The 55947-nt window shown below is 63.8% G+C and carries 52 protein-coding genes and 3 pseudogenes; 16 read left to right on the top strand and 39 right to left on the bottom strand.

All coding sequences use genetic code 11. The features are described 5' to 3' along the window. Positions 1 to 51 precede the first annotated feature (51 nt). Positions 52 to 348, bottom strand: coding sequence for a hypothetical protein (locus FBT96_RS02930; protein ID WP_136904888.1), 297 nt, complete (start codon positions 346 to 348; stop codon positions 52 to 54). A 177-nt stretch (positions 349 to 525) separates the two neighbouring features. Here FBT96_RS02930 and FBT96_RS02925 point away from each other — a divergent pair, with 177 nt between their 5' ends. The 4 genes from FBT96_RS02925 to FBT96_RS02910 all read left to right on the top strand — a co-directional run bounded on the left by FBT96_RS02925 (position 526) and on the right by FBT96_RS02910 (position 7570). Continuing rightward, positions 526 to 4887, top strand: coding sequence for a strawberry notch family protein (locus tag FBT96_RS02925; RefSeq protein WP_136904887.1), 4362 nt, complete (start codon positions 526 to 528; stop codon positions 4885 to 4887). A 3-nt stretch (positions 4888 to 4890) separates the two neighbouring features. Then, positions 4891 to 5922, top strand: a complete 1032-nt coding sequence (locus tag FBT96_RS02920; RefSeq protein WP_136904886.1) for a DUF7146 domain-containing protein — start codon at positions 4891 to 4893, stop codon at positions 5920 to 5922. Between the two features lie 368 nt (positions 5923 to 6290). After that, positions 6291 to 7223: a DUF2493 domain-containing protein gene (locus FBT96_RS02915; protein WP_136904885.1), complete on the top strand. Its 933-nt coding sequence runs from the start codon at positions 6291 to 6293 to the stop codon at positions 7221 to 7223. 86 nt (positions 7224 to 7309) lie between these two features. After that, on the top strand, positions 7310 to 7570 hold the full coding sequence (locus FBT96_RS02910) for a WGR domain-containing protein (protein ID WP_136904884.1): 261 nt from the start codon (positions 7310 to 7312) through the stop codon (positions 7568 to 7570). Positions 7571 to 7628: 58 nt separating this feature from the next. Here the strand turns inward: FBT96_RS02910 and FBT96_RS02905 are convergent, their stop codons facing one another. The 10 genes from FBT96_RS02905 to FBT96_RS02865 all read right to left on the bottom strand — a co-directional run bounded on the left by FBT96_RS02905 (position 7629) and on the right by FBT96_RS02865 (position 19527). Then, the gene (locus FBT96_RS02905; RefSeq protein WP_136904883.1) at positions 7629 to 10862 is read right to left on the bottom strand and encodes a type I restriction endonuclease subunit R; all 3234 of its coding nucleotides are present in this window, start codon (positions 10860 to 10862) and stop codon (positions 7629 to 7631) included. Next, positions 10859 to 11785 (bottom strand): GIY-YIG nuclease family protein, encoded by a 927-nt coding sequence (locus FBT96_RS02900; protein ID WP_136904882.1) that lies wholly within the window; start codon positions 11783 to 11785, stop codon positions 10859 to 10861. Before FBT96_RS02900 ends, FBT96_RS02905 begins: the two co-directional genes overlap by 4 nt. 55 nt (positions 11786 to 11840) lie before the next feature. Continuing rightward, on the bottom strand, positions 11841 to 12743 hold the full coding sequence (locus tag FBT96_RS02895; RefSeq protein WP_136904881.1) for an Abi family protein: 903 nt from the start codon (positions 12741 to 12743) through the stop codon (positions 11841 to 11843). Positions 12744 to 12909: 166 nt separating this feature from the next. Next, on the bottom strand, positions 12910 to 14229 hold the full coding sequence (locus tag FBT96_RS02890; RefSeq protein ID WP_136904880.1) for a restriction endonuclease subunit S: 1320 nt from the start codon (positions 14227 to 14229) through the stop codon (positions 12910 to 12912). Then, the gene (locus FBT96_RS02885; RefSeq protein ID WP_136904879.1) at positions 14226 to 16244 is read right to left on the bottom strand and encodes a type I restriction-modification system subunit M; all 2019 of its coding nucleotides are present in this window, start codon (positions 16242 to 16244) and stop codon (positions 14226 to 14228) included. Before FBT96_RS02885 ends, FBT96_RS02890 begins: the two co-directional genes overlap by 4 nt. Next, entirely contained in the window at positions 16245 to 16424 is a 180-nt protein-coding gene (locus FBT96_RS02880; RefSeq protein ID WP_136904878.1) for a hypothetical protein, read from the bottom strand. Between the two features lie 152 nt (positions 16425 to 16576). After that, positions 16577 to 17707, bottom strand: coding sequence for a Fic family protein (locus FBT96_RS02875; protein ID WP_136904877.1), 1131 nt, complete (start codon positions 17705 to 17707; stop codon positions 16577 to 16579). Between the two features lie 114 nt (positions 17708 to 17821). After that, positions 17822 to 17992 (bottom strand): hypothetical protein, encoded by a 171-nt coding sequence (locus FBT96_RS20530; RefSeq protein WP_018065929.1) that lies wholly within the window; start codon positions 17990 to 17992, stop codon positions 17822 to 17824. Between the two features lie 157 nt (positions 17993 to 18149). After that, complete coding sequence (locus FBT96_RS21170) at positions 18150 to 18560, bottom strand: hypothetical protein (RefSeq protein WP_249306228.1); 411 nt, start codon at positions 18558 to 18560, stop codon at positions 18150 to 18152. Between the two features lie 247 nt (positions 18561 to 18807). After that, positions 18808 to 19527 carry a ParA family protein gene (locus tag FBT96_RS02865; RefSeq protein ID WP_136904875.1) on the bottom strand — a complete coding sequence of 240 codons (720 nt, stop codon included), beginning with the start codon at positions 19525 to 19527 and terminating at the stop codon, positions 18808 to 18810. A gap of 561 nt (positions 19528 to 20088) precedes the next feature. Between FBT96_RS02865 and FBT96_RS02860 the strand changes: the two genes are divergently transcribed. Genes FBT96_RS02860 through FBT96_RS02850 form a run of 3 tightly spaced genes read left to right on the top strand, consistent with a single transcriptional unit; the run spans position 20089 to position 25004 of the window. Continuing rightward, positions 20089 to 20691, top strand: a complete 603-nt coding sequence (locus FBT96_RS02860; RefSeq protein ID WP_136904874.1) for a helix-turn-helix domain-containing protein — start codon at positions 20089 to 20091, stop codon at positions 20689 to 20691. Then, on the top strand, positions 20678 to 23029 hold the full coding sequence (locus FBT96_RS02855; RefSeq protein ID WP_136904873.1) for a relaxase/mobilization nuclease domain-containing protein: 2352 nt from the start codon (positions 20678 to 20680) through the stop codon (positions 23027 to 23029). The genes FBT96_RS02860 and FBT96_RS02855 overlap by 14 nt, the downstream gene beginning before the upstream one ends. Beyond that, entirely contained in the window at positions 23022 to 25004 is a 1983-nt protein-coding gene (locus FBT96_RS02850; protein WP_136904872.1) for a type IV secretory system conjugative DNA transfer family protein, read from the top strand. Before FBT96_RS02855 ends, FBT96_RS02850 begins: the two co-directional genes overlap by 8 nt. A 112-nt stretch (positions 25005 to 25116) precedes the next feature. On the opposite strand, the gene FBT96_RS02845 is transcribed toward FBT96_RS02850, so the two are convergent. The 20 genes from FBT96_RS02845 to FBT96_RS02750 form a co-directional block, all read right to left on the bottom strand. Continuing rightward, entirely contained in the window at positions 25117 to 26112 is a 996-nt protein-coding gene (locus tag FBT96_RS02845; protein ID WP_136904871.1) for an endonuclease/exonuclease/phosphatase family protein, read from the bottom strand. Continuing rightward, positions 26109 to 27191, bottom strand: a complete 1083-nt coding sequence (locus FBT96_RS02840; RefSeq protein WP_136904870.1) for a sn-glycerol-3-phosphate import ATP-binding protein UgpC — start codon at positions 27189 to 27191, stop codon at positions 26109 to 26111. Before FBT96_RS02840 ends, FBT96_RS02845 begins: the two co-directional genes overlap by 4 nt. A 1-nt stretch (position 27192) precedes the next feature. Then, positions 27193 to 28035 (bottom strand): sn-glycerol-3-phosphate ABC transporter permease UgpE, encoded by an 843-nt coding sequence (gene ugpE / locus FBT96_RS02835; protein WP_136904869.1) that lies wholly within the window; start codon positions 28033 to 28035, stop codon positions 27193 to 27195. Between the two features lie 6 nt (positions 28036 to 28041). Next, the gene (locus FBT96_RS02830) at positions 28042 to 29007 is read right to left on the bottom strand and encodes an ABC transporter permease subunit (RefSeq protein ID WP_136904868.1); all 966 of its coding nucleotides are present in this window, start codon (positions 29005 to 29007) and stop codon (positions 28042 to 28044) included. A 70-nt stretch (positions 29008 to 29077) separates the two neighbouring features. Next, positions 29078 to 30376, bottom strand: a complete 1299-nt coding sequence (locus FBT96_RS02825) for an extracellular solute-binding protein (RefSeq protein WP_136904867.1) — start codon at positions 30374 to 30376, stop codon at positions 29078 to 29080. A 290-nt stretch (positions 30377 to 30666) separates the two neighbouring features. Further along, on the bottom strand, positions 30667 to 31692 hold the full coding sequence (locus FBT96_RS02820; protein ID WP_136904866.1) for a type IV secretion system protein: 1026 nt from the start codon (positions 31690 to 31692) through the stop codon (positions 30667 to 30669). After that, entirely contained in the window at positions 31692 to 32111 is a 420-nt protein-coding gene (locus FBT96_RS02815; protein WP_136904865.1) for a hypothetical protein, read from the bottom strand. The genes FBT96_RS02820 and FBT96_RS02815 overlap by 1 nt, the downstream gene beginning before the upstream one ends. 17 nt (positions 32112 to 32128) lie before the next feature. Beyond that, entirely contained in the window at positions 32129 to 33163 is a 1035-nt protein-coding gene (locus tag FBT96_RS02810) for an ATPase, T2SS/T4P/T4SS family (protein ID WP_113901330.1), read from the bottom strand. A gap of 20 nt (positions 33164 to 33183) precedes the next feature. After that, positions 33184 to 34116 (bottom strand): IS110 family transposase, encoded by a 933-nt coding sequence (locus FBT96_RS02805; RefSeq protein WP_136904864.1) that lies wholly within the window; start codon positions 34114 to 34116, stop codon positions 33184 to 33186. Between the two features lie 203 nt (positions 34117 to 34319). Further along, a complete protein-coding gene (locus FBT96_RS02800) occupies positions 34320 to 35648 on the bottom strand; it encodes a TrbI/VirB10 family protein (RefSeq protein ID WP_136904863.1) in 1329 nt (442 codons plus the stop codon). After that, positions 35645 to 36358, bottom strand: a complete 714-nt coding sequence (locus tag FBT96_RS02795; protein ID WP_169583143.1) for a TrbG/VirB9 family P-type conjugative transfer protein — start codon at positions 36356 to 36358, stop codon at positions 35645 to 35647. Before FBT96_RS02795 ends, FBT96_RS02800 begins: the two co-directional genes overlap by 4 nt. Then, on the bottom strand, positions 36355 to 37002 hold the full coding sequence (locus FBT96_RS02790) for a virB8 family protein (protein ID WP_136904862.1): 648 nt from the start codon (positions 37000 to 37002) through the stop codon (positions 36355 to 36357). Before FBT96_RS02790 ends, FBT96_RS02795 begins: the two co-directional genes overlap by 4 nt. Before the next feature lie 26 nt (positions 37003 to 37028). Beyond that, entirely contained in the window at positions 37029 to 37826 is a 798-nt protein-coding gene (locus FBT96_RS02785) for a type IV secretion system protein (RefSeq protein WP_136904861.1), read from the bottom strand. After that, positions 37823 to 38989, bottom strand: coding sequence for a lytic transglycosylase domain-containing protein (locus tag FBT96_RS02780; protein ID WP_136904860.1), 1167 nt, complete (start codon positions 38987 to 38989; stop codon positions 37823 to 37825). Before FBT96_RS02780 ends, FBT96_RS02785 begins: the two co-directional genes overlap by 4 nt. A gap of 4 nt (positions 38990 to 38993) precedes the next feature. Continuing rightward, positions 38994 to 39209: a hypothetical protein gene (locus tag FBT96_RS02775; RefSeq protein ID WP_136904859.1), complete on the bottom strand. Its 216-nt coding sequence runs from the start codon at positions 39207 to 39209 to the stop codon at positions 38994 to 38996. Further along, positions 39206 to 41602, bottom strand: a complete 2397-nt coding sequence (locus tag FBT96_RS02770; RefSeq protein ID WP_136904858.1) for a VirB4 family type IV secretion/conjugal transfer ATPase — start codon at positions 41600 to 41602, stop codon at positions 39206 to 39208. Before FBT96_RS02770 ends, FBT96_RS02775 begins: the two co-directional genes overlap by 4 nt. Then, positions 41592 to 41870, bottom strand: coding sequence for a type IV secretion system protein VirB3 (locus FBT96_RS02765; RefSeq protein ID WP_018065947.1), 279 nt, complete (start codon positions 41868 to 41870; stop codon positions 41592 to 41594). Before FBT96_RS02765 ends, FBT96_RS02770 begins: the two co-directional genes overlap by 11 nt. 9 nt (positions 41871 to 41879) lie before the next feature. Beyond that, positions 41880 to 42170: a TrbC/VirB2 family protein gene (locus tag FBT96_RS02760; RefSeq protein WP_136904919.1), complete on the bottom strand. Its 291-nt coding sequence runs from the start codon at positions 42168 to 42170 to the stop codon at positions 41880 to 41882. 20 nt (positions 42171 to 42190) lie between these two features. Then, positions 42191 to 42868 carry a lytic transglycosylase domain-containing protein gene (locus FBT96_RS02755; RefSeq protein WP_346655932.1) on the bottom strand — a complete coding sequence of 226 codons (678 nt, stop codon included), beginning with the start codon at positions 42866 to 42868 and terminating at the stop codon, positions 42191 to 42193. Between the two features lie 46 nt (positions 42869 to 42914). Next, complete coding sequence (locus FBT96_RS02750; RefSeq protein ID WP_136904857.1) at positions 42915 to 43274, bottom strand: hypothetical protein; 360 nt, start codon at positions 43272 to 43274, stop codon at positions 42915 to 42917. 312 nt (positions 43275 to 43586) lie between these two features. On the opposite strand from FBT96_RS02750, the gene FBT96_RS21555 reads away from it, so the two are divergent. Then, a complete protein-coding gene (locus FBT96_RS21555) occupies positions 43587 to 43745 on the top strand; it encodes an RNA-binding protein (protein ID WP_394347651.1) in 159 nt (52 codons plus the stop codon). Positions 43746 to 43812: 67 nt separating this feature from the next. Here the strand turns inward: FBT96_RS21555 and FBT96_RS21165 are convergent, their stop codons facing one another. Next, a complete protein-coding gene (locus FBT96_RS21165) occupies positions 43813 to 44343 on the bottom strand; it encodes a hypothetical protein (protein WP_249306223.1) in 531 nt (176 codons plus the stop codon). Between the two features lie 42 nt (positions 44344 to 44385). Next, positions 44386 to 44499 (bottom strand): annotated as a pseudogene (locus tag FBT96_RS21160) (hypothetical protein); the annotation flags it as partial. A gap of 809 nt (positions 44500 to 45308) precedes the next feature. Here FBT96_RS21160 and FBT96_RS21155 point away from each other — a divergent pair. Further along, positions 45309 to 45974, top strand: coding sequence for a hypothetical protein (locus FBT96_RS21155; protein ID WP_136904856.1), 666 nt, complete (start codon positions 45309 to 45311; stop codon positions 45972 to 45974). A gap of 239 nt (positions 45975 to 46213) precedes the next feature. Next, positions 46214 to 47056 (top strand): hypothetical protein, encoded by an 843-nt coding sequence (locus tag FBT96_RS02730; protein ID WP_136904855.1) that lies wholly within the window; start codon positions 46214 to 46216, stop codon positions 47054 to 47056. A gap of 127 nt (positions 47057 to 47183) precedes the next feature. On the opposite strand, the gene FBT96_RS02725 is transcribed toward FBT96_RS02730, so the two are convergent. After that, a complete protein-coding gene (locus FBT96_RS02725; RefSeq protein WP_136904854.1) occupies positions 47184 to 47519 on the bottom strand; it encodes a YnfA family protein in 336 nt (111 codons plus the stop codon). A gap of 213 nt (positions 47520 to 47732) precedes the next feature. Between FBT96_RS02725 and istA the strand changes: the two genes are divergently transcribed. Genes istA through cobF form a run of 3 tightly spaced genes read left to right on the top strand, consistent with a single transcriptional unit; the run spans position 47733 to position 50705 of the window. After that, entirely contained in the window at positions 47733 to 49220 is a 1488-nt protein-coding gene (gene istA / locus FBT96_RS02720) for an IS21 family transposase (protein WP_249306242.1), read from the top strand. After that, the gene (cobA, locus tag FBT96_RS02715; protein ID WP_136904852.1) at positions 49217 to 49948 is read left to right on the top strand and encodes a uroporphyrinogen-III C-methyltransferase; all 732 of its coding nucleotides are present in this window, start codon (positions 49217 to 49219) and stop codon (positions 49946 to 49948) included. The genes istA and cobA overlap by 4 nt, the downstream gene beginning before the upstream one ends. Beyond that, positions 49941 to 50705, top strand: a complete 765-nt coding sequence (gene cobF / locus FBT96_RS02710; RefSeq protein ID WP_136904851.1) for a precorrin-6A synthase (deacetylating) — start codon at positions 49941 to 49943, stop codon at positions 50703 to 50705. Before cobA ends, cobF begins: the two co-directional genes overlap by 8 nt. 137 nt (positions 50706 to 50842) lie before the next feature. Here the strand turns inward: cobF and FBT96_RS02705 are convergent. The 5 genes and pseudogenes from FBT96_RS02705 to FBT96_RS02685 all read right to left on the bottom strand — a co-directional run. Further along, positions 50843 to 50947 (bottom strand): annotated as a pseudogene (locus FBT96_RS02705) (IS5/IS1182 family transposase); the annotation flags it as partial. Between the two features lie 108 nt (positions 50948 to 51055). Further along, positions 51056 to 51265: a DUF1403 family protein gene (locus FBT96_RS02700; RefSeq protein ID WP_136904850.1), complete on the bottom strand. Its 210-nt coding sequence runs from the start codon at positions 51263 to 51265 to the stop codon at positions 51056 to 51058. 71 nt (positions 51266 to 51336) lie between these two features. Then, positions 51337 to 52467: an NnrS family protein gene (locus FBT96_RS02695; RefSeq protein WP_136904849.1), complete on the bottom strand. Its 1131-nt coding sequence runs from the start codon at positions 52465 to 52467 to the stop codon at positions 51337 to 51339. A gap of 3 nt (positions 52468 to 52470) precedes the next feature. Then, on the bottom strand, positions 52471 to 53133 hold the full coding sequence (gene ric, locus FBT96_RS02690; protein ID WP_136904848.1) for an iron-sulfur cluster repair di-iron protein: 663 nt from the start codon (positions 53131 to 53133) through the stop codon (positions 52471 to 52473). Between the two features lie 15 nt (positions 53134 to 53148). Beyond that, positions 53149 to 53538 (bottom strand): UbiD family decarboxylase domain-containing protein, encoded by a 390-nt coding sequence (locus tag FBT96_RS02685; RefSeq protein WP_136904847.1) that lies wholly within the window; start codon positions 53536 to 53538, stop codon positions 53149 to 53151. 198 nt (positions 53539 to 53736) lie between these two features. Between FBT96_RS02685 and ubiT the strand changes: the two genes are divergently transcribed. The 3 genes and pseudogenes from ubiT to FBT96_RS02670 all read left to right on the top strand — a co-directional run. Then, on the top strand, positions 53737 to 54186 hold the full coding sequence (gene ubiT / locus FBT96_RS02680) for a ubiquinone anaerobic biosynthesis accessory factor UbiT (RefSeq protein ID WP_136904846.1): 450 nt from the start codon (positions 53737 to 53739) through the stop codon (positions 54184 to 54186). After that, entirely contained in the window at positions 54186 to 55163 is a 978-nt protein-coding gene (gene ubiU, locus FBT96_RS02675; protein WP_136904917.1) for a ubiquinone anaerobic biosynthesis protein UbiU, read from the top strand. The genes ubiT and ubiU overlap by 1 nt, the downstream gene beginning before the upstream one ends. A 52-nt stretch (positions 55164 to 55215) precedes the next feature. After that, positions 55216 to 55833, top strand: a pseudogene (locus FBT96_RS02670) (U32 family peptidase); the annotation flags it as partial. Positions 55834 to 55947 lie beyond the last annotated feature (114 nt).

The following is a 55947-nucleotide window of genomic DNA, read 5'->3' as shown; positions in this document are numbered from 1 at the left end:
AGCCACGGTATGGCAGAAGCTCCGGAAGGCCGGAGCCAGCCGGTGCCGGGATCACTTGTTCCCGTCGATCCACTTCGACATCAGCCCCTTGTCGCGGAAGCATTCGTCCGGGACGGCGCGGTGTTTGATCCGGGCGAGCTTCTCCGCGAAGGCCACCTGCTTCGAGGTCGACAGCCGGTCCATTTCGGATACCGGCTTCAGCTGGGCCTGTGCCTCGATCCAGGCGCTAAGCGACCTACGGTCCTGCTGAACTTCCCATGGCAGGAGGGTCTGGTTGCGCAGGGCGAGGGAGCGCGCATAGGCGATTTGCTTGGGCGTTGCGGGCAAGGCGCATGTGGTGCTGTCCATCGGGTAAATCCCTTGCTGGCTTGGCTCTCAATGTAGAACATAACGGGAACAAAATCAAGCCAAGCGTCCGGGACGCGTCGGCTCGAGAGGAAGAGGGGGGCCGGGGAAGATCAGGCCTGAGGGTGCCCGAGAGAGGGTGTCCGGGGCTGGTCCTGTCCCTCATTCCGGAGTTCCCCGATGACCTATCTCGCACCCTTTGCGCCTCCCGTTCCTGTCCCGTCTCGTGATCCCGCGCCCGCGATCCTCGCTGTTGCCGAAGCACTTCAGCCCGATCTCGCTCAAGGCTTCCAAATCGACGCGCTGCGTCTGCGCCTCGAAATGGAGCGCGCCTTTGGTAGCTCCGATGCCGACGGCGCCTGGGACTGGAAGCTCGCCTATGAGGCGGGCGAGGTGGCGCTGGTCCTCTTCCTGCGGAAGTTCGGCCGCGCGCTGCTCGCACGTGCTGGATCGCCTGCCGCGCTGCTGCCGATCGTCGCCAAGGTTGCCGGCCTCTTGCCGACGCATACCCGGCGCTCGGAGGAGATGGAGCGCTTCCAGCAATTCTCGACGCCGCTGCCCATGGGGATCGCTGCCCTCTCCGCGGCGCAGATCACGCAGCGTGACCTGGTCCTCGAGCCTTCGGCCGGGACCGGGCTTCTTGCCATCCTCGCCGAGATCGCCGGCGGCAGCCTCGCGCTGAACGAACTCACCGAGACCCGCGCCGGCCTTCTGCGTCACCTTTTTCCGGTGCATCCCGTCACTACCTTCGACGCGGCGCAGATCGACGATCATCTGGACGCGGGCCTGTGCCCGAGCGTCATCCTGATGAACCCGCCGTTCTCGGCGGTAGCCCATGTCGATGGCCGGACGACCGAGGCGACAGCCCGGCATCTGCGCTCGGCCCTTGCGCGTCTGGCCCCCGGCGGGCGTCTGGTCGCAATCACCGGTGCCGGTTTCGCGCCGGACGCACCTGCCTGGGCGGAAACCTTCGCCCGCCTGACCGAGACGGCGCATCTGGTCTTCACCGGCTCCGTGTCGGGTGCGGCGTTCGCCAAGCACGGCACCAGCTTTGGGACCCGGATCTCAGTCTTCGACAAGTGCCGGGGCGGCGAGCGGGGCGGCATCACCGCCGATCTGGCTCGGCCGATGTCTCCCGATGTGGCGCACCTTCTTGCCCGGATTGCCGCCGAGGTCCCGCCGCGCCTCGAGATGGATGCGGGCGCCGTCGCTCAATCGCAGCCCGCTTCCCCTTTCCGGGGAATTCCTCCCCATGCGTCCGGCCTTGCCGCTCGACCCTTGCGTTCGACGGCAGCGGCCAAGATGGATGTGCATGTCACCACGCCGGATGCGGAGGACCTGGCCTATACCCTGCGCGAGGCTGCGGACGATCTCGGCGCTGCGCGCCTGTCGGACGCGATCTACGAGACCTTCTGCTTGCAATCGATCGATATCCCTGGCGCGGCCCCGCATCCGACCAAGCTGGTGCAGTCGGCGGCAATGGCCTCGGTCGTGCCCCCGAAACCCTCCTACTGCCCGAAACTCCCTGCAGCCGTGCTGCGCGACAGCCTCCTTTCCGACGCGCAGCTCGAGACCGTTATCTACGCTGGCGAGGCGCATGGTGCCTATCTCGCCGGATCGTGGACCGTCGATGAAGCTGGCGAAATGGTCTCGGCTGCGTCCGATGATGCCGCGGACGCTGTCCGCTTCCGCCGCGGCTTCTTCCTTGGCGATGGCACGGGCGCGGGCAAGGGCCGCCAGTCGGCCGGGATTCTGCTCGACAACTGGTGCCAGGGCCGCCGCAAGGCGCTCTGGATTTCAAAGAGCGACAAGCTCCTCGAGGACGCGCAGCGCGACTGGTCGGCGCTCGGCCAGGAGCGGCTGTTGGTGACGCCGCTCTCGCGCTTTGCGCAAGGTCGCGACATCCCGCTCTCCGAGGGCATTCTGTTCACCACCTATGCGACACTGCGATCGGAAGAACGTGGTGCCAAGAAGTCCCGGGTCGACCAGATCGTCGACTGGCTGGGGACGGATTTCGACGGGGTGATCCTGTTTGACGAAAGCCATGCCATGGCAAATGCCGCTGGAAGCAAAGGCGAGCGCGGCGATACGGAGGCCTCGCAGCAGGGCAGGGCGGGCCTGCGCCTGCAGCACAAGCTGCCCAATGCCCGCGTGGTCTATGTCTCCGCCACCGGCGCGACAACGGTCCACAACCTCGCCTATGCGCAGCGGCTCGGTCTGTGGGGTGGTGCGGATTTCCCCTTCGCGACGCGAGCAGAGTTCGTCGAGGCCATCGAAGCAGGCGGCGTCGCCGCGATGGAAGTCCTCGCCCGCGACCTGCGGTCCTTGGGCCTCTACACGGCCCGGTCGCTGTCCTACGATGGCGTCGAATACGAGATGCTGGAACACGCGCTGACGCCTGAGCAGCGCGGCATCTATGATGCGTATGCCGGGGCCTTTGCCATCATCCACAACAACCTCGCCGCCGCGATGGAGGCGGCGAACATCACGGGCGACAGCGGCACGCTGAACCGCCAGGCCAAGTCCGCCGCGCGTTCGGCCTTTGAGTCCGCGAAGCAGCGCTTCTTCGGCCATCTGCTGACCAGCATGAAAACCCCCACCCAGATCGCCGCCATCGAGGCCGATCTGGCCGCAGGCCATGCGGCCGTCGTCCAGATCGTCTCGACCGGCGAGGCGCTGATGGAACGCCGCCTCTCGGAGATCCCGACCGAGGAGTGGAACGACATCCGCGTCGACATCACCCCGCGGGAATATGTCCTGGACTACCTCGCCCATTCCTTCCCGGTGCAGCTCTATGAGCCCTTCACCGACAGCGAGGGCAATCTGTCGTCACGGCCCGTGGTGCGGGATGGCCAGCCGGTCGAATGTCGCGAGGCTGCCCGCAGGCGCGACGCGCTGATCGAAAAGCTGGCCTCGCTGCCGCCCGTGCCGGGGGCGCTCGACCAGATCGTCCAGCGCTTCGGCACCGACCTCGTGGCCGAGGTCACGGGCCGCTCGCGCCGCATCGTGCGCAAAGGCGAGGGTCCTGCCGCGCGGCTTGTCGTCGAAAGCCGGGCGGGGTCTGCCAACCTCGCGGAAACCGCCGCCTTCATGGATGACCAGAAGCGCATCCTGATCTTCTCGGATGCCGGAGGCACGGGTCGGAGTTATCACGCCGACCTTGGCGCCAAGAACCAGCGCTTGCGGGTCCACTACCTCTTGGAACCCGGCTGGAAGGCCGATGCTGCCATCCAAGGTCTCGGCCGTACCAACCGCACCAATCAGGCGCAGCCGCCGCTCTTTCGGCCGGTGGCGACGGATGTGAAGGCAGAAAAGCGGTTCCTTTCGACCATCGCGCGCCGCCTCGACACGTTGGGAGCCATCACGCGTGGCCAGCGCCAGACCGGCGGGCAAGGGCTGTTCCGACCCGAAGACAACCTCGAGTCGCCCTATGCCCGAGACGCGCTGCGCCAGCTTTACCGCCGCATCTATCGCGGCGATGTGGCGGGCTGTTCGCTCGGGGCCTTCGAGGATGCCACCGGTCTGAGCCTGACCGATGACAACGGGTTGAAGGACGACCTGCCCCCGATCACCACTTTCCTCAATCGTCTGCTTGCGCTGACGATCGATATGCAGGCCGTGCTGTTCTCTGCCTTCGAGGAATTGCTCGATCAGCGTATCGAAGGCGCCATCGCGGCCGGTATCTACGACCTCGGACTTGAGACGCTGCGTGCCGAAAGCTTCCGTGTCACGGATGCGCGCGTGATCTACACCCATCCCGGCTCCGGTGCCGAAACCCAGCTCCTGACCATCGCGGAAAAGCGGCGCAACACGCCGACCTCGCTCGCGGATGCGCTCGGCTGGCTGGACGATCCCAAGGCGCGGCTTCTCGTCAACAGCCGCTCCGGTCGCGCTGCAGTGCAGGTGCCTGCCACCAGCCTGATGTTGGACGACGGCACCATCGAGCCGCGGCTGCGGCTGATCCGGCCAACGGAGGCGAGCACCGTCCCAGCCAAGATGATGGAGGACACCCACTGGCTGGAAGCCGACCGCGCGGCCTTCACCGCCGCCTGGACTGCGGAACTTGCAGAAGTACCGGAGTTCTCGGAGGCGACGCTGCATATCGTGGTGGGTCTCTTGCTGCCGATCTGGAAGCAACTCCCCCAGGATGAGACCCGCGTCTACCGGCTGCAGACCGATGACGGCCAGCGCATCATCGGCCGCCGTGTCTCGCCCGCCTGGGTTGCGACCACGCTGGCGGCCGATGCGCCGAAGCTCACGGCAGCGCAGGTCCATGCCCTCGTTCTGGAGGGCAAGACGGTGGTGCGGTTGGCTGAAGGGATGGAACTCCACCGGTCCCGCGTCATGGGCGTGAACCGGATCGAGCTCTCCAGCTTCACCGAGGCCGCCAAAGACCGGCTCAAGGCAGATGGCTTCTTCTCGGAAATTATCGCTTGGAAGCTGCGTCTCTTCTGCCCAACGGACTCGGGCGGCATTGCCGTGCTGGATCGCCTGCTTGCACGTTGTCCTGTAGCGGGACTACATGCACGCGGAGGGTGTTGAGCCATGTATTCCGAGACCGAAGATCTGATCCGCGCTTTGGCGGAAAATGCAGAGAGTGTCTGTCGCGCCTACCTTCCCGCCGGACGGCGGGAAGGGTCCTACTGGATCGTGGGCGATCTGCAGAACAACCCCGGCCGGTCGCTCTTTGTGCGGCTGACTGGACCCGCCTCAGGGCCGGGCGCGGCCGGCAAGTTCACCGATGGCGCCACGGGCGAGCATGGTGATCTTCTCGATATCATCCGCGAGAGGACCGGGATCTCCCGCTTTCCCGATCTTCTGGCCGAGGCCCGGGCGCATCTGGGCCGTCCGCCGCCGGTTCTCTCGGATGCGCCAGTGCCGAAGAAGACCAAGCCCCCCGGTGGCACGCCAGCGGCGGCGGCGCGTCTGTTCGCGGCTTCGGTGCCGGTCGCAGCCACGCTTGCCGACACCTACCTCCGCTCCCGGGGCTTGACCCAAGGCGGCAGGATGAGCGCCCTTCGCTTCCACCCGAAGTGCTGGCATCGGGATGAGGGCCAGACCCGGAGCATCCCCAGACCGGCGCTGATCGCCGCGGTCACCGATGGGGCAGGGGCCCTGCAGGGCGTGCATCGCACCTGGCTTGCGCCTGACGGACAGGGAAAGGCGCGGGTCGAGACGCAGCGGCGTGCCATGGGTCATCTCCTTGGCAATGCCGTCAGGCTGACCCCGCATGACGACATCCTCGTCATCGGCGAAGGCATCGAGACCATGCTGTCCCTGATCGAAGCAGTGCCTAGCCTCCCTGTCTGGGCTGCGCTGTCGTCGGGTCACCTCGGGGCGGTCCTGCTGCCGGAGGGGCTTCAGCGCCTCTACATCGCCATCGACAGCGATCCGGCCGGGCAACGCGCGGCAGAGAGGTTGAGCGCCAGAGCACTTGATGCCGGGATTGCCGTTCGGGTGCTGGAACCGCGGCTCGGGGATTTCAACGATGATCTCCGGGCGTACGGCAAAGAGGCGCTGCGCCAGCATCTGGCAGGGCAGATCGGGCCAGAGGATCGGCATCGCCTGTCAGGCTGATCCGCATCGCGCAAGGGTCAGTCGGGGAGTGCGGGGCAGGGGGGTACGGATCCCTGTCATGGCTGTGGATCGTCGCTTTGCCTCTTTCCGGGCAATCTCATCCACCCGTCACCCGAGCGGCCTTCAAGAGATGGGCAGGCGGCCGTCAAAGATGCCGCCCCTTCAAGGACGGGGGGCGACTGATTTCCGCCGGCGGGGGCGAGCCCCGCCTTTGCATCGCGAGACAAATCAGCCGCCCCCCGTCCTCCTCCACATGCGTTCCGGCCCCGAAAGGGGGTGAAGGGGCGTCCCCTCCCACGGCTTTCGCAGCCCATGAAGGCCGCGCGGGATGACGCGCGGACGAGTTGAGGCCCGGAGGCAAGAAACCGATGACGATCCACACCCACGACGACGCCTATGAACCCGTCCACACTGCATCCCAGACCGCCCATGCGCTCGACGAGCTGCAGCTCTACGGCTACCGCCCCTTTGACGAGCCTGATCCGCGCCCGATGCCCGATGGGCAGCGCCTTGCGGTCGCCGTCGCCGACATCTTCGACGCCCTCGTTGCGACCCTGGAAGACACCCGCATGGAACCCGACCTCGAAGAAGTGCTCTGGGGCCAGGTCAATCTCTTCCACCGCGCGACGGCCCGGATCGAGCGGTCGCTCGATGAGAACGAGCAGGCGCAGCGCCGCCTCCAGCGGGAGCAGGACGGCTCCGAGGTGAAATCGACCGAGCTCGAGCGCCTGACGGCCGAAGGCCTGACGCTGATCGAACGGCGCAACTGCATGGACATGATGCGCGATCACGCCGCCACCGAGTTCGTCCATCACACGGGCTCCACCTGGCGCCCTCGCACTGGCTCGATGGTGAACCGCCAGCACATGACCGCAGCGCTCATTGACAGCCGCGACTTCCTGGCCGCCAAGCGCCGCGCGGAAACCGAGGTGATGCTCCCCGCTGGCCCCAAGGTCGCCCTCACCGGCGGGACCGACTTCAACGATCACCGTCTGATCTGGGGCAAGCTCGATCAGGTCCGGACCAAGTATCCCGACATGGTCCTTCTCCACGGTGGAAGCCCCAAGGGCGCTGAACTCATCGCCGCCAAATGGGCTGAGGCCCGCGGAGTGACGCAGGTCGCCTTCAAGCCCGACTGGACCAAGCACGCCAAGGCCGCGCCCTTCAAGCGCAACGACGCCATGCTCGAAGTGCTGCCCGTGGGCGTCCTCGTCTTCCCAGGTAATGGCATCCAGGAGAACCTCGCCGACAAGGCCAAAAAGCTTGGTATCCCGGTCATGAAGTTCGAGAAGGGGGCGTGAGCCCCCTTTTACCCCTCGCGGGGAAATCGAGGTGGAAGCGCAGACTTCCACCTGATATTGTGGAGAAAACCTCAGTCGATCACTACATGTACCACAGCCCGATCCAGCTCGATGTCTTCCCGACCGACTTGCAGATGCGCCGGATCGATCCGGCGCGCAACATGCGTCGCTTCTATCGGCTGAGTGTGCAACGCGACCTCTTCGGTCGCGCCAGCCTCGTGCGCGAATGGGGCCGGATCGGGTTTCGGGGGCAGATGATGGTCGAGACCCATCCTGATGAAGGCAAGGCTATCACGGCTTTGGTGAAGCTCGCGGCAACGAAGAGGCGACGCGGGTACGTATCGTGAATGATCTCAAAGATCGACATTCACTTCAGTCTGTCTCTGCGCGGCATATCTGACGAGATCACTTTGAAGTTAGGTCGAGAGCTGCACCTCGTTTCAAGATCTCGTAGACGACCCCTTCGAGGATCGGCAGGGCCTGTCGGTCCTTGCTCAGCAGAAGCGTGGCGAGCGCGCTGTGCGAAGACATGGCCCGGACCACCGCCGCCTGCACCGCGCCGGGCAGGTTTCCCTTCATCGCCTGATCCTTCGTGTTCTTCTCGATCTGCGCCATGACCACCCGGTTTTCGCGGGTGATCGCCGCCACCTGATTCACGAAGGCGACCTGGTCCTCGATCGGGGTCGCCTCGCCGAAAAGGCTGTTCAGCCGCTCGATCAGTTCCTGGATGTAGACCGGCAACGCCCCGGGGCGTCCGCCCCCTCCGCCCCCCTTGTCGGGCTGGAGAATGGGCTCCTCGGGTTCCGTTTCACCCCCGGCCGGTTCGCGCTCGGCGATCTGGTATCCGGTCAACGCAATCCCGTGCAGGTCGATCTGATTGGGCGGGATCCCGTCCAGCCGGTTCGCCAGCAGCTTGGCGAAGGCGGCGAAGGTTTCGAGGTCCGGGTCTCCAAGGTCGACCAGCTGCGCGATATAGGCGTAGAGCCTACCGAACCGGGCCAGGCCCGCCTTGAAATCCGTGAGGGAGATGATCGCCGTCTCGACCTGCTCGCGCTCGTGATCCGCGCGCTTCATCCCGTCCTCGTTCCCGGCCCTCTTCGCGCGCTGCCAGGCGTCCTCGGCTGCGCCGGCCCGGTCCCGCAACTCTGCGAGGCGCCGGTTATAGGCGTCGGTCGGCTCCTGGGTGGCCGCGAACATCGCCTTGTGCGCCGCCTCGTCATCAGCGCCGCTTGCGGCGGCGGAAGCGGTCCGGAATCGGGCTCGCTGGAAGTCGAACATGTGCGTGTCGTCATATAGCCCCTGATCGTCCAGGAAGCCCTTCAGGTCATAGATGACGTTGAGGTCCTGAACCTCCTCGATCCGGGCGCCCCGATCATACTGGGCGAAGGCGGCCCGAACCACGTCGGGGTCGTTGATGAAGTCGATGATGAAGGTCTGATCCTTCCCGGGGAAGGTTCGGTTCAGGCGGGAGAAGGTCTGAACGATCTCGACCGCGTTCGCGATCTTCTTGTCCACGTACATAGCGACCAGCTTCGGCTGGTCGAACCCGGTCTGGAACTTGTTCGCCACCAGCATGACCCGGTATTCCGGCCGGTCGAAGACGTGGCGTAGATCCTTTCCGGCCGCATCCGGGTTCATGTTCGCCTCGGTGAACTCCGCGTCCTCCTCGACGATGAACGCGTCCCCCTTCAGAAGGTCATCGTTCGGGTGCATCACCTCGCGCCCGGTCAGTTTCCCCGAAAAGGCCACCAGCGCCCGGATGTTCCCATAAGCTGGATTGGCCGCGATTAAGGCGTCGAATGCACGCTTGTACCGGACCGCGGAGGCCCGGGAGCTGGTGACGACCATCGCTTTCGCCTTCCCGTCCAAGAGGTGGGCCACGTTCTTTGAGAAATGTTCGATGATGAACCGGACTTTCTGGGTGACGTTCGTCGGGTGAAGCGTCATCCATTTCGCTAGCGCCCGCTTCGCCGCTTTCCCGTCGACTCGCTTCTCCTCGACGATCTCCTGGCCGAGGTTGAACGCGGTCTTGTAGGGGACATAGCCCCGCAGGACATCGAGGATGAACCCCTCCTCGATCGCCTGCCGCATCTCGTATTTGTGGAACGATACCGGGAGGTTGTCGTTCCCCCCCGGGCGGGACGGGTCGGTCGGGCGCCCGAAGAGCATCATGGTCGAATGTTTCGGGGTCGCCGTGAAGGCGAAATGGGACACGTTCGCCGGACGTTTCCGGGCCCGCTGGATCTCCAGGAGGATGTCTTCGACCGTCATATCCGCCGCGTCCTTCCGGGCGGACAGGGCCAGCGTCGCCTGAAGTTTTGACGCCGTGTTCCCGGTCTGAGAATTGTGCGCCTCGTCGATGATCACCGCGAAGTTCCGGTCCCGCAGCGACCGCTCGGTCAGGATCGCCTCCATCGCGAAGGGGAAGGTCTGGATGGTCACCACGATGATCGGAGTGCCCTTCAGCATCGCCTCGCTCAACTGGTCGCTCTTCGACTTCGACGAGGTTTCCCGGTCGATGGCCGCGATCAGCCCCTTCTGATGGTCGATCTGCTGGACCGCGTCCTGCAACTGGCCGTCCAGGACGTTCCGGTCCGTCACGATGATCACCGTGTCGAAGATCGGCGTCCCGTCATCCCGGCGCAGCTTCACCAGGTCATGCGCCGTCCAGGCGATGGTCGAGGTCTTGCCGGAACCGGCGCTGTGCTCGCACAGGTAGGGGTGCCCGGGCCCCTTCGCCTTCGCGTCGGCGATCATCTTGTTGACCGCGTCGAACTGGTGGAACCGGGGGAAGATCAGCGTCTCCTTGACCGACCAGTTCCCTTTCAGGTCCACCACGTTCTTCTTCTCGACATAGACGAAGCTGTGGAAGATCCGCAGGAACGCGTCCGGCTGGCAGATCTCCTCCCAGAAATAGGCGACCGGGTATTCTCCATCGGCCCGGGCCGCGTTGCCGGCCCGGCCGTTATCCCCCTTGTTGAAGGGGAGGAAAAAGGTATCGTCGGCCGCAAGCTTCGTGGTCATCCAGATCTCGCTGTCCGACATCGCGAAATGGACGATTGCGCCCCGCTTGAAGGTCAGGAGCGGGTGCTTGCGCTTGGTGACCGGGTCGACCGGAGGCCGGTCGCGCCGATACTGGGCCTTTGCGTGTTCGACGGACTGGGTGAAGTCCGTCTTCAACTCGACCGTGGCCAGCGGCAGGCCGTTCAGGAACAGGCCGAGGTCGATGGCGAGTTCGCGCTCGGGGTGGTACTTCAGCTGGGGCACGACCCGCAGCCGGTTCGACGCGTAACGATGCAGGACCTGGTCGTTCCGCCGGTCCTCTGGGGCTGCCTCGGACAGGTCCAGATGCCCCGCGCCCGCGATGGAAAACCCCCGGCGCAGTGTCTGCACCATCCCCTGTTTTTCCAGCGCCGCCTCCAGCCGGTCCATGACCACTGTAAGGGTCTTGTCCCCGTTCATCGCGTGAAGCCGGTCCCATTTCTGGGGTTGGGTAGCGCGTAGCCATGCCTCCAGATCCTCCGGGTACATGGCTCGGTCCGCGTCATAGGCGTCGGTCGTGCCGACCAGCCAGCCTGCGGCGGTGAGCTTCCAGACGATGTAGCCTTCGAGGTTCTTCTCGTAATGCAGGTCGCTCATTCCGTCACCTCCGACCCGCCGGCTTGCGCCTGCTGCCACTCGTGATAATTCAGCTTCGATCCCCGGACCTTCCATTCCAGCCGCCCGTTACTGTTCCGGTCCAGTACCACCGCCGCCGCGGCCGAGGGGCTGCCGAACGGCCAGGGCTTGGCGAAGCGCATCCGGTCCGGGGCATGGGGAACCAGCGCGCCATCCGCGATCATCTTTTCCTTCAGGCCGCCATAGCTCTGCTGGACGTACCCGGTCCCGATCAGGGCCTCGGATCCTTCCAGCACTACAAATTCCCCGTCCTCTTCCACGGCGGTCGCCTGAACGCCGCTCTTGTGGCGGATCTCGAAGTGAACCTCTTCGACCGTCCGCTCCTCGGCAGGTTTCGCGACCTGCGTCACGGCCCGGGGCTGAGGCTTGAGCATATCCAGCCCGATAACCGGCAGGATGATCTTCAGGTTCGACAGGAACTGTTCCATGTTCGCGACATCCGCCTCGGGCAGGCGGCGGCGGTCGGTATCGGGTTGGGTGCCGTTATCCAGCGTCACCCGGCCCGCCTGCGCGGTCAGGCGGATCAGCCGCGCCTCAAGGTATTCGGCATGCCCCTTAGACAGGTCGTCATCGCTGGTGGTGACGGTGATCGCGGTTTCCCAGAAGTCGCGCTTCTTCGCGCTCTGTTCGATCCGCTCAGAGACGGAGTTCCCCGACCCGATATAGACCCGGGTCACGCCGGGCTTGTCCGGGTCCGGGCCGGACAGGATATAGACTCCGGTCCGGTCCACCTCGGCCCGGGCGGTCAGATCGCCGAAGGCCGAGGCGCCGCTGACGAACAACAGGCCGGTCCAGCCGTGGATCGTGGCCTTGCGCAGGCCCGTGGGTTTCCCGTCGACCAGGAAAAGCTGGATGGTCCTGCCGAAGGTCTCACCCGTGGTCATGCGGCCACCTCGTTCAGAAGCCTCGCCAGCGTCGCTTGGACAGCAATCGGCATTCTCATACCCTCCATGCTGCTCTGGCGCGCCAATCCGCCGGAAACCCCATGCTGGCAGGATCGGCCAACGGGCAGCTGTCGATCAGTGCCACAAGGCGTTTTTTCCACTCATTGCCCGGCGCGATCAGGGCCAGCAGGTAATCGAGCATCACCAGGGTGTTGTGCAGATAGCGCGGATCGGCATCCCGCATGGCGACCGGCAGTTTTGCGGGATATTTCGGAACCGTCATTTTCACCGTGAAGCGCTTGTTCCACAGCCTACCGTGGTGGGCGCAAATGTTGCGCGCGTGGCTGATATGGTGGGCGAAAGATGTGACGACCTTCTCATCCAGGGCGAAGGGGGCGGCGATGGCGTTTCTATCGCTGCGCAGCTTCAGATCGCTGTAGAATTTCGACAGCAAGCCGAAGGACATGACTTCTGCCGCCATCCAGACCGGTGGCAGCGTCGGCGACGTGTATTTGTCGCGATAATGGGTGGCGAACGTGTCGCGCGAGCGCGCAAATTCTTTCTTGAGCTCCGCAACCGCATCTGCATGACGCCCGATATGGGCATAGTGGCCCTGTTCGAGGTAACCATGGGGGCCATAGGTCATCGCCATGTGATGCGCCCATTGTGCGCGCAGGGCCACCTCGACCCGCTCGATGGCGTCCAGAACCAGGAGCCGAAGTTCGCGGTCGAAGATGTAGAGCGTCAGCACGTCCTCGAAGGTTGTCCCGTCGCGGAAAGCGTGATCGCCGTTGTTCGCGGCGGGCACCTCGAAGGGCAGCCAGTAGGCCCGCAGCCGGTAGTAGGAGATGAAGTTCAGGTAGTGCTGTGCAAGGGCTTCATCCCTGACAGCCATGCCACGACGTTTGAGGAGCTTGACCTGATCCGGGACGGAAACGGCAGGTTTTTCGAACTTCATGCGGCACCTCTGCGCCGCGAAAGCGATACCCTGAAAACAAGTAACCCGCCGGGGTGCGCAGTGCGAAACCGAGGTTCCGTCCGAGGCGTGGCGGGTCTTGTTGACACAGTAGATAGGGCAGGAATCCTACCAAAGCAATAAGAAACCGACCGGTCCGCGCCAAAAGTCATGCCGCAGCCCTCACGTCGATCTTGCCGGTCACGGCGGCGGTGATCAGCGCCGCGCGCTTCTCACGCAGGAGGTCGATGCTGCGCTCGGTCAGGGCGATCAGGCCATCGATGCGGGCGGATTCTGTGTCGATCTCGGACAGGATGCGGTCTTGTTCCTCCAGCGGCGGTAGGCAGACCTTCAGCGCCCGGAAATGATCCCAGTAAAGCCGCATCCGGAAATCCGCGATGCCGCGCGAGAACCGGCGGATTTCTTCGGCGGCGCTCTTTGTATGAAGAAGGTGTTCGATGAACTTGGTCCGGAACGTGGTGACCGGGGCCGCGACCACATAGGCCGGGCTGACCAACCCCTTGACCGTGACCGCCCCGAACGCGCCCTGCCATGCGCGCATCATGTTGTAGACCAGATCGCCGGGCGCGACGCCCTGATATTTGGTCCGGTCCTCGCTGAGGGCGACCTTCCGGTCCCGGTCCTCGTCGGCAAGTTCCCCGTCCGTCACACCGTCGTGGATGGACACGGACAGGACCGGCAGGGCCGGGTCCGCCGGGCGTGAGACCTCGCGGAACAGGGCCGCGATGCGCAGCACCTCCCAATGGGCGGGCACGCGGCCCAGCCAGTCCACGCCCGAGTCCTTTATCGGCGCGTCCGGGTCGATGCCCTTGGTCACCGCATGGGTGATCACGGCCGCCCGCTTTTCCTTCAGCAGCGCGATGAACCGGGTCTTCTTCTCGATCAGGCTGTCGACCTTTGAAACTGACCCATTCAGGAAGGCTACAATCTTTTCTTGTTCTGATTTGGGCGGAAGGGGTACGTGTAGCCTTTCTAGAACGCCCATACCGATATTCTGTTGAGTGCCGTAACTCCAATTCAGGGCGATCCCGTCAAGGAAATTTCTGCTCCGAAGGGCGTAAAGCATAAAATGGGGGATTATCTTTTCGCTATCGCACCGAACCACAGCCAGTGGGGACCAGATGTTGAATTCAGTATCCACTTCTACAATGGCACTTACACCTGTGGTAGCTCCAGACTTAACCAGGAAGATGTCGTTCTTCTTGGGAAAGTACTTTCGAGAGTATCGTAAATGATCCTCGCTTGAGATATATCCTCTTATTTTTTCAAAATTTATCTTTCCGGTGCCCACCGCTTCTGCGGATACAAACGGGATGCCAGACTCGTGAAACTGTGGGGTTTCGTGCGGACCGTCAGTTATCGGGGTTAACACAAGCCGTTTGATCGCAGCCGCGCCCCAATGGGCAGGAAGGGGACCAAGCCACTCCACTGGAGCAACCTTAAAAACATCGTAAGCCGGAAGGCTCATTCCGTCACCTCCGCCAGCACCGCCGCGATTTCCGCCTCGACCGCCTTCAGCTCGGCGTCGATCTCCTCCAGATCGCGGGGCGGCTGGTATTCATAGAAGTAGCGGTTGAAGTTGATCTCATACCCCACGATGCCCACCTGACCGTCGTATTCGTCGCGGAACCCGTCATCCACATAGGCGTCGGGCGCATGGGGCAGCACCTCCTGCGCCATATAGTCCCGGATGTCGGTGCCAAGGGGGATGTTCTCGAAATCCGTCAGGTCGTCATCGGGGATCACCGCGCCGGACTTGTCCAGAATCGGGTCAAGGTCCGGGTCGCGCACCCCGAACGCCTTCTGGAACGCCTTGATCAGGGCGGCGTTCACGCGGCCCAGCCCCGGGTCGCGCTTGACCGCGTTCTTGACCCAGGCCTCGAACCGGTGCCAACCGTGCGCCTCGCCCATGTCCGCCTGAAACAGCGCGGTCCAGGCCGCCTGTTCCTCCGTAGACAGCTTGCCCCAGGCGGTTTCATCCGCCAGCGCGGCCAGCCCCTCGGGCGACATCACGACCTTCTTGCGCAGCGGGCGCAGGACCTTGACCCGGCGATAGCCGAAATCGCGGGCGTCGAAGATCCGGCTTTCCTTCGTCTCGGCGAAGTCGGAATACATCTGGACGATCTGGCGGATCTGGTCGTCCCCGACCCGGCGACGCTTGTTCCCCTCGCTCTTGCGCATCGGCTCATACAGCGCGGTCGCGTCGATCAGCTGGACGTGCCCCTTCCGGTGGGCCGGTTTCTTGTTCGACAGAAGCCAGATGTAGGTGCCGATCCCGGTCCGGAAGAAGATCTCGGTCGGAAGGGCGATGATCGCCTCGACCACGTCCTCCTCCACCAGATAGCGCCGAATTTCGGATTCGCCCTGACCCGCGTTTCCGTTGAACAGGGGCGAGCCGGAGAGGACGATCGCCGCCCGCCCGCCGCCACGCTCCGGCGCCTCCAGCTTGCTGAGAAGGTGGAGGAGGAACAGCATCGACCCGTCGCTGACCCGGGGCAGCTTGGGGCCGAACCGGCCCTCGAACCCCTTTTCCTGATGTTCCCGGACCACTGCGGCCTGATCCATCTCCCACTTCTTGCCGAAGGGCGGATTCGAGACGCAGTAGTGGAACTTCTCGTTCGTGAGCTTGTCGTCGGACAGGGTGCTGCCCAGTTTGATGTTCTTCGACAGGTCCCGGCCCGGATCGGACTCGACGGTCTTGAGCAGCATCGAGGCCAGGCAGACGGCGTGGGTCTCCGGCTCCAGTTCCTGGCCGTAGGGCACGATGACCGGGGCGATGGAGTAGCGGTCGCGCAGGGCGTTCACATGTTCCATGCCGTCGGACAGAAAACCGCCGGTGCCGCAGGTCGGGTCATACAGCGTCCGGATGAGCCCCGGGTTGTCGATGAACATCTGGTCATCCGGGTCGAGCAGCAGCTCGATGGCCAGATGGACCACGTCGCGTGGGGTCATGAAGTCCTCGGCGGCCTCGTTCACCTCGGCCCCGAACCGCCGGATCAGGTGTTCGTAGACGTTGGACATGACCCGTTCCGGAACCGCGTCCGGATGCAGGTCGATTGCGGCGAAGTTCTGACAGATCTTGTAGAGGACCCCGGCCTTGTCCATCCGGGCCAGCGTGTTCGCGAAGTCGAACTGTTCGAAGATGACCCGGGCGTTGTCGGAGAAGGAGGCGATGTAATCCTCGAGGTTCTGGCGGGTCCGGGTCGCGCCCAGGCTGCGGAGGTCGTAGTTCGAGGTGTTGTAGAACGGGTAACCGGTCTGGGTCCGGAGGATCACGCCCAGGTCGATCCCGCTGTCCTTCATGGTCTTGACGGTTTCGCGCACCTGGTCCCGGGTCGGTTCGAGCACGCATTCCAGCCGGCGCAGCAGGGTGAAGGGCAGGATGACCTTTCCGAAATCGACGTGCTTGAAGTTCCCCCAGAGGTCGTCCGCGTTCTTCCAGATGAAATCCGCTAGGGAGGTGTTCGTCGTATGGGTATTCATCTATTCGCCTTCACTCTTCTTCTTGTGCGTCTCGAGGTGGTCTTCCAGAAGCCGGGCCGCCAGCCGGAAACCGTCGACTTGGCTCATCCGGTGCCGGACGCAGAGCTCTTTGAAGGCCCACCGCTCGTCCTCGGTGATCTTCAGATTCAGGTTCGAAAGCTTCGCGGCATCCTCACCCATCGGGCATCTCCTCGCGGATAATGAGTCACCTTTCATTCTTCCATTAAAGAAATCAATATTTGATGCTCCTGCGGGCGTTCCTCGACCTTATCCACTAGCGGATATGTGATTTCCCATGGTGGCGTTTGACCCAGGTCCTTCGCTCGTTTGGGTTACGACGAACCCTGCGATATCGTTGTTTCCGCGACTCCTAGCCAATACCGCGTATGCCGCCGGTCCCCGGTACGGCTAAGCGCGCCCATCTCCACGAGGTCCTGCAGGTCCCGCGTTGTGGTGGCGCGTGACGTGCCGGTTATTGCGATGTAGTTCTCGGCGCTGAGGCCGCCTTTGAACCCGTCGGGCCCCTCGCGGAACATGCGCTCAATCACCTTGGCTTGTCGCTCGTTCAGTCGATCACGGAACTGGTCGTAGAACTTCGCCTTGGCGATGAAGAACGCGACCCGTGTCAGCGTTACCTGCTGCGCCTTCAGAACGATCTCGGCGAACCAGATCAGCCAGCCGGTTACGTCCAGCGTTTTCTGGTGGATCTCGAGCTGGTCGTAATAGGCCTTCCGGTCCCGTTCGATCGTATAGGCTAGCGCGATCAGGCTCGGCTGGCCGATGTTCTGGGCAAGGGATTTTTCCGCCAGGGCGCGGCCGAGGCGACCATTGCCATCTTCGAAGGGGTGGATGCTTTCGAACCAGAGGTGCCCAAGCGCCGCTCGGGTCAGAGCCGGCAGGGGCGTTGGACCGTCTGGTACCGTTCGGTTGAACCAGTCGACGAACACGTCCATCTCACCTTGGACATGCGCCGAAGGCGGTGCTTCGAAATGCACCGTCGGTCGGTCGATCCTGCCGGAGACGATCTGCATCGCGTCGGCATGTCGCCGGTAGGCACCGATGGTCTCGAGGCTTCGGTCATGTGCCAGGAGCATCCCGTGCCAGTGGCTGAGGGTCTCGTGGGTCAGAGGCGCGCCGTAGGTCGAGTAGACGTCGACCATCATCTCTGCGACGCCCTGTTCCTTGGGCTTCGATGGCGCACCGTCAGTGATCAGACCGAATTGCCGCCGGAGGGAGGATTGCACACTGCCCCTGTCTAGCACCTCGCCTTCGATGGCGCTTGTCCGCATCGCCTCTTCACTCAGAAGTTCGATGCGCAGCCGGTCGCGTTCATCGCCGGTCACATGGCGGACGGCGCCGAGAATCTCGCCGGATGACAGCAGGAACCGCCGCTCGAGAGGTTCGATGGCAGCGCTGTCATAGACGAAATTCGGCCAGTCGGGTTGATTCCAGTTCCAGCGCATGAGCTATAGGATCCATTTCTATAACTCACAATAATGGCGACTCATGATGCATGAAAGCGAATTCTATGCATCATCCCGAGCGCTGGCGTTTAACCAGCTGGGCGTCTCCCCGCTTCAGGCGGCCTGTACCATGGGCTCGTAGCGGACCTCGGCCATGGCCTCGTTGATCCATGCCGGTTGGAGGTCGCCGTTGTTCCACTGGTAAAGATAGCCCACAAGGGCGTCGGTCTTCTTGCAGAGGATGCGCATGATGGGTTCGCCTGTCAGGCGGGCTGTGTTGGACATAATCTGCTCCTCTACCTGGACCTCTGCACCGGGAAAAAGGAGGCCACTCTATCCTTGGCAGGGTTGTTAATGACTGGTTTCTGCAACTGCAAGATGAACAGGTGCTTTCGGGAAAATTGTGATCGGATGCTTGGCGGAAACGCGCCTAAACAATGGGTTAGACTTCGTCATCTCCGTGCGGCACCGCAGCATAGGCGGCGATCTCGCTCAGGATAGCGTCGATCTCGGCCCAGACTCGGGGCTCCAACTGTCCGCGGATCAGGGTCCACTTACTCAATACGTCAAGGGGGTCTTGGGCGCGCAGGAGGGAGGTCACAGCCATCGCGTCAACCGCTAGCGAGGTCCGTGCTCGCCATTCGGTGATCCGCGTGCGCTGCTCTTCTGAGGGGGCGACGAAGTCAGGCCCGAGTTCCCAGTTCTTGACCGCGCGGCGCAGGGCGGCGCGGATGACATGGGCGGGATCGACGCCGCAATCGATCAGGGCTTCCTCTTGCCGTTCCAGCGCATTCACCCGGATGTCGATCTTGCGCGTCGCCGGACTGTGTCGCGTTCGGGTTGGTGATGACATGACCGCAGGCTCAGCGGGTCCAGTTGCCTCCTGTCTGGCTTGATGAGTGGGCGCAGGCTGCGTCCTTTGCGGCGAAGCAGCGTGATCGTATAGGACTGCGGGCTGCGCGCTCCCAGGTTCTGGCATCACCTCCGCGAGCCGTACCTCTTCCCTTCCGGGGTCTTCTCCAACCTCTGGCCGAAGGGATGCTGCATATACCGGGTCGGGCCGCATGATGGTCGGGATCTTCTTCCTCACCGCCCCGTCCTCACGCGGCCAGGATGTTGTTGAGGATGTCGGTCGCTTCTTCGAGGGCCTCGACCACATGGCGCACATGCGGGCGCATGAGGGGGTTCGGATCGGCCTGCTTTTGCAACGCTACAGCGTGCAGGAGGCCCTTCTCGTCCATTTCCTTGTAGGCATTCCGGCGCATCATCACGGTCTCGACCACTGGGAACCGTGCGATCGCCGCCTCGATGAGGGCGGCATCGGCGCGCGTGGTCTTGGGGTCAACCATATTCAGAACGACATGGTGGCGCGGAAGGCTGTCGGGGTCATCGACGCGGGCGCGGAGCTTTTCGAACCAGTCGGCGGTCTGCGCGCCGACATCGAGATCCGAGGTCGAGAGCATCACCGGTGTCACGATGTGATCGGCCAGAACGGCGATCCCGTCCGACCACTCGGCCCCGACGCCTGCCGTATCGATGAAGATGAAATCCGCCGAGTCCGCCGCATAGACCTGCTTGATCCGGCGATCCACAGCCCCTACGCTCTCGACGGTCGCCGATCGCAGGAGCGGTGATCCCAAGCCCGCGGCTTCAGCCCGCTTGTGCCAGGTGCCGAGCACGCCGGTGCTGTCGGTATCGATCAAAAGGACGCGACGGCCAGCGGCAACAGCAGCGCTGATCAGGGCGCGCGAGAGCGTGGTTTTGCCACTCCCCCCTTTCCGGGCCATCGCGGCGATCACCACGAGATTGTCGTTCGGCATGGGGGCGGGCCTCTCGCAAGAATGGTTAAACGCGACAAAGATGTTTCTGCGTCGCTAACCTCCGTGTGCGACGGCGTCAAGCAGAAGACGGGATGCGGAATCCCCGATGCGAAATGCGGGTTGCACAGTGCATCGTGCTGGGGACCTGAGACACGCTGCACGTGACACCTGACGTCATCCGGTCTGCGCGATGCGGTCTCCAGATGACGCGCAACATGCGTCACACGGCATTGTCCACAACGCAGGAAACGCGACGCATCCCGCACTGGACGCGGACCATCCAGCATCACACGCGATGCAGGCGGCACATGGCATCGGGCACTCGCCAGAAGACGTGCTGCAGGGCGCGCAAAACGCAGTCCAAAGGACGCGATGCGCGATGCAGGGTACGCGGGACGCGTTGCATTGAGCGCGTTGCGCGCTGCATTTGACAAAGGACGTCAAATCGGCCCGTGAGGCCGATTTTCTACATTGAGTACAAGCCCTTGCTGCCTTCTCCGCTTGTGCTGGGAGAAGGCGGGCTTGTACGAAGTTGGCAAGAAATAGGAACGTATACTTCACATGGGCAGCAGTCGCAGACTGACCGATCAGGAGCGCCGTCAGATCGTCCGGGAACGGGCGAAAGGCGTTTCGGTCAGTGCGATCAGTGCGACGCTGAAGGTCTCACCCAAGACGATCTACAACGTGCTGAGCCGGGGTCGTTCCGCAGTCTCGGCCAACGATAGTCGCACCCGTGTGCTGACCATGCGGGTCACCGACCGCGACCTTCGCGGCTTTGACGCAGCTCTCGCGCGGCGTGGGATCGCGCATCGGTCAGACGCGATGCACTGCCTGATGCTGGCCGCCGACGATCTCCTGCGCCCGGATGAGGGCATGACGGATGAATTGAAAGGGATGAGCGCGGCGCTGAACCGGGTCGGCAACAACGTGAACCAGGTTGCGCGCCGCCTGAACGAAGCAAAGCTCAAGGGCGAACGTCTGCCCTATACCCCCGCCAGCCATGCCGAGATCCGCGATCTCGCGGTGCTCGTGTTCGACATGGCCGACCAGATCCAGGAGATGTTCCGCGCGCGGCGTCGCGAACTAGACCTCGAGGTCACCAAGGCGCTCGCCGGTCTGGCACGGCAGGAAGCGGAGCAGGCGGCCGAGCATGGCGCGGAGTGAGGCGCGCGGCATCAGCCCCGCCCTTTTCGATCGCGATTGGAGCCGTGTCTCGGGCAGTTGGCAGGGGCTGTCGAAGAAGGCGCAAATGGTCCGGGCCGCGCGGGGCTACTCGCCGGCCATCTTCAAGCCGATCTCGAAAGGCGGGTGCCACACGGGCGCGCAGCTGAAGGCCCAGCTGACGTATCTCACCACCAAGTCGAGCCACATCCTCGACAGCCGCGGCACCCATGATGGCAAGAAGACCCTGACAGAGGCCGAGATCGACCGGGTCGTGCGGCGCTTCGAGAACCAGTGGGGCGAGCGGCATAGTCCGAAGCTCGGCCACACCTCGCATCTGCTTATGGCCTTTCCCGTCGGTACCAGCGGCGAGGAGGTCCGCGCGATCACGGAATCCGTCTGCGAGAAGTTCTTTCAAGGTGAGGGGTCGCAATTCGACTATATTGCTGCAATACACCAAGATCGCGCGCATCCACATGCGCATATCGTTCTGAACCGCCGCAGCAAGGATGGCGAAATGTTCTTTCTCGGGAAGGATCACCACTTCAACTACGACGCCTTTCGGGTGGCGATGGTCGAGGCGGCACAGATCCACGGGATAAGGCTCGAGGCGACACGGCGTCTTGACCGGGGGGTCACGACCTATCGCGCCGAGATCGACGAGGTCTACAAGGCCCGTGAGGAGGGCCGTCCGCCGGTCGAGCGCCAGCGCACAGGCGCTGATCTCGCCGCAGCCCTGCAGACGGTGGCGCGCAATGCGCTGACTTATCGGGGGCTGGCGGTCGAGGCATCCCGGTCGAACTTCGATGACGTGGCCGAGGCACTCGAGCGGGCCAGCACCATCCTTGCCAGGGGCGGTCAGATTCAATCTGACGGAGCCATCTACATGTCCCAAATTGAGCCAGCATTCGACACGCTGATCACCGAGTTTTCTCAGAACATCCGTCAGATCGAGGCGGCAATCGACCGGGCGCCCGCGGCCAGGAGGCCGGAGATCGAACGAAAGCTCACCGATGTGCTGGCCTCGGTCGCGCATCTGAACCCTCTCGGGGATCGCTCGGCTGCCCTCCTCGACGCACCATCGCGGGATGGGGTCTATGCGCGCGCCAATATGCGCGAGGACCAGATGATGCGTCTCGACGACGGGGATGTGAAGGCACGGCTTACGGAGGCGCTGCAGGGCACGGGCATTGATCCCGAAGCCGTAGCCGCCCGCATGCGCGAGGGTGCAGGCAACGCCGCGCTCGAACGGCAATGGTTGGCGCATGATCTGCGCGCCATCGCCAAGGCTGGCGATCTTGATCTGGAGAAGGGCGAGGACCGCGAGGAAGCGCTGGACCGGCTGGAAACCGTACATGTCCGCCTGGGCGACACCCTTACCGCGGCGCGCATCCTGCGGGCCATCGATGATGTGGATGAGACCGACGGTGACCCGGTTGCCTTGGCGGAACACGTGACGCTGCCAGAGCGTGAGCGCGCGGCGGGCGAGCCCGACATTTTCGCCCCGTCCGAGCGCCGGGATTTCCAAGAGCTCGTCGCCCAATTCCGCCGGACAGACTTCGACCATCCCTTTTCGGACGACCCTTCCGTGCGCAGGGCTGGTGCCGTCGAAGTGGAAGAAGCCCGCGCCGCCTTCAACGCCTATGCGCAGAGGTCGCCCGATCATGCTGAGCTGGCCTCAATGGCCTGGGACAAGATCACCGACAGCCGCAAGCCGCAGGAGTTCGCCGTCGACGAAAAGGACCTCAGGCTCCACGCCGGTGACATGGACCTCGCTCTGCGCGATCCTATGCAACACCTCGGTCAGATCACCGAGGATGACCGCACCTTTGCCCGCTACCGAGCGGAAATGCCCGAAGAGGAGTTCGGAAACGCGGTGCAGGAGGAAATCAACCGCCTTCGCGCATTGGGCGCATCGCGCGCCTACATCAGCGAGCGGAGTTTCGACATCGAGGATCAAGCGCGACAGGACTATGCCGAACGGCGCTTCATGGCTGAGACCGCCCCCTATGTGCTAACCTTCTTGCAGCGGGCCGAGGCCGAGGATGTGAAGCCGCTCTCCGAGACCGACGGGCAGCGCCTGATCGCCCAGATCGACCGCAACCTCACGCCGAACGCTGTGACTGCCCTCCGCGCAGGACACGCGGATGTGCTGGACAAGTTCACCGAGGACCCACTTCGGCAGTTGGAACTTGCCAAGGCCTATCTGGAAAGCAGCGAAGTAACGGAGCACGGTCCCGCCATGGAGCGGGTGCTGGATGCGCTGGCCGAGGAACAGATCGAGGCACAGCGCGCCCGCCATGCCGCGGCCCACGGCGAGAAAGGGATCACCCATGGATAAGGGCAAGATCGCGGGCGGGATCCTGAGCCTGACGCTGGTTGGCCTCGCCATCGGCTATGTCGTGGCAACGGGCTACCTCACCATCCGCTATGGCCTGTCGACGCAAGCCTTTGAGGTCTCCCTTCTCGCGCGCGAGTACCGCGCCCTCGGCGTCAGCGCGCCGCGGGACTTCCTCTGGGTGAACTTGATCCTCGCAGGCTTTGGCGTTGCCGCGCTCATGTTGAGTGTCACGCTTCTCGGCGATGCCCTGACGCGCTTCGGCACGACGCATTGGCAGACCAGAGCCGAAATGAAGCGCAACGGCTTCTTTGCCAAGCCGGGTGGCGGCTTCCTTCTGGGCAAGCTTGGCCCCCCGAAATCGAAGCGCCCTTTCTTGGTGTCAAAAACCTTCCCGCATGCGCTGATCGTGGCGCCAACGGGTCGGGGCAAGGGCGTGGGCTTCGTGATCCCGAACCTACTGACCTACAAAGGTTCGGCCGTGGTGCTCGACGTGAAGGGCGAGAACTTCCGCGAGACCTCGCGCTTTCGCGCCAGCATGGGCGACAAGGTCTTCCGCTTCGCGCCGACCGACTGGGACCGACCCACCCACCGCTACAACCCGCTGGCGCGCATCGCGGCGATGACCAATCCCGACCGGCAGCAGATGGAGTTGAAGCTCACCGCCAAGCTCTTCCTGCAGACCGAAAACGAAAAGCTGAGCGGGCTACTGGCAGGCGGCATTGATCTGTTCGTGGCGGCCGGTCTTCTGGCCTTCGAGCGCGGCGTGCCGACCATTGGCGAGATCTACCGCATCACCGCCTCGGGCGGTGACAAGCAGAAGGAGTACCTCAAGCGCGCGCGTGAGGTGAAGAACACCTCGGCCAAGCTGATCTTCGAGCGCATGGCCTCGACCAACAACGACACCCTGACTTCCTACCTGTCGCTCCTGATGACCTCTGGTCTCGACACCTGGGACAACCGTGCGATCGACGCGGCCACCGCGACCTCGGATTTCTCATTCCGGGACATCCGGCGGCGGCCGCATGCGATCTATCTCGTGGTCGAGTCCGAGATGATCCGCCCGCTGGCCCCGCTGATCCGGCTGTTCTTCTCGGACCTCATCGCCTCGCTGCAGGCGCAGGAGCCCGGCGATGACGAGCCCTGGCCGGTGATGATCATGCTCGACGAATTCGACCGTCTCGGGAAAATGCCGATCGTCGCCGAGAGCATCAAGACGCTGCGCTCTTTCGGCGGCAACCTCGCCATCGTCACTCAGACCATCCCGGCGCTGGACGAGATCTATGGAGAGAATACCCGCCGGTCACTCCAGGGCGGCGCCGGCGTGAAGCTCTACCTCACCCCGTCCGAACAGAAGACGATTGAGGAACTGAGCCAGGCCGTGGGGAAGACAACAAAGCGCGTCGTAACCCGATCCCGCGCGGTCGGGCGCAACCCCTTCGAGGGGCGCAGCGTCTCTGAGCGGACAGAGGACACGCCGCTCCTTACAGAAGACCAGGCCCGGCGCATGGACCTCGACGAGGTGATCCTCGTCATCGACGCGCAGATGCCGGTCCGGGCGCGGCGGATCAAGTATTTCGAGGATCCGGCGCTGAAGGTGCTGCATGCCGGTCAGGCGGGGAGTTTCCCATACCCGGATGAGGACGGGCTGCGGCGGGATCGGCAGATGACCGAGACGCGCGAGACAGTGGAGAAGCTGAAGCAGGAACTGCAGGCGGTGCGGGCGGCTGCAGGGGCACAGGGGTCTGGGACTGCGTCCTCGTCGATGACCGTTGAGCTACCTGCAACGGAGACGCAGGATCCGCAGCCAGCGCCAATAGGTCGTGCGCGCGGCCGAGCAGCACGCGCTGCGGCGGGTGGCGGTGGGTCCGGTCAATTGTCGTTCGATCTGGCTGGTCTGGGGCTCAAGGAGGCAGACAGGACCCAACTTGCGGCGGCTGTGCAGACGACTCGGGCCATCATCGCGGAGTTTACGTGATCGGCCCATTGCCGCCAGCCCATCCGAACCGTCGCCGCATCGCTGAAATCCCGGAAGCTGCCGTAAATGGTCTCTGCAATGGAATCTGACTCTAGGGCGGCCGGAAGGCCGGTCAGCTTCTTGAGAAACCCTCGATATCGACAAGAAGAAGGTCATGGTCTGATAGCGGTTTGCCCAGCTTGCTGGTTGACGGCAAAACCCGCGACCGGCCGATCTCCAGTCCGCGCGACAGAAACCAGTCCAGTTTCATCGCGCGCTCGGGCCAGCGGGTGATCAGGCTGGGGCGGGTGGTCATTTGCTCCTCGGGGCCTCCATGCACGCCAAAGCCACGCGCGCGGGCCAGGTCGAACAGGGTTTCCGCGCGCCAGTCGCCGCCGATATGATTGCCCGTGTTCAGATCGCCGCCAATCAGAATGGGCAGGCCGGGAAAGGCGGCCTCAAGCGCGTCGATCAGGCTTACCATCTGGGCGCTACGTTCCGCCGCATTGGCGTTGCTTTCCAGATGGGTCGAAACCATAACCGCCAATCCGGCAGTTGTCCTGACCTTCGCGCCGATGGCCATGCGTTCCCCCAGCCGGGGCTGATCCCCGCCCTGCAGGAACCAGAACCGCCGCCCCGGCAGCCGGAGCAGGAAGGGCTGCGACAGCGCCGTGGCGGCCATCAGGCCATTGCCATGCCAGCCCAGATTATTGCTGTCGGCAACACAGAACTCCCGCTCGGTCTCTGAGCCAAGGCCCAGCTCGACGAATTCCACGCCATAGGCATAGGCCATGCCCAAATGCCCGGCCAGTTGGGCAGTGGTGTGCGCCTGCCCGCTGCGCGCCATTCCATGGTCCATTTCAGAGAGCAGCGCCACCTGCGCGCCCGCTTCTGCCAGCATTTCGGCGCTTTCAACTGGAAACAGGCAGCGTTCAAGGTTCCAGGCCGCGACCGTGAAGGGGAAGGCCAGTGGGGCATCCGCGGCGGCTCCACCCTGCTCGACAGAGGTCATGCAAGGCAGGCCAGCCAGATGCGCATCATGCGCCGCCACCGTGCGGGGAAGCTGGCGGATGGTCTCACGCTCTGCCTGTGACAGCGGCGCAAGCCTGGAAACCGTCCGGTGGATCATGCGGTCACCACCGCAGGTCGGGATATGGCCGGGGCCGTTTCGATCCGTTTGCCGGTATCGGTGGCAAAGACATGCACCCGATCCGGCGCAACACCCAGCCGCAGCTCGGCGGAAATCGGCATCGCGGGGTCCATCGCCACCACAAGCAGTTGCCCGTCGACATGGCCATGAACCAGCCGCTGCGCACCAAGCTCTTCGACGAAATCGGTCTTGAAGGCCAATCCCTCGGCCGCCGGCGTCAGGTCTTCGGCCCGCAATCCGATGGTGACGGGGCCCGAGCCCAGCTGATCCTGCCGCGCCAGCCGGTGGACGCCAACCTGTAGCCAGCCGCTGTCGGCCCGCCCGTCCAGCAGGTTCATCGCGGGGGCCCCGATGAAGGAGGCCACGAAAGTCGAGGCGGGGTGATGGTAGATCTCCAACGGCGTTCCCACCTGCTCGATCCGGCCCGCGTTCAGCACCACCAGCCGATCGGCCAGGGTCATCGCCTCCAGCTGGTCATGGGTGACATAAAGCGAGGTGGTTCCCAGCCGTCGCTGCAGGCGACGGATCTCGCCGCGCATCGAGACGCGCAGCTTAGCGTCCAGATTGGACAAGGGCTCATCGAACAGGAAAGCAGCAGGTTGCCGCACGACCGCCCGCCCCATGGCAACCCGCTGCCGCTGCCCGCCAGACAGGGCACGGGGGCGGCGGTCGAGATAGGGACCCAGTTCCAGCATGCGGGCGGCCTCGGCCACGCGCGCCTCGATCTCGGCCTTTGGGGTTTTGCGGTTCTTCAACCCATAGGCCATGTTCTCCCTCACCGTCATATGCGGATAGAGCGCATAATTCTGGAACACCATGGCAATGTCGCGATCCGCCGGGTCCACCCGGTTCACCACGCGATCCGCGATGCGCACCTCGCCGCAGCTGATCTCTTCCAGCCCCGCCACCATGCGCAATAGCGTGGACTTCCCGCAGCCCGAGGGGCCGACCAGCACGATGAATTCTCCATCGGCGATGGTCAAGTTGATGTCGCAGACCGAAGGTGCGGGGGCACCGGGATAGGTTTTCGAGACATTGGTCAGCGTGATGGAAGCCATGTTACTTGTCGCTTTCAGTCAGACCCTTGATGAACCAGCGCTGAAACACCACCACCACGATCACGGGCGGCAGCAGCGCCAGCACCGCAAGGGCGAAGGCCTGGTTGTAATCGGGGATCTGGCTGCCAACCCAGACCTGCAAGATCTGCTTGATCCCCCGCATCAGGGTGAAGAAGCGTTCTTCGGTCGTCATCAGCATGGGCCAGAGATACTGGTTCCAGCCATAGACGAACATGATGATGAAGATTGCGGCCATCATGGTTTTCGACAGCGGCAGCAGGATATCGAAGAAGAATTTCACCGGGCCTGCCCCGTCGATCCGGGCGGCCTCCAGCAGCTCGTCAGGCACAGACTTGAAGAATTGCCGGAAATAGAAGGTGCCCGTGGCCGAGGCCAGCAGCGGCAGGATCAGCCCGGTATAGCTGTTGAGCAGGCGCAGGTCGGACATCACCTGATAGGATGGCATGATCCGCACTTCCAACGGCAGCAACAGGGTGGTGAAGATCACCCAGAACATCGCAGTGGCAAAGCGGAAGCGGAAATAAACCAACGCATAAGCTGCCAGCATCGACAGCGCGATCTTGCCGATCGCAAAGCCAAGGCCAAGGATCAGCGAATTCATCGCCATGGTCGCGCCTGTCACTTCGCCGGTGAACCCGCCGCGCTTGCTCAGCACGGTCGCATAGGTCTCAATCGCATGGCCACCGGGTGCAAGCGAGAGGCCGTCCACATGGATATCGGCGGCGCTATGGGTCGAGGTCATGATGGCCACCGCGACGGGAGCCAGCATGAACAGGCAGCCAAGGATCAGGATCAGGTGGTCGAGGGGGCGGATGCGGTGCATATGGGATCAGCCGTAGTGGACGCGGCGTTCAAGCCAGCGAAATTGCGCCAGCGTCAGGACCAGAACGACCAGCATCAGGATCACCGACTGCGCCGAAGAGCCGCCGATATCATTGCCGCGGAAGCCGTCATTATAGACCTTGTAGACCAGCGTGATCGGGTTGTTCGCAGGTTTGTCCTTCACCATCACGTCGATCACCGCGAAGGTGTCGAACAACGCGTAGGTGATGTTGATGATCAGCAGGAAGAACGCTGTGGGGGCCAAAAGCGGCAGCGTCACGGTGCGGAACCGGCGCCAGCCGTTGCGGCAATCGATAATCGCGGCCTCACGGACCGAAGCCGGTACCGCCTGCAGCCCCGAGAGGAAGAAGATGAAGTTGTAGGGAACCTGCTTCCAGACCGAAACCAGGATCATGGCAAAGGCGGTGTCCCAGTAGTCGATGCCCACTTTCATGTCCCAGCCCAGCATTGCGGCCAGTTTCACGAAGGGACCGATATGCTGGTCAAACAGCATCATCCCGATCAGCCCGGCCACCGGCGGCGCAATGGCATAGACCGAAATCAGCGCGGTGCGGTAAGGCCCGCGACCCTGGATCACCGCATCGGCCTTGACCGCCAGCAGAAGCCCGAGGCCCAGCGAGGCGGCAGTCACGACTGCGGTGAAGAAGGCGGTGAAGGCCGCGATATTAAGATATTCCGCCGAGCCTAGCGCATCGGTGTAGTTGTCAATGCCCACGAAGGTGGCGCCAAAACCGAACGGGTCCTCAAGGTAGAAGGACGAGCTGATCGCCTGCACCGAGGGCCAGTAGAAAAAGACGAAGATCACCAGAAGCTGCGGCAGCAGGAACAGCCACGGCAACAGCGGCCGGTCGAACTGAACACGCTTGGCAGGTTCGGGTTGTGCTGTCAGGGCGGCGCGCAGCCGGGCAAAGGGCCGGGCCTTGGCGGCAAGCGGGGCGGAAAGATCGGTCATCAGGGCCTTGCGGGAAAAAGCAAAGACCGCCGGGCCCGGGAGCGGGGCCCAGCGGTCGAAAGTCAGGCGATCAGCCCGCCGTCTTGGCGAATTTGGCCAGCAGCTCGTTGCCCTCGGTCTCGATCGCCTTGAAGGCGTCTTCCACCGTGGTTTCGCCGGAGAAGATCTTGTTGAACTCGCGCTCCTCGATCACCCGGATCTGCGGGTAGAATCCCAGGCGGTAGCCCTTGGACCATTCGCCCTGCGGCAGCGACAGTTGCATGATGCCGATCTCGGCCTGCGGGTGCTTTCCGTACCAGCCATCCGCCTTGGACTTTTCATAGGCGGCAGTGGTGATCGGAACATAGCCCGTGGCCTGATGGTAGAAGGCCTGGATGTCGGTCGAGGTCAGGAAGCTGAAGAACTCGGCCGTGCATTTGTTTTCCGCATCCGGCTTACCGGCAAAGGCAAAGAGCGACGCGCCACCGATGAAGGACGACTTGTTGCCGTCGGCCACGGTCTCGTCATAGGGCAGGAACGTGGCCGAGAAGGGCATGGTCGCGGTCTTCGACAGGCCACCGAACGACCCCGAAGAGCCGATCCACAGCGCAACCTTGCCTTCTTCGAAAGGCTTCTGGTTGTCGGCCCAGCCCGCGCCGTAGAAACCGAAAAGCTCGGCATCGTGCCAGGCCTTTACGCGGTTCCAGAACGCCAGCACTTCGGGGGCGGTGGCATTCAGCGTGGTGCCTTCGAAGCCGTCATAGCCATTGGTGTTCGAGGCCATCTGCACATTGTTGCGCGAGAAGAAGTTCTCGAAGAACATCCAGGTGAGCTGCGAGGCGGTCAGCGGGATATAGCCCGCTTCCTTCAGCTTCGGCGCCGCGGCCTCGAACTCGGCCCAGGTCTTCGGCACCTCGACGCCCGCCTTCGCAAAGGCTTCGTCATTGACATACATGATCGGCGCCGACGAGTTGAACGGCATGCCGACGAACTTGCCCGCGGCATCGGCATAGAAATGGCGGATGCCGGGGATGAAGGATTCGCGGTCAAAGGCATGACCGTTCTGGACCAGCAGATCCTCGGCCGGAATTATGGCATCGGGTGCGTTCATGATCGTGGCGGCCCCGGCGTCAAAGACCTGAAGGATGTTCGGCTGTTCGCCCGAACGGAAAGCGGCGATGCCCGAGGCCAGCGCCTCTTCATAGGTGCCCTTCGACACCGGGGTCAGCCCGCAGGCTGCCTGGGCGCTGTTGAACTTCTGGGCGATCTGGTTGATCACCTCTTCATTCGCGCCGCCCATACCATGCCACCAGGTGATCTGCACCGGTTCGGCAAGGGCCGAAGTTGCGGTCAGGGCAAGGACGCCAATGGCGGAAAGTGTCTTCTTCATCGCGGGAACCTCTAGGAATTGCTGGCCGGACCTTAGGGCGGACGGATGACGGATCGATAAAACTTATATGTCGCCGTGAAGACAATCGGTGCCAGACGCGCTGCTGGTATCGACCACGCCAGTTTCGCAGCCTGACGTGCCCGGCCACGACCGCACTTCAAAAGCTCGGCCGAGCTCATCATGAATGGCTGCTATCGACAGTTGTCAGAAGTGCGATGCCGCATTGCAGTCAGACAGCTATCCGCCCTTCGCATCAACGAGAAGGCATCATGGCGGCGGCGCATTAGGTCTCACCGACCCAACTGCTTCGCTCTCTCAGCCATCCTGACCACCTGCGCGCTTGCCGTAGCTGCAGCACTCCGCACAGCGGCGGGTGCCTGCATTGTCCCCCGCCCAATCACTTCACCTGTCGTGAGCGCGCCAATCCGCGCCCTGCCCTTCACGCCGTCGGTATTGAGGATCCCCCTCATGATCCCGGCCGAGCCAGAGACCACAGCTGGTGCCGCGGCAACCATCAGGTTTCCAGAGATCCCCCGCACGATCAGGGGTGTTGCCGCAACGAAGCCCTTGGCCAGGAACACCATCACGAAGAACGGCACCAGCGAGCCGATGTTTGTGGCTGAGTTCGGGTCGCCGAGCTGGGCCAAGAGCGAGTTCGCCATTCCGACGACGGTCGAGAACATGGCGGCGATGACGATGGGGTAGAAGGCGTAGCTGATCGTCGTCGAGACCCATCTGTGGAAGAAATCCTTGGTTGCGTCGAAGAGCGACAGCGCGATCATGATCGGCGCGAGACCGAGCATCAGGGTCAGCATCATCTTAGCGAAGATGAGGACGATCCCAGTCATGAAGCCAAGGAGGCTGAGGAGCACCAGGCCGATCCCACCGAGGATCGCGCCTGTCATCCAGTTCAGATTGCTGCCGATCGCGTTCAGATATGTCGCGAAGCGCTCGATCAGGTTGTCGAACTCTCCCGCGAAATGGGTTGCGCCTGCGCCACCCCCGCCAACGGACGACACTAGCGCGCCCGCTACATAGTCAAGCCCACCAATGACGGCATTCGCAACCGCATTGAAGTTGGCCCAGTTGAAGGCGAAGAGGCCTATCAGTGTCAGCTTGATGAGATACCAGAAGAAGCTGGCCCCATCCATGCTGCGGAATTGGAAGGCCATGTTGATGCAGACGCCGATCAGCGAAAGCGTGACCATCAGCAGGACGATCGTGCCGGTATTGCTGGCCACAGCCCCGAACTGAGACTCGGCAGCATCGACAAGGAAACCGTCAGCGGTTCCGACCATCCAGCTGACTACGCCCATTACCAGTTGCCCTGAGCTTCGCAGATGTCCTGAACCGCGTGGCGCAGCTCGTTGCGCTGCTGCCGGATGTCCCGCTGCGCTGACGTATGTTCCGCGGCTGATGCCAGGCGATACCGTTCGTTGAATTCTTCAGAGGCATCTTCCCATGCCGGGAAGCGGACTTCGCAGCCGCAGTTGCCCGTATCGACGATCTGTTCCCATGCGCGCAGTTCGTACAGATCCATCAGCGTCAGCGCCTTGTAGGCCTCGCGCGGGTGGACTTCATCCATCCAGGTCGGTCGTTCAGGCCGGTCGTTGCAGATCCGGTACTGCTTGGGGGACATAGTCACTGTGAGATCATTCGTGACCTGCGGCGAGGTCTGTGCCGCGAGGGGCGCGGCCAGCAGGGTGACAGCTGCGGTGAGGGTGATCTTGCGCATGGGGTTTTCCTTTCGGGTCATTCGGCGGTGACCGTTGGGCGCTTTGTGACCCCGGTTCCGGCAGTGTTCTGGTTTGGATGTCTCGCCTGCCCCGGCAGGAAGAACTCGGTAATGCCGCGGGCGCCGTCATAGCGGCCTGCCTGGATGATCACGTCGATGGAGCCCTCGATGTAGTCGACCATGTCGGCATAGGTCATCGGCACATCGGTCTTGAGCGCGGCTATGGCGAGACGGCGGACGGCCAGTTGCGGGGTTTCGGCATGCAGCGTTGTGAGCGAGCCGCCGTGGCCGGTGTTGATCGCCTCGAGGAAGGTCATGGCCTCGCGGCCGCGAACTTCGCCCAGCACGATCCGGTCCGGCCGCATCCGCAGGGTCGAGGCCAGAAGCACATCGGCGCTGCGGGCCTCCGTGTCGCGATCAGCAATCAGCGTCACGGCATTTGGCTGCTCGGGCCGCAATTCTGCAGCCTCTTCGATCGTGATGATCCGCTCTTCGGGCGGGATCAGGGAGAGGATCTTGCGCGCTGCGACCGTCTTGCCGGTCGATGTGCCCCCCGAGACGATCATGTTGAGCTTGTTCTCGACGCAGAAGCGCAGGGCGGCATCAATGTCGCCGGAGGCCACCACATCGCGCAGCGCTGCATTCCGTTCACGGCGCAGACCTTCGAGGCTGCGCTCCTGGCCATAGAGAAAGCCGAGCTTGATTGCCTCCAGCGGCAGGGAGGAGAAGAACCGCAGCGAGATGGAGAACCCACCCTCGACGGCGGGCGGCTGGATCACCTGCGCCCGGATCGGACGGTCCCGGTAGAGGATCGAGACCGAGACGATGGGTTTCTTGGTACTCAGCGTGGTCGATGCCGCCGAGGCGATCTGGTTACCGAGGTCCTTGATCTCGGTCTGATTCAGCGGCGTGCCGAGGCCCCGCATGAAATGATCGCCCTGGAACTCGCCCCAGACACGACCATCGGGGTTGATACAGATCTCGATCGTGTCGTCGCGCTGCGCGGGCGCGCCAAGCCGGTCGAGCGAGGCTTCGAGATAGCTCGCCGCCATGTCAGAAGTATCCGTTATGATCAAGCACGGGCGTCAGCCCAAGTGCGGTCGTCGCGTACGAGCGCGTTGGCGAGGATGACGAGTTTGCGCATGACCGCAGTGATCGAGACCTTCCACGGTTTTCCGGCTCCAATGAGGGCTTCGTGTATCTGGCGCAATGGCGCGTTGAACCTCGTCGCGATGAGCGCCGGCATGAACAGCATCGTGCGGATTGTCTGGCGACCGCCGCTGATCCGAGCCTTGCCTTTCCACATGCCAGACTGTCGGGTGATCGGCGCGAGTCCCGCGAGGCTGGCGACCTCCTTGGCGTTCATGCTGCCAAGTTCAGGCATCTCGACGATCAGCGCGATGGCGGCGACCTGGCCGATCCCGGGAATGGAGAGAAGAATCTCATAACGGCGCGCGAGCTCCGGATCGGCTTTGACGTAGCGCACCAGCTCTGCGTCGATCTGGGCGATCTGCGTCTTGATCTGGCGGTAGCGCGCGTTCAGCTGCGAGATGATCACCTTGCACCGCGCTGTCGCCAACCGATTCCGGCACGCTGTCCGGTCTTTGATCAGGCCGACGCGCGCGACGTGCAACTCCTTGATTTCCATGAGTGCATTCGACCGGGCCGGGCTGGCTTCGAGGTTGAGCACTGCGCCCATCCGTGCGAGAAGCTCGGCATCGACGCGGTCGGTCTTGGCGGTCTGGCCCGTTGCCTGCGCGAAACGGCGCGCCCGCGTGGGGTTCACCTTCACCAAGCCATGGCCTGTAGCGGCCAAGGCTTGTTCGAGGTCCCGATGGTAGGGACCGGTCGGCTCGTAGATCACCCTGACGGGTGTTTTCCCGAGCCACTTCGTCAGTGCCTTGAGACCGGCGGCATCGTTGGAAAACTGCTCTCGTCGCCCGTCCGACATGCGAAACGCGTCGAGTGTCGCCTTTGAAATGTCGATCCCTACCGTGTTGTTCAACTTCGTCTTCCTTATCTTGTTATGCGGGGCAAAGTGCTGAAACCTTCCCCAGGTATCCGTTCAGGACATGCGAAACTGCAGGGGTGATCCCACTTCTGATCGGCCCAATTCGACCATCTCCAGATCGATCCGTCCCCCGCTGCCGACCGGGTTGATTTGCCCGGTCGGCAACCCCCGCAAACTGTGTGAGAGCTGGGGTCATCCTAAAACAAAATCTCCAGATCGCGGTCGACCATGACCGTTATCCGGGTGCCCTGATCGACATGGATCACGGGACGGATCGCCAGATAGTCCTGCATCACGCTTTGCGTGCTGTCGCGCAGGTCCGTGCCCACATCGCTCGCGATATCGGCAGCAGCCTCATCCTCGATCTGTCCAGCGGCGGCCGCAGGCAAGGCCCCGATCAGCGAGATCAGCGTGGCCGAGCCAAAGCGCTGCGCGAAGCGGGTGTCGACAAAGCCGGTGGTGCCGGTGCGGCCGAGCTCGTCGCCACCATAGGCACTGATTTCCACGGTCTGGTTGTCGGGCAGGATGATGCGGTCCCAGGCCACCATGACCCGCGACTGCGCGAGCGCCACATCGGAGCGATAGCGCCCTACGAGACGCGCGCCGCGCGGGATCAGGACACGCGTGCCGTCGAAGGAATGGACGTCCTCGGAGACGATGGCGCGGATCGCGCCGGGCAGCGTGCTGTCCAGCGCCGTCTCGGTCACGGCCTGGATCATCGTGCCCTGCACGACGGTGTTGCCGGGGTTCACGATCACTTCGGCCCGCGTCACCGGGGCGGGCCTTGCGCCTGCGCGGACGAAGGCTTCGTCTTCATTCAGGCGCGCGGCCTCAATGCTGTTCTCTTGGTCGGTCCCTGCCCCCATCCCGGAAAACGCGATCATGGGCGACGCGATGCGTTCGGCCCGGGCCTCCGCTTCGGCGATGCGGCGGCGCTCAAGTTCGGCGAGCCGCAGCTCTTCCTCGTTCGGCCCGAGGTCCGTCGGCTCAGGCGGGGTCAGCCGCGCGACCTCGAGGTCCATGCGCAACTGGTCAAGCTCGCGGTCGCGTTCGGTCAATTGCCGCTCGAGCGCGCGTTGCGCCTCGGTCGAGGCCTCCTGCAGCGCCGCGATCTGCGCCGTGAGATCGGCGATGGCCTGCTCCGCGCCGCTGTCTGATGCCTCGACAGGCCGCGCGCGCAGGTCTTCGAGTTCCGCGCGGAGCGTCGCGAGGCTCTCCGTCAGCGCAAGTTCCGACGCGGAAGGGCCGGTCTCGGCCGGTGGCGGCGGCGCAGGCTCGGCGACAGGCATGGGTGCGAGGTCGCCGAAGCCCGATCCCGTAGTCTGGAACTCTTCGGGGGCCGCGGTCGGCAAGGGCGCTTCCGGTGATGGCTGAAGGGCGGCCCAAGCAAGCCCCCCCACGGCCAAAATCCCGGCCACGCCAAGAATCGCCGTTAGCGGGGATGGACGTGTGACCGCCCGCTTCTTGTCGCCCGTCGCTTCAAGGGCCGCGAGGCGCGCGGCCAGGTCTTCGGTGTCCTGGCTCATGACGTGGGTCCGCCCACATCCTGAACACAGACCTCGTCTTCGCCGAGGCGCAGGACCCATTGGCGGTTCACGCCCGAGACACGGATGACGCCGTCCTCGAGTGCCGTGCTGTTCACCGCCCGCTCGCCACCATTGGCATAGCGGAAGATCGCCGGGACCGGCGCGTTTCGCGCGAAGCGGAAATACGTGAATGTGCCGTCATCCCAGACGGCCGTCGGTGTGAACTCCTCGCTTGCGCTGACGGCATAGTTCGCGTTCGGCGCATCAGCGGCGACCGCCCGGGTTGGCTGAACGCGGCTCTCGGGATAGCGGAACTGCACGACATAATGCGGGGTCTCGCGCGCCTCGACCACGTGGAAGTAGTAGGAGCGGCGGTTCGTGTAGACCGTGATGTTGGTGGCCACACCCGAGGCTGCAGGCTTTATCGCGAAAGCCCGCCCGCCTGGCACGCCGTCGAACTGGAAGCCGACTGTGTCGCCCGCGATGATCGAACGGATGGTCTCGCCCTCACCGAACTCGACGGTGGTAACGCGGGTCAGGGTGGTGACAACGCGGTAGACCTGCCCCTCGGTCCAGGTCGCGATCCGGACGCGGTTGTCATGGGGTCCGGGGCGTGGCGTGGTCTCGGCCGAAGCTGCGAGTGAAGTGAGCGCCAGGGCACTGGCGACCAGCAGGGCGTGCACGGAGGTACGGACGAAAACGGAGGTCATTCGGAACGGTCCGATCGGATGGCATATTGGGTGACGGTGAAGCCGAAGGGGTTTTGCCAGACGTCGTCGATCGTGCGGGTCCGTTCGGGTTGGAAGGCAAACATGAGCGTGGCGGTGAAGGAACCGTCCTGCGCCCCTTGCGGGCTTGTCAGGCGCTTTCTGAGGCGCACCTGCGCGCGGTTTTCACCGATGAGCGTGATTGAGGCGATCTCGACAGCCATCTCTGCCGCAGGACCATATCGCGTCGGCGGATAGCTCTCCTGCCCGGAGGTCCACATGGCGCGCATGCTGGCCTCGGCCGCCCCGGTGGATTGCGCCAGCACGCGGCGCACGCGCAGGTCGTTATCGAGTTGGTTGTAGGCCTCGCGATCAAGGATGTAGCGGTAGATCTGCGCCTCGATGATGGCGGGTCGCTCGGCAAGCGAGACCGTTTCGACCGTGGCGTTCGGCAGAGCGAGACCCGTTGCAGGATCATAGGGCACGACGACCGGCGGGGGCGTCTCGACCATCAGGGCGACGGCGGCGGCCGCAAGGCAGCCGAAGACACCGAAGCCCGCTCCGCCAAGTCCGATCATCCGCCAGAGCTGCTCCCGGCGCAGGGCGCCATGGATCAGTTCCTCTTCGACGAGTTCCCGCGTGCTCATACCTGCCGTCATGTCTGGAGCCTTGCTCATGGCGCGAGGCTCGGCAGGGTGAAGTCCATGTACCGGCGCTCTTCGGCGACGGTGGCGGCATCCACCACGCCCGCATTGCCTGCGCCGAGGGTCTGGATGGCTTCAAGTTCCCACATCCGCGTCATGGCGATGGCGAGTTCCGCCGTAACACGGGTGTTGTGGTCCATCGACGCCTTCAGGTCCTCCATGTCGGGGATAATCGCGACGAGCTGTTCGACACGTTCGAGGGATTGCGCTGCCTCTGCATGGCTGTTCTGGGCCGCCGCCGACATCACAGCGCCGGTCGTGGCGCGGGTGGCGACACCTTCAGCGCCGGGATTGCCGCTCGTGGCGATCTCGCGCAGCGAGTCCTCGTCGAACCCGGCACTGGCAAGGGCTTGTTCCATCTGCGTGCGCAGGGGACCTGCGTTGGGGCCGATCAGGCTCGACCAGTCGCCCGCCTGGATGCCGCGGATCAGACCAGGGATGTCTTCGAAATTGGCCTGCAGGAGGCCGTCGAGATCGCCGCCCATGGCGAGACCGAGGATACTGCGCGGCCCGGTGAGCGAGGCATACATCTCGTTCAGCTGATCGAGCTGGCCTTGCAGCGTCTCGAGCTGCGCGAGCGCATTGTCCAGAAGATCGGTCTGGATCCCGAAATCTTGCAGCATCTGCTGAAGCTGGCGGATTTCCTGGGCGATGTTCTGGGTATCGACCGTGGGCACGCCCTGTGACGCGACGGGACCTGCAAAAGCGAGGCCAAGCGCAAGTGTCGCGGCACCGGTGGCAAGGGAACGGGACATGCGCTTGATCATCGCAAACTCTCCAAGGTGAAATCCATGAACTGCCGCTCGGCGGCTTGGGCGGCGGCCATGGCGAGTTGTTCCTCGCTCAGCGGCTGGGTGTGGGCGGCCTTGATCCGGGTGCGGATCGCGACCAGCCGGGCCAACTCGGCGCGCGCATAGGTGTTGAGCGCGATGGCCTCATGCAGGTCTTCGGTCTCACCGATGCGGGTGATGATGTCCTGCACGCGCAGGGCGGCCGCGCGAACCGAGACCAGCGAATAGTCCCCGTAGACACCTGCCCCATGGGCCGACAGGCTGAAGCTCGCGTTCGCCAGAAGGACTGGATCAATCGTACCGAGCGCATCGATGCCGCCCACGGCGGCAAGGTAGCTGTTGTATTGCTGCGGGATCACCACCACGTAGTGCTGGGTCTCCGCGAAGGGCGGGACGCCGCCGTAGTCTTGCACGTTGCCCGGGCCTGCGTTGTAAGCGGCAAGCGCATGGATGATGTTGCCATCGAACATGTTCAGCATCATCGCGAGGTATCGCGCGCCGCCGGTGACCTGCAGGTACGGGTCGTCGTAATAGGCGGGGTTGATGCCGAGATCGCTTGCGGTGGCAGGCATGATCTGCGTGAGCCCGAAAGCCCCGGCGGGTGAGCGCGCACCAATCTGGAACCGGCTCTCCTGCCAGATCAGCGCCTGCAGAAGACAGCGCCACTGCACCAGAGACAAGCCAGCGCGGCTCACCCCGGGCAGGCTATGTGTGTCGCGCGCGGCGCGGATGATCAGCTCTTCGATCCCTTCCCGGGCATCGCCAAACATCCGGGCTGCAGCCGGATTGTTGTCCTCAGGCGCGTAGAGGCTGGCTGCGGCGCTCTCGACATCGTCAACAGCCCCCTGTCCCGTCTCGAGCCCTGCCACGGTGCCTGCGACATCGCCTGAGCCGAGGGACATGGCATCCATCAGCCCTTCGAGGGAGGCGAGTTGCTGGCGTTCGATCTCGGCCAGTTCCTCTTCGCGGGTCAGTCGGTCTTGCTGCAGCGCTAGGTCCTGATCGGTCTGTTCGAGGATTGCCTGTCGTTCAGCAAACAAGCGCAGATCGAAGGTCGGCACGCCTTGAGCGTTGGCTGGCCCGGCCGTGGGACCTGCCAGCGCAAGGCCAATCATCGAGAGGGGGAGCCAGCTCCGCATCGGCTTAGCCGCCCGCCCTCAGCAGCACGAAATCGCAAGCCGTGTCGCGCCGCGTGACTTCCGCCCCCATGGTCGAGATCGTGGTCATGGCAGTTCCTGCCTGCGCAGGGGCCTCGCGGAAGTTGAAGCAGTTGGCCTGCGCGGGATTATGCTGGGCACAGGCTGTCAGGGTCAGGCCGAGCCCAAGCAGCACAACGCTGCGCGTGATGGTACGGGTCATGTCACTCTCCAGAAATCAGGGCGATCGCGGTAATCGGAGCCAACAAGAGCCTCGCCCTTCTCCATGCCGCCAAGGATGGTCACGAGGGGACCGAGGGCGCTGAGATCGGCGTCGATCACCACCGCGCCACGGTCATCGCGCACGAGCGCGAGGCGAGAGGCGGAGCCGACGCCCAGAAGCACGTCGAGTTCTTTCTCGCTGAGGCCGAGCATCGCGTAGTCGGCGGCCGAGGCGCGGATGTTGGGCAGGAGCACCTGCGTCGGCACGGCTTCCACGATGGTCTTGCCGGTCCGGGTGCGCTCGAGCTGGCTGGCATACTGGGTCATCATCACGACGACCGCGTTCTGCTTTCGCGCGGTAACCAGCCAGTTCGAGAGCCGCTCCGCGAAATACGCGTTGTCGAGGGCCTTCCAGGCCTCGTCGATCACGATGATCGTGGGCTTGCGATCCTCGATCACCCGCTCGACCCGGCGGAAGAGGTAGGACAGGACCGCCATGCGTTCCCGTTCGCTCTCGGAGTCGAGGATGCCGGTTAGATCGAATCCCGCGACATCAGCGTCGGTGCTGCCCCCGATTTGGAACGTGTCGTTTGCGTTCGCCCCGAAAATCCAGCCGTAGCGGCCCTCGGCGGTCCATTCCTGCATCCGCTCGAAGAGATCGCCGTCGTCATCGGTCGAGACGAGGAGCGAGGCGAAGTCCGACCAGTTCCTGAGCCCCGCATTCCCGGCGCTTGCGTTCTGGCGCACGACCTCCTGCAGGCGGTTGGTCTGCACCGGGGTCAAAGGCCGGTCGCGGCGCTCGAGGAGGCTTGCGAGCCAGTCAGCAAGCCAGGCCTGACCTCGGGCATCAATGTCGGTCTGCAAGGGGTTGAGCCCCGTGGGCCGTCCGGCGCGCACGGTCGAATAGCTGCCGCCAAGCGCGCGGACGGCCATTTCCATGCCGGCGCGGTAGTCGAAGACGAAGAGCCGGGCACCTGCGCGCCGGGCCATGGTCATGAGGAAAGCCGCGAGCACGGATTTGCCCGACCCGGGGCGGCCGAGGATCAGCGTGTGCCCGCCTGTGGGCTCACGGTCCGGCGCCCCCTCTTCGTGGAAGTTGAACCGGAACCCGCTGCGCTCTGGCGTCGGGAAAAGCGTGATCGGCACGCCCCACGGCACTTCCCGGCCAATCTTGCCGAGCGGCGTGCGATGGAAGGTGGCGAGATCCGCGAAGTTGTGGTTCGTGATCGCGGCCTTGCGGCTCCGCGCCCCGGTGTTGCCAGGATGCTGCGCCATAAAATGCGCCCGCGCCCCGAAGGCTTCTGAGATCAGGTTGATGCCGGAGGTGGCGGAGATGTTGCGGATTTCGGCCGCGATATCGTCGAGCTGGCCTCTGGTGCGCGCATAGACGGCCACCGTCATATGGTGTTCACCGAAGATCAGGCGTTTCGATTCCAGATCGTCCTGTGCGAGTTCGAGTTCCTGCGCGAGGCTGACGGCCCCGTCATTGGCGGCCTGCATCAGGCGCAACTGCCGCTTGATGCGACCCGCCATAATGTTGGCATTGATCGGCACAAAGGAGTGTGTGACCACCATGTCGACGGGCAGGTTCAGCTCGTCGAGCATCAGGCTGTCGGTCTTGGCGGGGTAGTTCTTCACTGCGAAGATCGTGCCGAGCTTGTCGCCGACGGCACCGTCAGAGAGCGCGATGGTCGTGCCGCGGAAGGTGACGCGGGTATTGGCAACATCCTCGGCGATCACGCCGAGGCGCGATCGCGGGTAGAGCGGATGCTCCTCGCCTACGTTGAGCGAGCCGAGGAAGCCCAGAAGCTCGCCAGTGCTGGCGGCAAGGAGGCGGGGTTTCAACTCATCGAAGGATGACAGGAGAAATCCCACGACCTCGTCGAGCTTTCGCAAGCGCCGGGTCGTGTCGGCTGCATGCCGGGCGCGTCCCGCGCTCAGGCCGAACGGCAGACGGCTGCCGGTCTCCGGGCGCTTCAGCACCGTCAGGGTCAGTGTCTTGTCGCGCAAGCCCGACCAACCCAGATGGGCCTGCCAGCGTTGGTCAACGGCGGCGGCGAACCCTGCGCCCGGGATGGGCGGCAGGGTCACATCGACCGCTTTCGAGACCTTGTGCAGGTAGAAGGAAAACCCCGTCCCGACCTGCGCAACGATGCCCGCCAAGAGCCCGCCGATTCGGTCGAGATGGGCGTCCTCGCTCGTGGTGCTGTTCACCCCTTCGAGCCGGATGCATTGCATCAGCTCGTTGCCGCGCGTCCGGATCGTCCGGTCGGTCACAAGGCTGACGTAAGGCAGCATGGAGGAGAGCCGTTTCTCGCCCATGACCCATGCGGGCAGCGCGGTCAGCGGATCGAGCGCGTCGGCCACATCATCGGCAACTCCATCACGGGGCATAGCTGTCGCCCCCATGGAGTTTGCGGTTCGTTGTAGGCGGGGTTTCCTGCAAGGTGATGACCAGGACGTCGAGAAAGTTCGGATCCCAGTCCGCGGCTTTCCAAAGCGCCGGCCAGGCCAGCCCCGCGAAGACGGCCACCACCCAGCTCTGGACCCAGAGGAACAGGAGCGTCGAGCCGAAGAGCCAAACCATGGCGTACATGATCGGCAAGCCCATCAGCTTGGGTGGCCTGAGAAGGCCGATGAACACGCGGGACTGGTCGGACATCGGTTTGGCTCAGGTCGTCCAGATGGCGGCGACGATGGTGGGCGCTGCAGCGATGCCCGCGATCGCGACCACGACCCAGAGCGCTTGGCGGAAATCGAGGATGCCGAAGAGCCAGGAGAGGAACACGCCGATCAGCGCGAGCGTGCCGATCACGATGCCCAAGGGGCCGGTGATCGCATCGACGATGCCTTGCAGAAGGGTTTGCACGGGCGACAGATCGATGCTTTGGGCCAGCGCAGGGCCTGCCAGCACGATGAGGGCGGTTGCGCCGAGCGCGACAATGGCCCGCGCGCGGAGCACGCTTTGAAGATTCTTGGACGTCACGAAAGGTCTCCTCTCAGCCGCTGGAACACGGCTGTCACACGGGCCACATGGCCTTGGGTTTCTCGAAAGGGGGGAATGCCGCCATGGCGGGTGACCGCATGGGGACCGGCATTGTAGGCCGCGAGCGCCAGCGCTGGATCGCCGAACTGCTCGAGCATCATCAGAAGGTACCGCGCCGAGCCGTCGAGGTTCTGGGCGATGTCATGGGGATCGACGCCGAGATCGCGGGCGGTGTCGGGCATCAACTGGCCAAGCCCGATGGCCCCGACCGGGCTCAAGGCGCCGGGATTGTAGGCGCTCTCGACCTCGATATTGGCGCGATAGAACAGCGTCCAGTCGGTGACCGACAGACCCGCCTGGCGCAGGGCGTCATGGCTGCCGTAGCGCAGTGCCGTGGTTTCGATAGCGTGGAGGATTTCGGGGGAGGCGCGGCCAGCACGCGGGGTAACCGCTGCGGCAGCCGTCACATCGTTCAGGGGATCATCATCCCCACGGGACTGCGGTTCTGCAAAAAGAAAGAGACGATCTGAAAGAGGCCCGTTCTGGGCGTCGTCGCCGCCGGTGAACGAGCGCAGGCTGCTCGTAGTCTCGGCGGTGTCGATCAGTCGACCGTCGGGACTGACCTGGAAGATAAAGCCGCCGGCACTCGCGAGAGTTTCGGCGGCCAAAGGCATTGAAGAGGCGGCGGTACCTAGTAGAAAGACGAGCGCAAACGCGCAGTCAGTTGTCCTTGACCAAAACCGGGCCGGTCCTTGGCTCGGATGTCCGTCCGGGGGCTGCGTGATGCTCGCGGGCACCCTCGACGAGCGGGATGCTGGCGGTCGTGCAGCCCATGTCGGCAAGGAAGCTGACAAGGCCGACGATGGTCTTGAAATCGCGCAGCTTGAGGACGCTACGGCTGGTGACGAGCATCTTGTCGTCGCGCCCGTCCGGGGCAACGGCCCGGATGACCCAGGCGCCGTACCAACTGTTGTGGCGCTTCTCGGCCCCTTCCTTGCAGACCACCTCGATGAGGTAGCCTTCGGCAAGGAGGCCGCGCAGTCCATCTTCTGTAACCACATTCGGGGCTTCTTCTATCATGGCCTTCCCTTGGGTCCTTCTTCTGCCTGAGGTGCAGTCTCGGGCCCACGGGGTCGCAACACCGTGGGCGATACAATACAACATGAACGATAGCAAGACAATTAAAACGACTTGACAAAGATCGCCTTGCTCCGATAACGATGATAGCTGACAAAATCGTGATCTTAAAGGCGGCAAAGGAGTTTTGCCCTGCACATGACCTGTGCGTGCAACATCCCTCTGGTGCTGCTGATCACGTTTAGTGTGGCGGTGGGGCCGGCCCATGCCTGCACTCCGCCCGAGCGGCCGTTCCTGCCTACGTCACGAGAGGACATGCGCGCCTACGCGGATCTGATCCGGGGGGATTTCGAAGCCTACATCACCGAGGTGCAGGATTACTTCCGCTGCCTCGATGATGAACGCGCGCGGGCTTTTGTTGAGGCCAGGGAGGTGAGCGAGGAATACGGGCGGTTCGTGGACGCCTTGGAATAGTGGACTTCCCTTCTACCGGACCACCACGAAGATGGGCCGCGCTACGCCTGTTGCGCTCCTGCGAACCTCAGCCCTTGTGGTCGGGAAACAGCCCCGGCATCCACCGCCCAGCATACTTTGCAGGGAAAGCCAGCTTCAGCGGCGCACGGGTCGATATCGACGACAGAGCACCCGCCTCCAGAAGCGCGGATGTTACCCGTCGCGCAGTGCGGTCGCTGGTGCCAAGGATGGTCTCGACCTCTCCGCGCTCGATTTGCCCCTGATAGAGCACAGCCTTCAGCACGGTATCGGCTTTTGGTGGCAGCGCTCCGGCACGCATCCCTTCTTCTGCCCAGATCAGGATGCGGTCGCGCAGCAGGTCCGGTCGCATCAGGCTTTCCATGAACTCTACCTGGTCAACGCAGGTGCGCAGGAAGAACTGCGCGAAGGAGGCAAGCGCGGCCTCGCTGAGCGTGCCCCGTCCGTCACGATCGCCACGGCGGGGGCCGTCACACGCGGCGAGGTGTTCCTTGTAGGCTGCCTCTTGTCGCGCAAGCCCGCGCGCCACGGACCACAGTCCCCGCGTGTCCAGGGTTTTTCGCAGCATTGCGTAGGACATCAGGCGGGCAACGCGACCATTCCCATCAAGGAAGGGGTGCACCCAGAGAAGCCTGTGATGGGCGCAAGCCGCAGCAAGGATCGGCTCGATCCTGCCGGGAAGGCTGTAGGCTTTGTGCATCCGCTCCAGAAAGCGGGGAACAGCACCAGGGCTGATGGCGACATGGCGCCCGACTTCAACGTATCGGTGCGCAGTTCGCCAGGTACTATCGGGAATTTTTCACCTGTCTTTGGGCTTGCGACGAAGAGAAGCTCGGACGGCAAAAGCTCACAAAACCGTCGATGTAGTTCGATGACCGACGCGGGCGCTGTTGGTGGTTCGGCCATGCCATCTTCGTCGATCCATTTCTGAACGGCGATATGCGCCTTCGCTTCTAGCTGAAGGTTTCGCCTCGATGGATCGGCACTGTAGTCGTTCCGCATCGCACGTTCGATGTCGACGGGATGGGTGTCATGCCCCTCGATGAGGTTGCTATAGTAACAGTTCATCGACCGCACGAGATCGGCAAGCGCCTCGGCCATTGAAGCGGGCAAGCTGCTGCGGAAGCCGGCGGACTTCTCCGCCAACTCGAGCACGAGATCATTCAAGCCTGCGCGGGCGAGAGAGCCCTCCGAGACCATGAGTGGCTCGAACAGGCCTACCGTCTCTCCATCGTCGCGAACCATCGAATGACCTTCTTCTTGGCCGCTTCACTAGCCGTGCGAACTTCCATCGAAAATAATTCTTATCATAGTATTGCGTGACACGATACGGAAAACGTGCCCGATGACTTGGCCGGTTTAATGGCCGCTTACGCGTGGATCGTGGATGTAAGTGCTCAATCGGTGCGTCGAAGCGAAATCAGGCTTTGGGCGGGCATCTACGACCACCGCCTCGGGACGACATCGCAGCCGATGCGCTGAAATTTCCTTGCTATCGGTAGTGTTGTTTTGTATCGCCGCACTATTATAGCGGGAGTCGGCGTCATGAAGCACAGGAAGCACAGGGTCCGGACCGCGGCGGCTGCCGCGGCCATCACCGTATCGAGCCTCGGAGGTTCGGTCGAGCCGGCGCAAGCCTATCAAGTCGACTGCGCCATCCTTCTCTGCTTGGCAGGTGGCTGGCCGGCATCTGCACCTTGTGCCCGTGCACGCGCGGTCTTCACCCGTCGGATCACGCCCTGGCCGATCGAACCGCCGTTACAGATCTGGCGCTGTCCGATGGGGGCGTCGTTCACCGCCCCTGCCCCGCTTTCGCCGATGGAGCGTATGTACGACATCGTTTTCCGGGACGGGCCTCAGCTCAGCGTGCCGCGAGATCCCCTGCCTCTGGTCCGGGTCCAGTCTGACGAACGCGCTGACGTCGACATCTCGGGTGATGCCTTCGACTTCGTGCGCAGCATCCGCGTGTTTCACATCCAGTTCAGCCAGCGCCAGAACCGAGACGGCGACTGCATCACATCGGACTCCACGCGCCTCGGCTCCTACGGGGTCCAGGGTGACTATCACTGGACCAGATCCAGCGTTGCCCAAGTCCCGCCCGCCTCCGATCTGCCCACTACCGGACACTGCAACTGGGTGAGCTACCGCTCGGTCTTCGTCGACTGGCGCGATCATGAGGGCAACTACGGCTTCGAAGAGGTCCGCTACTGAATTTGCGCGGGCCTGCATCAGGCAGGCCCGCCTCCGACACAACTTGCACCGGAGACTGTGCACCGAACCCGAAAAGGGAAACGACGCCAGACCGTAAAGCCTGACGCCGCGCTAGAAGAACCCGTGAACAAGGATCTTCTAGCGCAAAGTCCAAACCTCTGCAACCGGCAAAGTTGTTTTGCTGGCAAGAATGTTGTTTGCGCTCGGCATGGGGTCGTCTCTCACAGGAGACACCGACCATGGAACCCACGACCGGCCTGATCCTGCGACGGATCACACAGACAGATCTATCCGTATCCGCCCACAAGCTGGCAACCGTGATCCTCGACGCTATCGCGTGGAAAGAGGGCTACAACGGGTTGCCGCGCGGGACGGCCGCATTCACCCTCACCGATCTCGCGTCCAAAATGAGCATCTCGCGCCAGTACCTGACCGAACTGCTGGCGGAACTCGAGGCGTCCGAGTTGGAGCTGAGGCGAGAGAAGCCAAACGGCAAGTTCGCCCCCTGGCTCTTCCGTTTCGCTGCCTTTGACGCCGAGGGGGAAGATCAGGATATTGAGTCAGGCACAGGCGACACATCACTATCTAGAGATAAAGATAACAAAACTGTATTCTCAGGACAGATCACTATTGGCGCTGGCTCGAACGTCTTCCAAACCTGTTGGGCCGAGTTGATCAAGGCGGCAAAGAAGGCCCTGCCCTGCTGGAACGTCGACACGCAGGTGATCTGGGACCGCTTCCTGGCCTTCAACCGGTCTCGCGGAAACGACAAGGTTCCTGCCGGGTTCCTCCTTGGGTTCATGCGTCGCTGGCGAACCTCACCCGGCACGGTGAGCCGATCGGAGGCACCGCCTACGTCGGAGAGAGCGCTCGATCCACGAGAGCGGGAGCTGCACGACCAGATCAAGGCTGCGCCCAGTGGGAACCGGCAGTTTCACGCTTCAGACCTGTGTCGGCTCATCGGTCAGACAGCCTACGAGGCTCGGGTCATGGAGATCATCAGCCAGTTCGGATGTCCAAGGTTTGCAGCAGTTCTCGCCGTGCACGGACGCGCTGTCCTAGCCGGCGAAATTCAGCGGTAGTACGCCCCGTGCATCATCTTCGAGCGTCACGATGTGTGGAGTTTGCCACGGCAGGACTTGGGCCGATCCAGATGATGGTCATCCCGTCTGGGCGTTTTCGGTCGACGAACTGGTCAGACAAGAAAGATCACGCACTTCGAGGGGCAAACAGGATGAGTGCTGCACCGAGCAAACAGAGCATAGCGCCGCTCATGTCCCACGTATCAGGCCGCTGCTTTTCGACAAGCCAAAGCCAGAGGAGCGAGGCCGCGATGTAGACGCCGCCATAGGCCGCATAGGCACGCCCCGCGAAATCCGATGGGGCAAGGGTCAACAGCCACGCAAAAACGGCAAGGCTGACGAGGCCTGGCAACAGCCGGAGAGGGCTCGCCCCTTGCCGCATCCAGGCCCGGACGGCGAAACAGCCAAGGATCTCGGCCAGGGCCGCTCCGGCGTAAATGGCGAGTGTGGCAGGGGCGGTCATGACGACACTTCGCTTTCGGGATGGCGGTGATCGGTAAGCGTCCGGCCTGACCGCCCTGCCGCGTGGTGAGAGAGGCGGATAGTGTCCACAATCGATAGTGGACTGTTGATTTCCACTGAGAACTGACCCGGGTAGGCGGATAATTTCCATTGAGATTTGACCCATGTGACCCTCCCCCGAGCGAAGAGCGAGGGGGTCAAAGGAGTGATCGACATGGGACTACTCAACGTGATCCGGAAGCTGCGCCTACGTCAGGGTTTGGCGATCCGGGAGATCGAGCGCCGCACCGGAGTGTCGCGCAATACCATCAAGAAGTATCTGAAGGCTGATGTGATCGAGCCCAAGTTTGCGACGCCGGAACGGTCGAGCAAGCTTGATCCATTTGCCGAGACGCTGGCAGGCTGGCTTAAGACCAATGCGAAGAAGGGACGCAAAGATCGGCACACGCTGAAGAAGATGCATGCCGATCTCGTCGCTCTTGGCTTCACCGGCTCCTACAACCGGGTGGCGGCCTTTGCACGGCAGTGGCGTGCCGATCGTCAGCGCGACGAGCAAACAACGGGGCGCGGCACCTTCGTCCCGCTGGCTTTCCGCCCGGGCGAGGCGTTCCAGTTTGACTGGAGCGAGGACTTTGCGGTCATCGGCGGCGAGCGGATGAAGCTGCAGATGGCGCATATCAAGCTGTCTCACAGCCGGGCCTTCCTTCTGCGGGCCTATCCCTTGCAGACCCATGAGATGCTGTTCGACGCGCACTGGCATGCGTTCCGGGTGTTCGGCGGCGTGCCAGAACGCAGGATCTACGATAACATGAAGACGGCGGTGGATCTTGTGGGCCGCGGTAAGGCGCGGCAGGTCAATATCCGCTTTTTGGCCATGGCGAACCACTATGTCTTCGAGCCAGATTTCTGCAATCCGGCAGCAGGGTGGGAGAAAGGGCAGGTCGAGAAGAACGTCCGCGACTCCCGTCATCAGATGCTGCAAGGCATGCCGGACTTTCCCGATCTTGCCGCGCTGAATGACTGGCTGGAACAACGTTGCGTCGCGCTGTGGCACGAGACCGCACATGGCACGCTGTCTGGAACAATCGCCGATGTCTGGGCTGAGGAACGGGCAGCCTTGATGCCCCTGCCAGTGGCCTTCGACGGCTTCATCGAGATCAGCAAGCGCGTCTCGCCCACCTGCCTGATCAGCTTTGAACGCAACCGCTACAGTGTTCCAGCATCATTTGCGAACCGGCCAGTCAGCCTTCGCGTCTACCCCGACCGGCTGGTCGTGGCTGCGGCGGGCCAGTTCCGCGCGGGTTTGACAACCTTTGCGCAGGCGCGGCCGGTGCATGGCGAATGCGGCGGCTATATGGCCTTGGGTGCTGGGTTGGTGGCCGCCGATGGCACGCACCACCAGATGGTGGGTCTTTTGGGGTTAGAAACCAGCTTTGCCAAGCGGCGCATGCATCTGGGCTACCGCCTTGCACGGCCCCTACACCCCTTGCCGGGACAGCTGGGGATGGCGGTGCTGCGCGGGCATGAGTTCCACTATGCCACCATCCTGAGTCAGCCCGACCCCGTCCTTGCTGCGGTAGAAGATGCCAATGGTGATGCGGTCCCCGAAACCGGTTCCTGCCGCCAAACCTCTGGCGGCGCGCGCGTCAGCGGCACTTTCTTTCACCTGATCTCTCCTGCCAGCCCAAAGGTTTCCCCATGAGCGGCTTTGTCTCTTTCATCTCCTCTGGCCCCGGCGACCCGGAGCTTTTGACGCTCAAAGCAGCACGGCTTTTGTCGCAGGCCGATGTCATCTTATTCGATGATCTGTCGGCTGGCCCCATCTTGTCCCATTGCCGGGCCGAGGCCGATCTGATCGCGGTCGGCAAACGGGCCGGGCGCTTGTCGCCCAAGCAGGATCAGGTCAGCCGGCTTCTGGTCGATCACGCGCTGACCGGTGCCAAGGTGGTGCGGTTAAAATCCGGCGACAGCGGCATCTTTGGCCGTTTGGAAGAAGAAATCTCCGCCCTGAACGCAGCAGGGGTGGGGTTTGAAATCGTGCCGGGCGTGCCTTCGGCCTGTGCGGCGGCGGCAGCGGCGGGCATCCCTCTGACGCGGAGGCTGACCTCGCGCCGGGTGCAGTTCGTGACTGGCGCCGATGTGACGGGTGATTTACCTGAGGGGCTAAACTGGGCCGCACTGGCCGATCCGGCGGCTACCACCGTTGTCTTCATGGGCAAACGCACCTTCCCGGTTCTGGCCGCGGGGCTGATGGCACGCGGCTTATCCGCCGATACCCCTGCCCTTGTGGCCGAGGCCGTCGGTCATCCCGAACAGCGCCTGACTTGGTCCACCATCGGAGCCTTGGGCGCAGTGATCGCGGCTGAGGCGGGCAGCGGTCCGGCGGTGATCCTATACGGCCCTTTGATGGAAGGCTCATCCGATGATTGACCTGACCCTGATCGGGATCGGTACGGGCAATCCCGAACATGTGACTTTAGAAGCGGTCAAGGCGATGAACAGCGTCGATCTGATCCTCATCCCGCTTAAGGGCGAGGACAAGGCCGATCTGGCCGGGCTGCGCCACGAAATCTGCCGCAACTGTATCACCAATCCGGCGGTTCGGATTGAAACATTTGATCTGCCAGTGCGCGACCCCGAAACGCCAGACTACCTGCGCCGCGTCAAAGATTGGCACGACGAGATCGCAGCGGTCTGGGCCACGGTGATTGCTGGTCATCTGGCGCAGGATGGCGGGGCAAAGGTGGCGTTTCTGGTCTGGGGCGATCCGTCGCTTTACGACAGCACTCTGCGCATCGCCGAGCGGCTCGGCCGTAGAATGCCCCTGCGGCTGAAGGTCATACCCGGCATCACCGCCATTCAAACACTATGCGCAGCGCATGGAATTCCGCTGAATGACCTTGCCGCCCCCGTCGCCATCACCACAGGCCGCCGGCTGCGCGAAACCGGCTGGCCAGAGGGTGCGGCTACGGCTGTTGTCATGCTGGACGGCGGCTGTGAGTTTGCCGCGCTCGACCCGGCTGGGGTAGCAATCTGGTGGGGGGCCTATGTCGGAATGCAGAACCAGATTCTGCTGTCCGGCTCCTTGGCCGAGATGTCCGATCTTATCGTCCAGACGCGCGCCAACGCGCGGGCTGAGCATGGCTGGATCATGGATATCTATCTGATGCGGCGCACAATTCCCTAGCAACTGTGTTCACCTATCAGGCTGGGTCTGCCACGGGATGCCTGTTTTGAGGATGGCGTTTGCGATTGTAACTAGTCTGCGGGGGCTTTGTTGCGCTATTAGCGCTGAGGCCGGAGGTGTCCCTTTCCCAGATATCTTCAGCGCATGCGGACGGTCTCGGGCGTGCCGAGCGATGTGAAGCGGTTCATGAGTGCGATGCGGATTTGAACCTCTGCATCCTGCCTGTCGAAGTCTCGAGGCATTTGAGATCATGGTGCGCGCCACCACCTGGCCCGAGATCGAAGGCGAATGCGGATTGCCGCGCAAGGCGCTTGAGGCGGCAGCACGGACGTATGCCAAGGCAAAATCGGTCATCGCCATCTATGGTCCCTTCGCCCCGCCATTGCAGTGCAGTTCCCGGCCGCCGCCAGGGCCAGACGATCGCGCCAAAGCGCCAGAGGCACATCCCCCGACGCCGTTGCCTGACCCAGATGCGCCAGCGCGGCCCCGGACCAGAAGGCCGCCGCCTCCGGCGTCTCGGACGGCGCAGAGACGATCCAGCCCGGCAGCCGGGGCAACATCCGGGATGTCCGGCGCTTTCCCACCAGCGCAGGTCCGGCCCGGCCGCCCGACGGAACGGGTTAAGTAGGTTTCATTCACGCGGAGAGCTTCCAGCCGCCCGGCCCGCGCTGAGGATCGGGCGATTGAGCGGTCGGTAGAACGCCTGGGTGGCTGCGATGGCCGAAAGTGTCCACCCTGCGCTCCAGCAGAGGGCCGAGGGCGCGAGCGCGGTCAGGGTCAGGCGCAACACGGCGGTAAGCTGGATAAGGACGAACGCGGCACACAACAACGGTCCGGGACGCAACTCGCCCGGTTCGCGGCGCATCCAGGCCCGCGCCATGACGGCCAGGATCATACTTCCCATCAACCCCGTCGTCAGGGCATGGACGGCCGTGGCCATCGGCAGCCCGTGCATTCCAAGCAGCCCGGCCCCGACGAGCCCCAGGCCCAGCGGCAGCCAGAGCCAGGCACAAAGCAACAGGGCAATGTCCCGGTGGCCGCGCAGGAGCGGAGCCATATCCCACCGCCGCATCCGTGCCGCCTGCCCGAAGGCCGCAGCGAGAAGCAGCGCGCCGACCCCCTTCTCTCCAGCCCCGGCAAGGTGCAGCGCCAGCGCCGAGGCCAGCGCCCCGTCGGCCAACCGGTTGTCCCACGGCATGCGCCGACGCGGCTTGCGGTCATTGGCGCGGGCCGCCAGGAAAGCAGGTATGATCCGCCCTCCGACAACCGCGACCACGAACGTCAGGCCCAGGACGGCGGTCAGGCCGTCGGCAGCCAGACGCAGCCGGACCGCAATCAGCAAAAGGACAAGAGGTGCCAGCGCGATCGGCAGGCGCGACCACGCCCCGGCCCGTCCGACCGGAAGGACCAGGCAAAGCGTCAGCCCGAAGGGATAAAGCGCAAGCCCGGCCAGTGACACGCCATCGGGCTGGCAGCTTCCTCCCGCCAGCCGCCCGATCACCCAGGCTGCCACCAACGATAGGGTCGCGAGCGGCGGTACGCCGGACACGGACATTCCTGCGTCCTTCAGCCAATGCGGCAGGGCGGTGAGCAGATAGCCCCCCATCGCCGCGCCGACAAAGCCCAGCATCAGCTCTTGCTGGTGCCAGGCGGCCGGGTCGCAGGACAGCCCGGGCCAGAGCCAGACCAACGGAACCAGCCCGGCCCAAAGCGCCGCCAGAAGGAATAACGGCAGATGCGGCGCGCGCCAGGCCCCGCTCACAGGTCAGGCGGCAGCGTCGAAGCGGGGGAACAGCACTTCGTTCTCGAGGTGCATGTGGACCACCAGGTCGCCGCTGAACTTCTTCAACCCGGTGTAGAGCGCAGTCCATGACCGGCAGGCCCCCTCGGGCAGGGTCAGGCCATTGGTCACATGCTCGACCTTGCGCAAGAGGCCGGCGGCCGTGTCATGTTCGTGGCGCATGGCCGCTATGGGGTGCTGGATCGCCGGATGGCCGCCCTGCCGCATCATCGGGAACAGAACCTGCTCTTCCTTGGCCATGTGGCTGTCCAGCTCATCCCGCAGGGTCAGGAGCGCCTCAGTCAGCCCGATCGGGGCTTCCTCGTGGTCGCCATGCACGGTCACGACCTTCTGGGCCAGCGGGATCAGCCAGTCCATCTCGACCCGATGGGTCTCGTGGTAGCGGGTGAGAATGTGGTCGATCAGGGGCAGTGTTTCAGTCGGGGCCTCGCAACGTGCAGCCGCTTCCAGGAGGGTGAGCTCGTTTAGCAGCAAGTCGACGGCAATGCCCTGCTTCGCTGCCGCTTCCGCAAGCGACAGCTTGGCGCCACAGCAGAAGCTGATGCCGTTTTGCCGAAAGACCTCGGCTGCGCCTGGCAGGGTTCCGGCGATGTCGCCAACAAGGGCGGAGGGGGAGAGTTCGGTCATCTTGAGGGTCCTTGCTCAGGAGTCCAAGCGCTTGCCCGGGGGGGTGCGATTCGCAGCAGGTCGACCGCCCGAGCGGCGACCTGTGCAGTGATCTGGGCCGTCGTCTCGGGCCGCAGGCAGGAACTGACCAAAGGCGGGAACCTCGTCCAGGCGCAGACTCAGGCCCGCCGCCACTCGCGACGGTGTGCCGAAGAGGTTGGAAACGACCGGCATCCGCGCCCGCTCGCCCCCGCTTTCCGCTGTCTCGAAGCGCAGCACCGGCCCGCCGGCCCGCAAAGCCGCCAGCTGGACCGCGGCCATTTCGTGCCGGATGTCCACGGGCGCGACGATCCGCGCCAGTTCACCGGCCGCCTCGGCATGGGACAGGAACGCACGAAGATCGTGAAAGACGGGCAGGCTGCGCATCGCGGGAGAGTCCTTTGCCAAGGCGATACCGCGACGCCGCAGCAGGAGACTTGACTATTATCAAACCACCGTGGCGGCCCTCCGCCTATCAGGGGGTGATCCGATCAAGGAACGCACGATGCCCGACCCCCTGCCACGCCTGCCCCACGTCATTGGTCTGGCGGTTCGTCCCTTGCCGCGCTGCTGCCCCTGAATCTGATGCTGTCCCGCCTGACGCGGCGCCTTGTGTCCTCGCATCCGTCGATGCTGCGGCGCCTCGACGACCACGCGTCCCGCCGGTTCCTGATCGACCCGGTGGACCTGCCTTGGGCTCTGCTCCTGCATCCGCAGACCGCGACGATGACTGCCCATCCGCGCAACCGGCCGCCGGCGCATGACGCGCGCATTGCCGGAACCCTTTCGGCATTCCTTGCCATGTTGCACGGGGCCGAGGATGGGGACGCGCTGTTCTTCTCGCGGGATATCACGGTCGAAGGCGACACGGCCGCAGTCCTCGCGCTCCGCAATGCGATCGACGACGCCGAACTCGACCTGACCGAGGAGCTTGCCGCGCTTTCCGGGCCCATGGCGCATCGCTTGCGCCGGATGCTGACACGGGCGGAGCGCGCGACCGGACCGCATCTGCACCGGATCGGAGATCCGCAATGATGGAACTGGTCTGCCCGGCAGGCACTCCCGCTGCCCTGCGTGCCGCCGTCGAGGCCGGTGCCCATTCCGTCTATTGCGGCTTCAACGACGAAACGAATGCCCGCAACTTTCCGGGGCTCAACTTCTCGCCCGACGAACTGGCCGAAGCGGTGGGCTTTGCCCATGGGCGAGGCACGAAGGTGCTCGTTGCGATCAACACCTTTCCCCGCGCGGGGGCAGAACCCCTTTGGCACCGGGCCGTGGCAAATGCCGAGACCGCCGGCGCAGATGCGGTGATCCTGGCTGACATCGTCCTGCTCTCCCATGCCGCCGAATACCACCCCACCCTGCGCCGCAATCTCTCGGTGCAAGCGGCCGCGGCCAACCCGGACGCGATCAACCTATATGCTAGCGCCTTCGGGGTCCGCCGCGTTGTCCTGCCACGCGTGCTGACAGTCGAGGAGATCGCCGCCATCAACCGAGAGATCGACGTCGAGACCGAAGTCTTTGTCTTCGGCGGCCTTTGCGTCATGGCCGAAGGACGCTGTTCGCTGTCCTCCTTTGCAACCGGCCAGTCTCCCAACATGAACGACGTCTGCTCGCCCGCCAGTCACGTCGCCTATGCCGAGGAGGGACACGAGCTGGCCGCACGCCTGGGGGGCTTCACCATCCATCGCACCCCCAAGTCCGCCCCGGCCCCCTATCCCACCCTCTGCAAGGGCTGCTTCACCTCCGGGAACCAGACCGGCCACATCTTCGAGGACCCGGTCTCGCTGGACGCCACGCACCTGATACCGCGCCTGGCCAAGGCCGGGGTCACTGCGCTGAAGATCGAAGGCCGCCAGCGCAGCCGGGCTTACGTCTCGCAGGTGGTGCGCGCCTTCCGTGCCGCGGTCGAGGCGCAGGATGCAGGCCTTCCCCTAGGCGGCAGCACCCTCTCCCGGCTGACCGAGGGCCAGGCCGCGACCGCCGGCGCTTATGCCAAGACCTGGAGATAGCCGCATGGATCTGACCGTCGGCCCCAACTTCTTTTTCTAGCCCGCCGAGAAAGTGCGCGCTTTCTACCGCGACCTTGCCCCTGCACCAGTCGCCCGCGTCGTGCTTGGGGAACTCGTCTGCTCCAAGCGTCTGCCTTTCTGGCAGGGCGAGGTTCCGGGTGCCGTCGATAGGCTGGTGGCTGCGGGCAAGGAGGTCGCCATGACCTCGCTGGCCCTGATCACGTTGAAGCGCGAGCGGAAACTGACCGCCGAATTGCAGGACCTCGATCTGCCGGTCGAAGTCAACGATGTAACCGCCCTGGCCCATGTGCCAGAGGGTCGTCCGTTCTGGGTCGGCCCCCTGGTGAATGTCTACAATGAAGGCACCATGCGCTGGCTGATCCGGCGCGGCGCGCGGCGCGTCTGTCTGCCGCCAGAACTTGCGCTCGCCTCCATCGCGGTGTTGGCTCGGGTGGCGGGTGACCACGGCGTTCCGGTCGAAGTCTGGGGCCACGGTCGCCTGCCGCTGGCGATTTCGGGCCGCTGCTACCATGCGCGGCTGCACGACCGGTCAAAGGACAGCTGCCAATTCGTCTGCGAACAGGATCCGGACGGCCGCGAAGTCGAGACTCTGGATTGCCAGCCGTTCCTGGCGGTGAACGGGGTGCAGACGCTCAGCCAGTCGACGGCCAGCATGGCTGTCGCGTAGCCCTTAAATCGGCTCTGCCTCAATCTGTGTGGCGGAGGGGCAGCATTCTTGCCCTCAACAGTTCTGGCCCGGCTCGGCCGTACATGGCGCGTTTGA

Source organism: Rhodobacter capsulatus (assembly GCF_005144475.1).
Classification (GTDB): Bacteria; Pseudomonadota; Alphaproteobacteria; order Rhodobacterales; family Rhodobacteraceae; genus Rhodobacter; species Rhodobacter capsulatus_C.
The sequence above is the reverse complement of the archived record's forward strand: the minus strand, read 5'-3'. Positions and strand labels throughout refer to the sequence as shown.

Coding starts and splice junctions, on each gene's coding strand:
- FBT96_RS02930 (WP_136904888.1), bottom strand. CDS start 348: ATGGACAGCACCACATGCGCCTTGCCCGCAACGCCCAAGCAAATCGCC.
- FBT96_RS02925 (WP_136904887.1), top strand. CDS start 526: ATGACCTATCTCGCACCCTTTGCGCCTCCCGTTCCTGTCCCGTCTCGT.
- FBT96_RS02920 (WP_136904886.1), top strand. CDS start 4,891: ATGTATTCCGAGACCGAAGATCTGATCCGCGCTTTGGCGGAAAATGCA.
- FBT96_RS02915 (WP_136904885.1), top strand. CDS start 6,291: ATGACGATCCACACCCACGACGACGCCTATGAACCCGTCCACACTGCA.
- FBT96_RS02910 (WP_136904884.1), top strand. CDS start 7,310: ATGTACCACAGCCCGATCCAGCTCGATGTCTTCCCGACCGACTTGCAG.
- FBT96_RS02905 (WP_136904883.1), bottom strand. CDS start 10,862: ATGAGCGACCTGCATTACGAGAAGAACCTCGAAGGCTACATCGTCTGG.
- FBT96_RS02900 (WP_136904882.1), bottom strand. CDS start 11,785: ATGACCACGGGTGAGACCTTCGGCAGGACCATCCAGCTTTTCCTGGTC.
- FBT96_RS02895 (WP_136904881.1), bottom strand. CDS start 12,743: ATGAAGTTCGAAAAACCTGCCGTTTCCGTCCCGGATCAGGTCAAGCTC.
- FBT96_RS02890 (WP_136904880.1), bottom strand. CDS start 14,229: ATGAGCCTTCCGGCTTACGATGTTTTTAAGGTTGCTCCAGTGGAGTGG.
- FBT96_RS02885 (WP_136904879.1), bottom strand. CDS start 16,244: ATGAATACCCATACGACGAACACCTCCCTAGCGGATTTCATCTGGAAG.
- FBT96_RS02880 (WP_136904878.1), bottom strand. CDS start 16,424: ATGGGTGAGGATGCCGCGAAGCTTTCGAACCTGAATCTGAAGATCACC.
- FBT96_RS02875 (WP_136904877.1), bottom strand. CDS start 17,707: ATGCGCTGGAACTGGAATCAACCCGACTGGCCGAATTTCGTCTATGAC.
- FBT96_RS20530 (WP_018065929.1), bottom strand. CDS start 17,992: ATGTCCAACACAGCCCGCCTGACAGGCGAACCCATCATGCGCATCCTC.
- FBT96_RS21170 (WP_249306228.1), bottom strand. CDS start 18,560: ATGTCATCACCAACCCGAACGCGACACAGTCCGGCGACGCGCAAGATC.
- FBT96_RS02865 (WP_136904875.1), bottom strand. CDS start 19,527: ATGCCGAACGACAATCTCGTGGTGATCGCCGCGATGGCCCGGAAAGGG.
- FBT96_RS02860 (WP_136904874.1), top strand. CDS start 20,089: ATGGGCAGCAGTCGCAGACTGACCGATCAGGAGCGCCGTCAGATCGTC.
- FBT96_RS02855 (WP_136904873.1), top strand. CDS start 20,678: ATGGCGCGGAGTGAGGCGCGCGGCATCAGCCCCGCCCTTTTCGATCGC.
- FBT96_RS02850 (WP_136904872.1), top strand. CDS start 23,022: ATGGATAAGGGCAAGATCGCGGGCGGGATCCTGAGCCTGACGCTGGTT.
- FBT96_RS02845 (WP_136904871.1), bottom strand. CDS start 26,112: ATGATCCACCGGACGGTTTCCAGGCTTGCGCCGCTGTCACAGGCAGAG.
- FBT96_RS02840 (WP_136904870.1), bottom strand. CDS start 27,191: ATGGCTTCCATCACGCTGACCAATGTCTCGAAAACCTATCCCGGTGCC.
- ugpE (WP_136904869.1), bottom strand. CDS start 28,035: ATGCACCGCATCCGCCCCCTCGACCACCTGATCCTGATCCTTGGCTGC.
- FBT96_RS02830 (WP_136904868.1), bottom strand. CDS start 29,007: ATGACCGATCTTTCCGCCCCGCTTGCCGCCAAGGCCCGGCCCTTTGCC.
- FBT96_RS02825 (WP_136904867.1), bottom strand. CDS start 30,376: ATGAAGAAGACACTTTCCGCCATTGGCGTCCTTGCCCTGACCGCAACT.
- FBT96_RS02820 (WP_136904866.1), bottom strand. CDS start 31,692: ATGGGCGTAGTCAGCTGGATGGTCGGAACCGCTGACGGTTTCCTTGTC.
- FBT96_RS02815 (WP_136904865.1), bottom strand. CDS start 32,111: ATGCGCAAGATCACCCTCACCGCAGCTGTCACCCTGCTGGCCGCGCCC.
- FBT96_RS02810 (WP_113901330.1), bottom strand. CDS start 33,163: ATGGCGGCGAGCTATCTCGAAGCCTCGCTCGACCGGCTTGGCGCGCCC.
- FBT96_RS02800 (WP_136904863.1), bottom strand. CDS start 35,648: ATGAGCCAGGACACCGAAGACCTGGCCGCGCGCCTCGCGGCCCTTGAA.
- FBT96_RS02795 (WP_169583143.1), bottom strand. CDS start 36,358: ATGACCTCCGTTTTCGTCCGTACCTCCGTGCACGCCCTGCTGGTCGCC.
- FBT96_RS02790 (WP_136904862.1), bottom strand. CDS start 37,002: ATGAGCACGCGGGAACTCGTCGAAGAGGAACTGATCCATGGCGCCCTG.
- FBT96_RS02785 (WP_136904861.1), bottom strand. CDS start 37,826: ATGATCAAGCGCATGTCCCGTTCCCTTGCCACCGGTGCCGCGACACTT.
- FBT96_RS02780 (WP_136904860.1), bottom strand. CDS start 38,989: ATGCGGAGCTGGCTCCCCCTCTCGATGATTGGCCTTGCGCTGGCAGGT.
- FBT96_RS02775 (WP_136904859.1), bottom strand. CDS start 39,209: ATGACCCGTACCATCACGCGCAGCGTTGTGCTGCTTGGGCTCGGCCTG.
- FBT96_RS02770 (WP_136904858.1), bottom strand. CDS start 41,602: ATGCCCCGTGATGGAGTTGCCGATGATGTGGCCGACGCGCTCGATCCG.
- FBT96_RS02765 (WP_018065947.1), bottom strand. CDS start 41,870: ATGTCCGACCAGTCCCGCGTGTTCATCGGCCTTCTCAGGCCACCCAAG.
- FBT96_RS02755 (WP_346655932.1), bottom strand. CDS start 42,868: ATGCCTTTGGCCGCCGAAACTCTCGCGAGTGCCGGCGGCTTTATCTTC.
- FBT96_RS02750 (WP_136904857.1), bottom strand. CDS start 43,274: ATGATAGAAGAAGCCCCGAATGTGGTTACAGAAGATGGACTGCGCGGC.
- FBT96_RS21555 (WP_394347651.1), top strand. CDS start 43,587: ATGCGCGCCTACGCGGATCTGATCCGGGGGGATTTCGAAGCCTACATC.
- FBT96_RS21165 (WP_249306223.1), bottom strand. CDS start 44,343: ATGTCCTACGCAATGCTGCGAAAAACCCTGGACACGCGGGGACTGTGG.
- FBT96_RS21155 (WP_136904856.1), top strand. CDS start 45,309: ATGAAGCACAGGAAGCACAGGGTCCGGACCGCGGCGGCTGCCGCGGCC.
- FBT96_RS02730 (WP_136904855.1), top strand. CDS start 46,214: ATGGAACCCACGACCGGCCTGATCCTGCGACGGATCACACAGACAGAT.
- FBT96_RS02725 (WP_136904854.1), bottom strand. CDS start 47,519: ATGACCGCCCCTGCCACACTCGCCATTTACGCCGGAGCGGCCCTGGCC.
- istA (WP_249306242.1), top strand. CDS start 47,733: ATGGGACTACTCAACGTGATCCGGAAGCTGCGCCTACGTCAGGGTTTG.
- cobA (WP_136904852.1), top strand. CDS start 49,217: ATGAGCGGCTTTGTCTCTTTCATCTCCTCTGGCCCCGGCGACCCGGAG.
- cobF (WP_136904851.1), top strand. CDS start 49,941: ATGATTGACCTGACCCTGATCGGGATCGGTACGGGCAATCCCGAACAT.
- FBT96_RS02700 (WP_136904850.1), bottom strand. CDS start 51,265: ATGTTGCCCCGGCTGCCGGGCTGGATCGTCTCTGCGCCGTCCGAGACG.
- ric (WP_136904848.1), bottom strand. CDS start 53,133: ATGACCGAACTCTCCCCCTCCGCCCTTGTTGGCGACATCGCCGGAACC.
- FBT96_RS02685 (WP_136904847.1), bottom strand. CDS start 53,538: ATGCGCAGCCTGCCCGTCTTTCACGATCTTCGTGCGTTCCTGTCCCAT.
- ubiT (WP_136904846.1), top strand. CDS start 53,737: ATGCTGTCCCGCCTGACGCGGCGCCTTGTGTCCTCGCATCCGTCGATG.
- ubiU (WP_136904917.1), top strand. CDS start 54,186: ATGGAACTGGTCTGCCCGGCAGGCACTCCCGCTGCCCTGCGTGCCGCC.